Raw genomic sequence first — 57,671 nt, 5'->3', positions numbered from 1 at the left:
TGTCCCATACGGGCATAGGCTTTTTGGTCAGCAGTGGCTGTTGCAGCACTAGTAATAGCGCTATTACCATTTTTGACGCCACTGACATCTGTAGTGAGTCCTTTTAAGCGATTGGCGTAGTTTGAGCCCACGCTATAGATCATTTTAGGTGCTTTAGGGTTTGAGACATCAAGGGCATAATACATTGACCCACCCATGCGCAGACCACCCAAGGCAAAGCTCTGGGCAGCTTCGTAGCTGTTTGTGGTCTGCGCAGTTGCACCCGATCCTTCAGTAGTCGATTTTACTGTGTAAGAGGCATAGGTCAGCCAAGGTGCATCCACTCCATAAGGATAACTGCCATCTTTAGCAGTACCATTACCCGTTATGGCAGCAGGCTGCAGATCTAGTATCTGTTTTGGAATAAAGGTAAATGTTTCTTCACCCGTACTATCGTCTAACATATGTAGCGCACCGTCCATCGAACCATAGAGGACATAATCTTTACGACTACTTAAATTAAACTTACCTGATGCATCAACATTTACTTTCTGAGTAATCAGTTGCGGTACAGAGTGTAAAACCCCGCCGATATTTTTTAGGGATTTGTTTTGAGTAGTTGCAAGATCTTTACCATCTTCTACAGTGGTATTTGCCGGTACGCCATAACCCATAAAGTTTAGGAGGGTAATTTTTTGATCATTGGTATAGTTTGGTAGCGGGTTTGGTGTGGTATTGGGTTTACCAAAGTTGTTAGGCTTTTTGTCTGCACTAACTGTTAGATTGACAAGCGCACCTCCACTATCAACAAATAGATTACGGTTACCTATAGCAGGCGGAATCGCATTTTCAAACACTTTCTGATAAGCACCGCCCACCTGTGGCTTGGCTTGATCTGGTCTTAGAGCACCTGAGAGAGTATTCCACAAGTCATGGGTATTTTTGGCGAACTCTCCCTCTTCACTAGTAAAAACAGGATTGTTATCTGCCCCAACCAGCGTTGCATCTTTTACTTTGTATTTTTTAAGGTTGCCATTCCATAATAATGGTGATTTTGGTACTGGTTCAAGTATTGGCAGATAGGCAAATCCACGCGACTTAAGCCCGCCGAGACTATCTAGTGGTACTGACATAGTCCCTGTTGATATGGGTTCAATGACATTATTGCCTAAACCCCTTACAAAGGTTTTAAGGCTATTTGAGACCCCTACTGAGTCGCTGGTGAAGAAAGAGCCACCATCACCATAGCCGTATGCTTTTTCACCAAGCTTACATAGGTTGCTCGCATCTTTACTGACACCAGTGGCATCACAGTTATAGACGCTTATGGGTTTACCCTCATAGATCTTAGTGATTTTATCCGCATTTTCAATGGTTTTGTATACACTACCAAAACCAACAACTGCCGTTCGGATTGGTATTTTCTTAGGATTACCTACGTTAATCAGTGATTGAGAGTATTCACCAATACACTCCCACGCAGGTCTGTTTCCTGCGCTTGAGGCAAACACTGATCCAGCAGACAATAGATTGGAGTTACAAGATGAGCCCATAGACACCGACCCACCTGAGAGGCTATTGTTCATCAGACCTAAGGTGCTTTGCTCTGTAAATGAGTTGTTTGGCTCACCATCAGTCAACATAAAAATACCGTGCGCATCACACTGTGCTGTGGTGCTGCTTATTGGTGACTCATATCTGGTCTTGTCTGGAAGTTTTTTGCTGCTGTCCACAGAAAGCGAAAAGCCACTCCACTTATCATTTTGTATTTGGCTGTTACGTTTTTGAAAATAATAGGTTCTACCATTTATATCGTACTGTTGGTCGAAACCACCCAGTCGGCTAGTCTCTAAATTATTACTATTATTTTGGAGTCGATCGTAATCACTGTCACTTCTACAATCATAGTATTCATAACCATTATAATTTGTCTTAGTTGACTGATACTCTTCACATTTGTATAGGTAGTACTTTGTATTGCGGCCTCTTCTTACGCTAAAAGAGTAGCCTACTAGATAGTTGGCCTCTTCAAATCTTTGTGTATACGTTTTTGTCCCAAGCATATACGCACCAGCCTCTGCGTAGGCATTGGCTAGTGGCGTATTGGTTTCTGGTCTTAAAGCAATGATTTTGTCTAAAAACACCTGTCGATTATCTAGCGTGAGAGCTACCGCAGGTGAATCTATCTTACCGCCGCCCTCATCTGATGAGCGGAAGAAAAAGCTACCCAAACCAATTTTATATTTACTAATATCAGCATCAGACCCGAACCCTTGGTCACTTTTGGGGTTAGCAAACATAGGCATTAATGCCATCTTCAAGCGTGATATCCGGTCATAATATTTTGTCGTGCCCGATTGACAGTAGTTAACTGAATAACTTTTGCTGGTAGTGGTTGGCAGTCCGTTATTGTCATGGACAATCTGCGTTTTGGTTTCTGTTTGGACTGCATTGGTAAGATAGATACCATTAACATTACAGTAATATCGGCCATTATTAGCAAAATTGACACTAAATCTGTCGCTATAGTCAGCACCTATGCTTCTCTCATTCATACTACCTGAATTGTCAAGCATCATAGTGACAACAACACTGCCTTGCGTTGGCGCTTGATATATTTCTAAATCGCTTGCATGACTGGCAGCGCTCGTCATACATGTTATGACTGTAGCTGATAGCAATGTCAATGCCCATTCTTTCACAATAGGGTGAGAGGTGTCGTGTCTGGATTTACGTGCGTTTTTCATAATAACCACCCATATTATTTGATTATAGAATAGATCTGGCCGTTTTCAGGTAAGTCTATTTTCTAAAAAATCTTGCTCATATACATGCTATGCAACTTGATCAACTGCCAGAGACACACTCCGCACCCTTAGGCTGGTCTACATACTGCTGTTGATGCGTCTGAAAAGGTACGCCTAATGCGGCAAGGCAGGTATCGACGGTCGCTGCTCCTGTACGTGGTTGTTTAAAACAACCTGCAATTGTTGCTGTCCCTGTACTACTTGCATCACCCAGTGGCACATCAGAAAAAGCAGGTATGACCGATGTTGCGTAACCTTGAAACTTAGTACAACCAATAGTAGCGTTGCCGCCTGTTTCTGGTTTTGCAAAATCACCTGAGTAGGTACTTACTACCTCTCTTACAAATGCACCCTCTGAACTTGAGTCATCAGGTCTGACAAATGACAACTGTGTGATAACTCTACCTTCGCTTACATAATCATTACTATCGCTAGGGTTACAATATCCATTATTTCTGTTTGTCATCAAACCACCATTTTCGTTGCGCTCACTGATTTCAAGAATACTGAATAATCGGGTGCTACGTGGTCGCACGCATAAACTCACTTCGTGTCCAGATCGTTCTATTTTTGACATGTACATCTTGAGAGTATCGACACTCTCTTGGCTACCGTTTAGAATACGATCTTCTTTTTCTACTTTCATGAATGCCGCATCATTTGCTTGAAACAAAAGCTGATTGACTTGACCTGCTGTCGCTACTTTAAGGTCAGTGGTACTTTGTCGAACTGCTACCGCCCCTACAATCAATATTAATATCAATACTAATAGTACTACGACGAGTACCGCACCAGACTCACTATTCATAGTAGTTATACTTATTGTCTGTCGCTCTGTTTTGATCTGTTTTTTCATTACAACCCACCTCTCGCATTGCGAATCAGTACAGTGCTTTCGTATACATTACGCAGGTTTTTTGGTCCAGCTACTGTTGCAGAGTTCAAGCTTTGACTACTTTTATCGAGTATGGTAAATCTCAAGGTACTATTTGCTTGAGCCGTTGCAGTTGGATTGTCTGAGCGTGCCAATATGCCAAACTGCATACCAAAAATACGCCGATTATTGAGTGTATTAGCGTTTGCTGGTATTGGCATGTAAGCAATACGAGCGCCAGCAGGATCAGTTGCAAAATCTGTACTGGACGATATGCCCAACATTACTCTGAAGTAGTCTACATTAGGAATAATGACCGTACCCGAACCTGTTAGATTATTAGCCGTAGGACTTGTTTCGCTAGGAACTGTGTATTCTTTTATGTCAATGCCCGTGCTACTTCCAGCAACAGCTTCATCATAACTGTAAATAGCTGAAGCACATGCCAACCCTGCATCTCGAACAAAATAACGCTCAATAACATAAAAACTTTCTGGTATTGCAGCACCTTCACAATCAAACATATTAGTAGAACCTGCCTGATACTGAATGGTTAGCTGATCACTGTTTGCTATACCATTCAGATTACTTTTGCTTTTCGCTGACTGATTCTGTGACAGCCACTCTGATGAAATTGCAGCTCCGTTTAACACTAAACCTGATAAATTATCTGTTAACCAGTTTTTTGGCGCTCCGCTTACTGCACTGACACCATTTGGTGCGGTCAGGACAATGCCACCTTGAGGCGTTCTATGATTCATAAAATACTCATCAAACGTTGCTGTTGGCTTAGCACCATAGTTGGCGCGCCTGATATGCTTTTGCATTTGTGACAAGCCAAAAGTTGCATTATCCTGAATCTGTGAGCTAGCTTCTTGTCTACGGCTGTTGACGGAACTGGTATAGAAAATCTGAAGCGCAGCAGCTGATATCAGCAGGCCTAGTACCAGTGCTATCATCAATTCAACCAAGGTAAAGCCACCTTGACGGGAAGACGATATAGTAAAGGCGCGCGAATCATCACTTAAACACACCGTATTGGGCTTGATAGATCTATGAATGCTTGTTTTCACATTATATCTCCATCATCATACAAGTTGCTTTGACGTGGTAATTACCACCAGCTGCCTCTACACTATCGTCTTCACCGATCACTCTTTCGGTAAGACAGTCAGTTTCATCATCTGTACCGATGGTAGGTGTAGTTTCTCCCCATGCAGAAATGAGACAGTAAGAGAACATAATGTTGGTTGCAGCATCTGTACCTGTACCGCCTGTATTTGGGCAAGGGTGCATCTGAATCTGAAAATCATAGTTAGCCAGTTCTGCTTTGAAGAGATGGCTTTCAGCTACTGCAGTCTCTGCTGGCGTACATAGAGCTACTACTGTCTGACCATTTAAGCCACATTGACTGGTTGGTGCGCTGTTAGGAGTAGTAGCATTTATCTGGTTTTCGTACGTCGTTATACCAGAAGGATTGGCGCGTATCTTTTCAGCTATTGTTCGCATCATTACCAGAGACTGAGTGCGTTCATATGCTTCATTTGTCGATTTAATAGCCTGTCCTTGCAAAGCAGTATAGCCAAGTACTGCTACTGTCAATAACAATAGCGCGACCATAACCTCAATTAATCCCACACCCTTCTGTCTAGACTTAGTTATCATCAGCAGCCCCCAAAATGTGTGGTATCAATATTAGCGATTTTATTAACACGTACTTGCCCAAGCGTTTCATTGCTAGAGCCGCTATCGCATATGGAATACAAAATTTCGTCGTCACCTGCAATCAGTTTATTGGGCTGAAAAACAACTGTCGTTACTGTTGTAGGTGTAATACTTATCGTACTGCTTGTACTAACAGTATAACTAGATATGTTGTTTCCATTGGCTTGCAAGGTAATACTTCTCGGCGTAGCAGAGGCATCGTATACAACACTGACGTTTTGTCGACGGATGATACTTTCAGCTTTGGCTTCTTTTAGAGCACTTTCTATTACAGAAGCAGTCGATTTAACACGCTGATTGGCAAGCTGCGTACTGATATTGGGCGCGGCAATGCTGACAATAATAGCCAGTACAGCAATCGTTACCATCAGCTCTATCAGGGTAAATCCTGAGCTAGTCATGCGTAACTTGCGTGGTAAACTATTTACAGATGCGTTCACATCAGGTTCCTATTGATAACTGCCATTTCTGTCTAGTATTGACTTAAAAATCATAAGAAATATCTTGTATTTTCAGATCATTGAGCCGCATTTTTACCTATATGTCTTGAATATTATGCAATTTTTGTTCCATTACATTTACCAACCTTTTTATACAAAAATAACAGCTACATCAAAATAATACCCACTCTCTAGAGCCATGTATTTCTATTGATTGTTTATCATTTGGCAAACAATTTTGTAGGCGCTAATAAATTAATATATGTCATTTTAACAATATAGCGTTAAGGTAACACGTTAGCAATATAATAATAATTGCAAACCGACAAAATCAGATATTATGACTGGCTACCATGAGCCAATGCATAGGCAGACAACAGATATTGATGCGAGACATGTTGATCCGCCGTGAGCGAGCCAGTAGATTCATATAGAGCGCGCGATAATGCTTGTAAACTCGCGCCTGTCGTTGCAACGTCATCAAATAGTAGCAAGCGCTTGACGGGTGGTTTTTCGACCAAAGTAAAGGCGTTGTCTAAATTACGTAACCGTTCGGCACGGGTCAGTCCTTGCTGACTGAGGGTATTATCAATACGTTTTATGCCATGCCAAAGTGGAATCTGCCAATGCTTAGATAGCTGTGCGGCTAAAATACTGACAGGATCGAATCCGCGTTTGACCAATCGTTGGTCGGTGGTCGGCATGGCGATAATGACACTGTTATCAGGGTGGCAGCCATGAGGGCGTGGTAATTGGCGTAAGATATGTAGCAACAATGGCAGCTTGGTCATATCTTCATGGTGTTTAAACGCGCGAATGGCTTGACGCATTGGATAGTCGTAATAGGTAGCAGCCTGAATAGACAACGCCATGCCAGCAGCAATATCGACCTCAAAGGCTTTTGGCAGCCATGCAATACTATGGTGACAGTACTCACAGAGCAGCCCGCTATTTAGGCATTGAGCGATTTTTTGGCGAATATTGGGGAATCGTAAATGGTGAGCTGGCAAAATCTGAGAGTGAGGCATGCTACGACAGACACGACACAGCTGGCAGCGTATGTCGACATACTCTGCCAGCCACAATCCGGTTTGATAAGGAGCTAAACGGCGCATCATATATTTGACGTGTTAAGAGGATTAAAAGCCCTTAAAGTCATTTAATACAATACCGAAGCCGATAGACGTGTTTTCGTGGTTATAATCAATGATGGATTCACCATAACCTTGGAACAACTGCACATAACCATTGACGTTTTCTGTCAAAGGATACACATAATCAATTTGCGCTGCACCTTTATTGGTACTGGGATTATAACGCAACGTGCCGCTCAGGCTTTTTTGATTTGGCAGGTCATACAAGAATTTGACGTCGCCATAGCCCATATAATCTTCGATATCTGGGTTGTCCTCACTGTCACTACTTTCGTTATTGACTCGAGCCCACAGACGCGGTATCACTGATAGCTTGCCCCACTCCGCACCTGCCATCAGATAGGCACGGTTCCATGAACGTGATAATGGATCGCTTTGTCCGTTAGAATGATGAATTGCCCCTGCGCCCAACATACGCAAGCGACCACCAAAGGGTAGGTCTGCCGACACAGGCTGCGTCAAAAATATCTCGGGCTGATAATCGGTAGCACGGAATGGACGTGATTTATCTTCGTTATACACCTGCCAATGCGACTCTTGCGTATAACCAAACCACAAATCGGCACTGGTATCAAACAAATCTTCTGCCACTTTGGTCTTTAACGACAGCTGGAATTTCAGCTCAGTATTACGTATGTCATTAGAATCAAAAGACTCCGTTTCTTGTGACGGTGAACTGGGATCTAAATTGGGATCAAAAGTATAAAACAATGGCAATATATAGGTCGGGCGATAAGGTCTTACCGTCCAAGTACCGCGCTCACTGTTTTTATCAAGATCATAGGCCAAACTAAGGGGTGTATATTTTTCAATATCCGCCTGAGTGACACCGATATCTTCTAATACCTGCGCTTCTCTTTGACTCAGCCCAATCGTGTCTAAACGTTCAGTATCTGTTGGTTGACTTGCAACCAAGCCCGTTGCGGTATTATTAGCACCGGCAATAGTGTTGCTCTCTTCTACAAAAACCACTTGAGGGTTACCCTCTATGGTCGTTCTAAATGTTTTTGCCAAATCTACCGACTGCTTGGGTGGTGTATAACTTGGTATCTCATCTTGTTCAGCGACTTTATCAAAGCAAGCCAAACGCGCGGCACTGGTCTGTACTTGCGTACACTCAAAAAACAATCTTGCTTGCTCGGCAACAAAACTTTCACTAACCATTTTGCGCTTTTTCGTCGCTGTATTAACGTTTGCTGACGGCTCTTTAACAGCCAGTGTCGCATCATCGTTTTCATACTCAAACGCAGCTTCTGGTACAGGCAATTCATTATAAGTTTGGGCGTTATTGGCAGCTTGAGCTTGTCCCATAAAACAAGTCAAAGCTATCCCAACGGCGATCGTCAAGTAATGCTTATTCATTTGAGGTAATATAGGTTTTTGGTGCGCTTCGATAAGCGGCGTAGACTGACGCTGTAGAGCAAAATGGGAAAGCATAAATGTCCTTTGTCTGACTGACATCATTGTCAGCAGAGTATGTAGGCTAATGAATATGATCAGTAACGCCATTGCTAAAATAGGATAAAAGCTCAAATAAAATCAATGACATTTAGACATAAAAAGCAGTCATTACCGTGAGTAATGCGTCTTCAACATTGTTGCTTTATTGTAATGAAAATATGCGTAGGATACTAGCGTTATCGCTATATAATACCAATGAAAATGAACAGAAGTAATGCTAGAGCAAGTGCTTAGTATAGAGACTATAAATATAATTTAGTGGAGCTAAAAGAGCCAACATACTATTGTCATAGCGTGTTGGCTCTTTTACATCATGGTGGGCAATCAAATTTAAAAAGGATACAGTACTACTGGTATAGATTTTCGCAGAATCTGTCGCGTTTGCAAAACCCAAGCAAGAAAATCATATCAGCAGTACGTTACTATGAACGACGCTTTTTTATTTTAAACAGACTATAACTGCCATAAAAGGACTTACTCATTTTGTTACGTATCAGTTATTAAGTGTCGTCAACGTCTGCTCAAACTCTGAACGACCGATTTCACCTACTTGTTGGTCAACCAATTGACCGTCTTGATAATATAGCAATGCTGGTGGTCCAAATAACTGATAGCGCGCTAAAATTGCTTTAGAATCGGCGGTCGTCTCTGTGATATCAAGTTTCACTAATTGCCAATCCTGCATTTGTGCTGGACGATTATGAAATAAATTTTTATCCATAATACGGCATTCAACACACCAGTCAGCGGTCAAATCGACAATCACTTTAGGGTTGGCAGCAATAATAGTATCTAACTCTGCAAGCGTCGTGATACGTTTGTCTGTGGCATTACTAGCTACTGACTGGCCAGAGCCCGATGACACCATTGGCACCGCGCTCAATGACGCAAGCGGATGTAGACTGTCATCATTACCCAGTGCCGCTCCCACGATCAAACACACCGCCCAAATACCCGCGATGAGACCTAACGCTTGGGTAAGCATACGACCTTTGCCCAGCCAGCTCCACGCCCATGTGGCAACGACCATAAACCATAGTGCCCATACCATCAGCATCACGGGTGAGATAAAGACCCGTTCAATCAATAGTAGCGCAACAGCAAACAGCAATAAGGCAAACCCTTGCTTGACCCAATTCATCCACTCGCCCGCTTTTGGCATGATCTTGCCTTGGGTAGCACCAATCAAAATAAGCGGCGCTGACAAACCAAAACCAAGCATAAATAAGGCGACAAAACCAAGCAGCGGACTACCAATCGTCGAGACTGCCAGCAGTGCGCCAAACAATGGTGCCGAGACGCACGGTGACACCACCAGCGCTGACAAAAACCCAGCGATTAAACTACCGCCCGTGCTACCAAGCTTGCTATCCCCCGCTTGACTCAAGCCCTGCATCTTACTACTGATGGCTCTGGGTAAACGAACACTAAACACACCCAGCATATATAATGCCAGCAGCACAAAAACGACGGCAAAACTGATGAGAATAATGGGGTTTTGCAACCAACCAATGATTCCTAGTGACTCACCAAACACAGCAATGGTAGCCCCTAAAATGCCATAAGCGGTGGCCACACCAATGGCATAACTGGTGGTTAAAATAACACCGCGTTTTACCGTTGGATTTTTCTGACGGGCAACGATGTTAGCGACGATGGGCAGCATTGGTAATACGCATGGTGTTAAGGCCAAGCCCAAACCTGCTAAAAACAACAACACCAATGCCAACCAAGGATGAGAACCCAGGCCAAAAGGATCACTGTCAACGATATTATTAGCAGCGGCACCTTCATTGGTCGCAGTATCACCTACTGCCGTATCATTTGCTCCAGAAATCGTATTGGTAACAATAGAATCTTCATCTATCAAAGCATAATCAATAACATCGTCATCTGATACTGCGGGCTGTGTTTCAGGCGTGAGATCATTCGCCGCTGTTAGATTGGTCGTGGCTGATGTCGTCACAGTACTAGTAGCAGACTGAGAGTTATTTACCAGCGTGTCGTCGCTAGTGGTAGAGTTTTGAGCAGCACCACTGGCAGTATTTACCGCAAGTGGTTGCGAGGTAGCAGCGATATTGACCGTGGTTGTAATCTTTTCAGGTGGATAGCAGAGTCCTGCTTTGGCACACCCTTGCCAACCAATAACCACTGGCGCATTGTCCATGCTTTTGCCACTACGATTGCTCAAGGTCGTAGTGGCGACCATATTCGCCTGGTCAAACACCGGTACTTGCCCAAAGGTTGGGTCATCAATGGATACCGGCGACTGACTAAACGTAAAAGGAGCAGCCGTCACGCCAGCCGGCAAAGTCAGCTTGAGCTGATTTTTATAAACATAATGCTCAGGCGTAATATCAAAATTAATGGCCAAGCGTGTGCCCGACGTGGTGGGCTTACTGCTACTGCTGACTTGAAACGCTTTATCTACTGGCAAAAATTTTGTTTGCGCGGCGCTTTGATCGTTACCAAACAGAGTGCCCAATCCTGCTGCCTGCGTCGTCACTGACGTGGCCATCACTCCTGTAGCGACCAATCCTGATAGCAACGAGCTGCCAGTCAAAGCAAATGCTAATAGATAAGACTTTTTAGAACGACGATTAACTGTTAGCGAGGAGATTTTTTCTATTGGCTGAATGGACATAAAGGGCTACCTATTTATTGCTAACATTCTATGTATTACTGCTATCTAAGTCGATCTATAGTCGATTCTAAATGAAACAAATACATTATATTCCAACGCAGGACTGGTACAAATTTTTCTGGCTTGCTCTGCCTTCGCAGCTCGATGCGGCGAAACTTCTCGTTTAAAGATAAGCATTCCAGTCCCGCTGACTCTTCCTTATATTGACCTGACCATATTCTCTATTTGCGTGTTGCAGCGATGTTAACCGTGGTTTTGATCTTCTCTGGTGGGTAGCACAGTCCTGCTTTTGCACAGCCTTGCCAACCAATCACAATCGGCGCATTCTTTGCGCCTTTGCTATTATTGGTAGTCAGCGTGGTGGTGGCTACCATATTTCTTTGGGTAAAAACGGGCACTTGCCCAAAGGTTGGGTCATTAATGGAAACGGGCGATTGGCTGAACTTAAATGGACTGGCCTTTAAACCCTTGGGAAAACGTAAAGTGAGCTGATCTTTGTAGACATAATGACCTGGCGTGATGTTAAAGGTAATCGATAGCTGCGTACCTTTAGCCGTCGCTCTAGTGATGCTGCTCACTTGAAAGGCTTCATCAACTGGCAAAAACTTTGACTGCCCAGCACCATTACTGCCAAACAGTTCACCCAACCCTGCCGCCTGAGCACTGATAGGAATCATGGATAAACCTGTCAGCAACGAAGCATTTATCATGACAAAAGCAAGCAAGCAGGACTTTTTAGTAGTGCGTTTATTGAGGGCGGCTGGTTTTGATATGAGCATTTTAATGAACATGAGTGACTGCCTTTTTGATTGTTCTTTATTTATTGATAAAAAATATCAACCAATAAAGCATTTATTGGTTGATAGGTAACGATGAACAGAAGGACTTTTATCGACAAAAATCATATAGTCAATCCAAAATAAAAATGGTGCACCCGTTAATTATGTTCTACTGGTATAAATCTTCCTCGCTGGCTGCTTACAAACGTGACAAATGCTCCATAAAATTCACACCAGCAGAACGGCAACCTTTTTAAAGTGGATCACCTATATATCAAACACCCAGTCGTTACTCATGGATTTATGACTCATAAAGCCAACGCTTATAATTGTGCATATATATCAGCATCTTGTCCTTCACCGCCTTGCTGACCATCCGCACCTAATGAAAATAAATCATAAGGTCGGCCTTCGCTACCTGGTGACACATATTGCATCTCGTTTTCCCAACCATCTGTGGGATAGCCACCTTTAATGTAACCACCGTCTGGATAATTTTTGGCATCGGCCGGCGGCGTGGTCAATGCTTCAAGACCTTGCGTAGTGCTTGGATAACGCGAATTATCTACCTTGTACATATCAAGCGCGTTTGACACAGTAGAAAGCGCAGTTTCAGTGGTTTTAACACGAGCCTTATCACTTTGTCCCACGACTTTTGGTACCACTAAACCTGCTAAGATAGCCAAAATCACAATAACCACCATAATCTCAATGAGGGTAAATCCTGACTGGCTCGATCGACTTACTGATCGGCGCTGCGTAGGAGCTGCTTTACAGCGAATCGCTTTACTGGAACTCTCATTATTTGCCTGAAGTTTGGCATGATTAATACTGCTTTTTGTCATCGTATTTACTGAAGTTGTGTCAATCATAGTCATCGCTTTTGTCATCACGGTTATGTAAATAGTAAAAGTGGCGTTTATGTCGCGTTCAGCAGCGACGTATTAATAAGTATTAAAGCGATTATCACTATAAACCATGGTTTTATTTTTATCCAGCGATGCCCGTAGATTGTTAGCGATGTCTACACTAAACAGGCGTTAACATTGATAAGGATAACTATAGTCGGTGAAAAGTAATATCGATACAGCACATACTGCTGGTGCAACTTTGAAGTATTTCGACTATACAAGGGCAACTTTTAGAAATATAGATTTTGACTAGCACTTACTATAGCGTGACGGTTGTGCGTGACATAGTAAAAAAGTGATCCAGTCAAAAATCTACTACAGTAAGCAAATCTTAAGAAAGCTAGCGCAGGGTTTAGCAAGGTAGGTGTTATAGAAGGAGGTAAGATACGGTAGACAATTCTAATTTTGGAATTGTTATCACATATAGCCGATCTAGCTTAAAAATAATACGGCGCGGCTGAGATGAGTTTTCCGAAGCCTCTGTCGGCGCAGGCACAGCAAGAAAGAAAGAAAGGAAAATTTATCTCAGCAAAGTGTCATGTAGGGTGTATTTATTTTGAACTGGCTATATAAGATATTTGACGAACTATCAGCTAGCCGGCCAAATCATTCATATTAACAATGGGCAGCATCACCGCCATTACAATAATCATTACCACTACCCCCATCAACACAAGCATCAAAGGCTCAAGTAATGACAGCAATGTACTGATGAAATTGGTTGCTTCTGCTTCTTGCATGTTGGCGGCTCGGCTAAGCATGTTTTCAAGCTCGCCTGAGTTCTCACCACTTTTAATCATTTGTACCATCATTGGTGGAAAGTAAGTAGATTTTTCGAGTTGGCTGGACAAGCTTGAACCTTCCGTCACTCGATCGGCAGCGGTAATGATGGTTTGCTTGATGTGTAAATTGGTCGCCACTGCAGCGCCAATATGCAACGCCTCAATCAAAGGCACGCCTGAGCGTACTAAGATGGCAAGTGTGCTGGCAAAGCGTGCGGCATTCAATCCTTTAGACAATCGTGCCAATATGGGCAATTTAAGCACCATACTGTCTATTGCCAATTTGCCCGCATTGGTCTGAGCAAAGCGATAAAATAATAACGCTGTCCCTGCTAATACCAACAGCATCAACCACCACCACTGGGTAATGAGGTTTGACAAGGTAAGGACGATTTGGGTTATCAGTGGCAACGCCTGCTCGGATTGCTCAAATACCTTAACGATTTTGGGTACGACAAAGCTCATCAAGCCCATAATCACCGCAACTGCCATTATCATCAGCACAATGGGATAGACCATCGCGCCTTGGATTTTCTTTTGCAAGGCAAAGCGATTTTCGGTGTAATCTGCCAACTGGTTAAGGATTAAATCTAAATGTCCAGACTTCTCCCCTGCTGCAATCGTCGCAATATAAAGGGGCGGAAAACTGGCGGCTTGCTGCAAAGCTCGCGCTAGACTTAACCCTTCTAAGACATGTGAGCGCACGGCAAGCATTAAAGATTTGATGTGGGTTTTCGGTGACTGCTTAGCAACCGCTGCCAATGTTTCTTCTAGCGGAATGCCAGCGGCAAGTAATACAGACAACTGACGTGTGAGTAGCGCCAACTCATAAGCAGATGGTTTTTTGTAGCGGCTTTTATTCTGACTTTGTCGATCATTGACTGCGCTGACTTCAACGGGCGTCCATTGTTTGTCACGCAGTTGCTGGCGTATTTGCCGCGCAGAGTCACCTTCGAGCACGCCTTTTTGGACGCCGCCATGATCGTCGAGCGCTTTGAAATGATAAGCGGGCATGGCAGCATATATCCTAAGGTAATCAAAGATAGAGGATTATAAATCAGTGCTTAAAGCTATGATTAAAACAAAGGCGTAGAGTCACTACTATCTGGCATTAAACCGTTTAATAATAAAACATCTAAATGCTGTTGCTGTAATTTTTTATCGAAGTCATTCACTTCAGCTATCAGCATTCTTTCGATGCGCTTGTCACTGGCAAAAACACTCAATCGCGCACAGATGACCGCCAGTTGATAAATGCGCTTTTTACAATAGCCATCCAAACCTTGTAACAATCTCACCATATACGGGGTCTCAAGACTGGCATACTCATAATCCGCAACCACTTGCTGACCGAGTGCTGTGACGCCATAACTGATAGACAAGTGCGCGCAGAAATAACAACTGAATAAATAGCCGACCACATGCCCAATATAATAGCCTCTATCGTAGGTAAAGCTGCTCACACCAAAGTGACCGAGTACATAGCTGTTGAGACTGCCTTGATCCCGAATCGGTTTGCCATTTTTTAGCGTGCCGACAGTGGCAAAACACAGTGGGTTTCGTCCATCTTGAGTGGTCAGCTGCCACCCTGCTGGCTGCTGCGCTGGCATGTGACGCACGATATCTTCGATAATATCATCGACCACATGCAACTGCTGCCAGAGACGTTCCAGTCCATCTGTATCCGTGAGACCGCGCTTATCGAGCTGCTGCGCGAGTAGATATTGCTGATACTCTGCGAACTGGGATTTGAGCGTTTGTACCAAATAAGTGGGACGTGCGGTGGCAGAGGCCATATACAATAACCGAGTACGCTCGTGCTGGACGTGATACAGCGCCACACGCATCTTAGCAATACTGCTTTCGGTGGGTGTAGTAGCAGACGAGGTATCGCCCCCGTCTTTTATCTCTCCAGCTATTTCTTCAACACTTGATAAAGTAAAGAGTGCCAACAACGCCGCTTTGTCAGGTGTTTCAACGACATGGTTTTTTGGCGCATTTTCTATAAAGTGTTGGCTGTCGTGAGCCGTGACTTTGGCGTTGTTTTTGTCAGAATTACTTGATTTTTTGACAGGCGCAACAGAGCCTTTTTGGCTATCGGCTTGTGCGCTTGGCTTTGCGGTCGGTTCAGTCATAACATACCATCAGCAGCAAAAATAAACATCTTCTAGACCATACTATATGACTGTTACACAGTAAAATATAGTGCGCTAAAAAAACGCTTGTGCCTAGATGACTCGTTACTCCATAGTACCTGAACACAAGCACATTGTCAGCTGGGTATCAGCAAAATACTATCGTCAGGCCAATATAAAAAAGAGACAGTAGAGCTGGTATAAGCTAGGCCATGATTTGTTTTTGATACTGTTGGCGGTAGGCTTTTGGCGATACGCCATATACACGCTTGAACGCCTGACTGAAAGTTGAGTCTGAGGCATAACCGACCAGCTCACTGATACGACTGATACTATTTTGCTGTAAGCGTAAATACCGCGCCGCCAAACGTAAGCGATAATCAATGAGATACGTCAATGGCGGCATGCCAACTGTGTCTTTGAAACGCTGTGCAAAGCTTGATCGCGACATTCCTGCTGTCTCAGCAAGCTTATGAATCGTCCAATTTTGATTTGGTGCTTCGTGCATCGCAGCGAGCGCTTTGGTCAAAAACGGATCTTTCATGGCTTTTAGCCAGCTTTCTGTGGCTTCTGGCAGACTTTCAATGTAGACACGCAAACTCTCAATCATCATAATACTTGCCCAATGATTGATGATGGCGGTTTTCCCCATACGCTCACGCTCAGATTCTAGCATCAGCAGCTTAATCTCTACATCAATGACCTCAAACCGACCATCTGACTGTTCATTGATTTCAGGCAATATGGAAGGTAGCACAGACAGCAGAGGACGAATCATCTCTTTATCATATTTGCATTCAATCAATATCAAAGACGAATTGGCATCACCATTGCCATCGATATCAAGCGTACGCTCTTTACAGTCAGTCAGTAACTCATCTATCGGCATGGCATCATCGCCATTATGATTTAGCGCATAACTGACATGTTTGTGTACATTGGGGATCATAATCATGTCGCCCGCATGTGCCTGACGCAAACCATTACCAACATCAATACAAAAACTACCAGACATTACCAAGTAAAATAAAATAGTATCTTTTCTAGTGAGTGAATAAGACCAATTCCCCGCACCATTCAGACGATAATACTTGGTATCAAACAAATGTACGTTTTGTAACAACACGCTTAATGCGTCCATCCCTCACTTCCTCAGTAATACAAGGGTAGTAGCCGCTCATTTTAAGAAAACAAACACACACCTACTACGGCCTTAAACTCGCATAATGTATTCGATATATTTTTTGACTGATTAAATCAGCATCAGTTTTATAGTTAATGACTAATTTGTTATGAATAAAATTGGATGGGTCAACTGGCTTAAAGCCTTTATTATAATGGTTGACTTAAAAGCTTATATTTACTAGCTTATATGGTTATTGCAGAAGAATAAAGCAAACACAGTAGATAATAGACAAAGCCTATGATAAAAATAAAAAGCAAAAAAGACCAGCAAGCCTACACACAAATAAGTGCCCAATAAGTTCAAGTTTATAAATATAGACGCTTGAAACTAAAAACAATCAAACAGACAGACACGCAAAAATGCCAAAATTGGCAGCTACTATAAACTTATATAAGGTTTTTATAACGAAACGGGATATTAAGAAAGGTAATACAAGTAAAATGGGGCGACTGATGGGACTCGAACCCACGACAACCGAGATCACAACCCGGGGCTCTACCAACTGAGCTACAACCGCCATAACTACTGCCAAGGACTGGCAAAACATGCAGGCTAAATGGTGCGCCTGGCAGGATTCGAACCTGCGGCCACCTCCTTAGAAGGGAGATGCTCTATCCAGCTGAGCTACAGGCGCTCTTAGAGGACTTTTATATATTAAATCTAATCTCAAGCTTATCAGAAACTAAACCATTATACATAAAAAAAAGCCTGTAAGGCTCTTAAAATAGATGGTCGGAGTGATAGGATTCGAACCTACGACCCTCTGGTCCCAAACCAGATGCGCTACCAAACTGCGCCACACTCCGAAATTCTCTATTATCACGATAGCTTGTCTGTTAATTTGTTATTGGCTAGGCCGCTAACTCATTAATGTTCCTCGCTATCGAGGTGCACATATTAAGGGGAAAAACCGATTGTGTCAACACCTATTTTTGATTAATTTAAAATAATTGCCAAATCTTTTTAAAAACAAGCATTATAAAAACTAGCACTTTAAAAATAAGCATTGTAAAAACAATCACCTTTTATAAAAATACTGGGACGAAAAGTGCTACCCATAAAGTACTATCCACTATGATAAGTATAGGCTATCGCCGATAGCGTGATTAGATTACATTTAACTCTCGAAGCGAGCCACTGTTTATTGTGCCGGTCATCACATTAAACGGTACAAGCCATAGCTGAGCATGCTTTGGCCCATTATCAGCGTTGTTGGCACTATCAGTTTGTTGTATCAGTGCTATGGGCGGCCTCTCGTCATCTTGTACCGGATAGACCAACCAAACCTGCCCTGCTTGATAGGCTTGCGCATAACTGGTCAACTGATAAGCGTCACTGGCACTGATAGCAGCAGCATGAGACAAATGCTTCCATTTAATATCAATGACATGACTGTATTTCCCTTGCCCATAAGGGTCATCCAGCATCGATGTAGTATACGGATAGTGATGGCTATCCTCGTCCGTCGCTATTTTATATATAAGTAAATCAGGACGTATGGACAAGCGCGCCTGCCCTTGTGTATCGCTAAGCCAAACACGTTGCGTTTGGTACAGTGGACGATATTTGCCACTTACTTGCGTAAACATCGATGCGATGCGCTCACTTGCCCACTGCTCAAACGCCTGATTCATATCAATGAGTAGACATAAACGCAGTTGGCTTGAATTTTGTTTAAATGGTTTTTGTGGATCGATACTATGACCTGTTGCAGCAGTTGATTGCCGTAGCAGCCAATACGCCATGTCTACTAATTGCTGGGCTACTTGCCGTTTTTGCGCTTGAAGTGGTTGAATCGCTAACTGACGCTTTGCTTGATTATAGATAGCGTCTACTTGCTGCATCTCATGATGCGTGAGCGTCGGCACTTGCTGCCATGCTTGTAACAATTTGGGAGAAATCAATTCAGGCAATAAAGGCGTCAATAAAGTCAGCGCCTTCTTAATCAATCGATTGCCCAGCATGTCTTGACTAAGGACACTACTCTCACAGAAAAACTTATGTGGCTGCATGCTGTTATAACGAAGTTGCTCTTTGATGAGCAGGCGGCCTTGTAACGCTACTTGGTTGTAAGTTTGCGGTTGATAATGTTTGGTCGGCTGATGATGATTCAAACGCTGCAAAAACTGCCTGAGTAGCCAATCTGACAATGGTAATGTGGACGCGGCGGCTATTGGTAGCAACGTCAGTTGATTACTGAATTGACCTAAGTTTTTTGTATTGGGCAGTTTGTTATGTGAATGGTCATGACTATTGATGAGATCTGACAGCATATGTTGCACCCATTGACGGGTTTTTTCTATATCACTGTTTTGAGCAGATTTATAAGAATGCGGTTGACGCTGCGCGCGAGTGCTTTCATTGCTGGCGATTGGCTTTGGCAATATCTCAAGCGTTATGTCACTAGGTAGTAAAATGACGCCAATATAATGCCCAATCTTTAATTGCCACTGTCTTTGCTTTCGTTTGATGGTAAACACGGTAAATTCTTGCGCCATTAGCCAATGAAAATCAGAGACATGCACGAAATCAAGCGCTGTTAGACGTTGGTGTTCAAATACGGTCATTACCTTAGCATCAGGCGCGGTCATATAAATGTTATTTGCACGATTGGTCATATTGCTTGAACTTTTTTCATCGCTATTCATCACCGTTTAATACCCTTATCGATACAACCGCTGATAGACAAACGATTCAGCAAACGTGCCAGTCTTGGTAAGAAGATCGCTATTAATTCTATAGCTGCCTGTACTCATAGATAAGTCAAAAAATGGATTTTGCCCTGACAACATCGGGTTTTGGATGGCAGTATGAGGCTGATTGTTTGAGTCATTATCCAGTAGTGCTTGGCTGTCTTGAATAAATTGAGCGCTGAGTGGCTGCTGCTCATCTTTAAAAATATACTGCAAGATGGCAAGCTGACCACCAGACGCCTGCGCCAGTTGCGGAATAATCTGTTCAATCAGCACAGACTGTAGTTGCTCAAGATTATTGACTGACCATAAAAACGCATGGCCCAACTGCACCTCCGCGCCTAGCATTTGGGTAATACGGTGATTGAGTCCCATCAATAATTTGGCCAAATCTATCGTCTCTGCTGCCTCTGTTATATCGTCAGCTTCTAAATCTGTTCTTAGACTGATAATAGGTAATAGCTCGGGCTGCGGTGAACACTCAACAAAGCGAAAACGACGACGCAATGCCATATCTAAGGGTGCCAAAGAATGGTCTTGGGTGTTCATGGTGGCATAAATATCGACATTGGCAGGAACGCTAAAAGGCCGGCCAGAATACGCCAAATTTACTGTCATCATGTTTGCCATACCAGCCCGTTTATCTGGCTCAATCAAACTCAATAACTCGCCAAATACTCGGGAGACATTGGCACGATTGATCTCGTCAATCAGCATCGCATAACGCTGTTCAGGATCGCGGGCAGCGCGCTGACACAATGTTAAAAATGCGCCGTTTTGAATGGCATAGCTCATCTGCGACGGACTGTTATTTGTCTCGCTATTATTTGCCTGCCTATGATTAGCGTGACCATTGCTGGCATGAGTAGCAGCTGCCATAACCGGACGAATCCCTTCCACAAACTCTTCATAGCCATACGCTTGATGAAAGCTGACCATACTAAAGCGCTGCTGGCTAAACCCTTGCGTCTGACCAGCATTATTATCATGCTGCGCCTGCTGAAACTCTGCCAACTGCTGCATTAATTCACTCAATAGCGGTAGGCTTTCGGGCAGTAAATACCACGCCCCAGTATTGTCCTTATCAAAATAAGCTTGGCTGGCTCGATTTTTAGATATAACCGTTTTCGAGCTGGCAGGACTGTGTGTTTGTAGTACTACCCACGCCGTATTGCTCAAATGATTTTCTCGGGCATTTTGCGCCGCTTTCGTGACAAAAAACTCATGGCTGACGATTTCAGGTACTTTTACCAACTCTTGTTTTTTGGCTTGAAAATCCAAAAATATTAAGCACACAACTTCGCGCCAGCTCAACGTTTGCAACAGCTGTCCCAGCAAATCCTCGTCGTTAGTTTTAGGAAAGTAATCGGTATATGCTTTAGCAATTTGTAGCAATTGATAGGTTTTACCTGTACCCGCGACACCAGTGTAAATTATATTGATCGGCTTGTGATGGGACATATCAGGCATAGCATTATCCAGCAGTAATTATTCAGCAATAACAATCGCATGAGAAATAAATAAGGCGCGCTAAAATCTGTTTATTATAGCGCGCCTAACCATATAGTATCCAACGATGCCTATTCTTAGCTTGCCAACACCTTTTAGCAACATATACTGATTTCAGTATAAAAACGAGTCAGCGGGACTGGAATGCTTATCTTTAAACGAGAAGTTTCGTAGCATCGAGCTGCGCAGGCACAGCAAGCGAGAGAAATTTATACCAGTTCCGCGTTGGAACATAATGTATCTGTTTGATTGAGAATCGACTATAAAGATTCAATGACATCACTCAATCATTTGATTTGATAATTTGGCTTACTCACATCATAACATGACAGTCATTTTATAAGCGCAGCAGTTCATCATAATAACAGTAGGAACACATCCGTTAATGTACCATAGTCAAAATAGCTGCTAGGATAAAGCACATTAGGATGCCAATACATCGTATAAATTCTAGTAGACCAGCACTAGAAAAAAACGCCTGTTATTTTTAACTATAGTTGGGCCCACGTAAAATAGCGTCAGCAAAACTGTTACCAGTTACGCATCTTAATATCGTGTATCCATCTTATTTGGTATCGACCATATCAAGTCACTAATCTTGTAAATCCCATTTTATTCAAGGAATTTTGTATGTCAGGACTCTTAAAAAAACTGCCGATCAAATTGGCTAAAAAATCGCCAACCAAAGTGGCTGACAACACAAGATCGCCAGTCGCAAAACCAAGCACTACGCTAAAGCCCATTAGCAATCAATTCACCAAGCTGTTATCTGTCACTAAATATTTGCCTGCCAGTGCCCGCTCAAGCATTTTATCTAAAGCTTTTGGCAAAGTAGTGCCTTACGTGGGCACGACGGGCGTGTATTATGAAACGGTCGAACCCAACCAAGTGGTGGTTAGTTTAAACAACAGCAAAACGGTGCAAAATCATATCGGTTCTATCCATGCTGTTGCCATTACGTTACTGGCTGAGACAGCGACAGGTTTTATTTTGGGTCTAAACTTGCCCTCTGATCGCGTGCTACTGATTAAATCTTATTCGGTTAATTTTTATCGCCCCATCAACAAAGGCCAAGTGGCCGCTATCGCAAGCTTATCTGATGAGCAGCGTTTAGATATTTTAAATACGCCAAAAGGCGAGATGGTCATTCCTTGCGTCATTGATGACCGTGACTCTGATAGTGAGCGCGCTCCTATCGTGGTAGAGATGACGTGGGCGTGGATACCAAAATCTGAATTAGAAGCGCGTCGTCAAGGCAAAGCCAGCAAAAAATCTGCCGAAGTCGATCTTGATAATGACAGTGGCCCTAAAACTGAATAAATCAAGTAAACCCAAAGCCGCACACGTATTCATTCAGTACTTAAACCTCTGTGATTAACCAATGATAGCGTCATCAGTCAGGGCGCTTTCTTTGGTCACCCGTAGCACCTCCTCTAATGTCGTACGACCTTCTATGACCTTGCGTAAGCCATCGGCACGAATCGATGGTGTTTGCAGGCGCGCGTATTCTTCTAGCTCATACTCGGCAGTATTACTATGAATCATGCGGCGTAACGTGTCATCAATGGGCACCACTTCATAGATCGCTGTACGCCCTTTAAACCCTGATTGATTACACTTCTCACAGCCAACTGGCTTGGGTAGTTGAATAGCGTTACCTGCCCCCTTCTCAGCCCCTAACGCGATACCAATTTCCGTAAACAATTTGGCTTGCTCGTTATCAGCCGCTTGCCAGCTATGACAATGCGAGCATAAAGTTCGTACCAAACGCTGTGCCACCACCCCAATGAGCGACGACGACAATAAAAATGGCTCAACGCCCATGTCTTGTAAGCGTGTGACCGCACCGATGGCGGTATTGGTATGCAGCGTTGACAATACCAAGTGTCCTGTTAAAGATGCTTGGACGGCAATTTCAGCGGTTTCTAGATCACGAATTTCACCCACCATCACCACATCAGGATCTTGACGCAACATCGCCCGCAAGCTTTTGGCAAAGGTCATGTCCACTTTATTATTGACCTGTGTTTGGCCAATACCATCGAGTTGAAACTCAATCGGATCTTCAGCTGTCAAGATATTGCGGGTTTGATCATTGAGATCCGTCAATGCCGAATACAGCGTGGTAGTTTTGCCTGAACCTGTCGGCCCTGTCACTAAAATGATGCCATGTGGCCGATGAATCAGACGCTTAAGCTCACTATAATCGTTATCAGACAGCCCAAGATAGGTCATGTTCAAACGGCCTGCTTGTTTATCTAACAAGCGCATGACGACGCGCTCACCAAAGCTGGAGGGCAGTGTCGATACCCGCACATCGACCTCACGTCCCGCCAACCTTAAACTAATACGCCCATCTTGCGGCACGCGTTTTTCGGCGATATCCAATTTGGCCATGACCTTGATACGCGACACCAATAAGGGTGCTAACTGGCGTTTTGGCGTGATGATTTCTTTCAACTCGCCATCGACACGAAAGCGTACGACCAATCGCTTTTCAAACGTTTCGATATGGATGTCTGACGCACTTAAACGTATGGCTTCAGACAACAAAGCATTAATCAGACGGATGATAGGCGCGTCATCTTGTTGGTCCATCAAGTCCTCAGTTTCAGGCACACTATCGGCCAGACTATCAAGGTCAGGATGGTCTTCTAGGCCCGCAGCGATGTGCTGTGATTCGCCTGTGTTACCAGCATAAGCGGCATTCATACGTCTTTCAAAGTCATCTGGATTGACGCTTTCATAAATCGGTACAGCGCGCACGCCTTGCTGCTGTAAAAAGCGCACCGCCTCATTAATCGCTGATAATGGTGTGGCCTTTGTCAGCACCAAAGTCGGTGGCAGCTCAGGATCAATCGCAAGTATGACCAAAATTTGATGGCGTTTCGCAAAACTGTACGGCAATTGCAGCATAAAGATGGCCTGATAAATGAAGATAACGTCAAAAAGAGAATCATGACCAAGCGATATACAAGCAGAGCAGATGCATTGTGCTTGGCTGGCTAGCTCAAAAAAGAGTACAAGTAAGATTGCACGAGTTTGTTATAATAACATTTTGTTTTAGAAACGTATTATTTTATGTGGCTGGCGTTTTTTTGCATAGCGCCACTCGCCTATTTTTACAGTATATATAGCCATTGCCACATACGATTTCTTATTTTGCTGACAGTACGCTATGATTGTCTATCTCGCTTTTTTAATATTACTCAGACAGCCCATTATCTTTTTTATCCACCTTGACCGCTCGCTATTAGGATTTTCAGTTATGTCAGAGAACGCCAGCACTACTACTCATCCGAAACCACTTTTACAAGATACTTTTACCGTAGGCAGCCGCACCTTTTCATCGCGACTGTTGGTGGGCACGGGCAAATATAAGGATATGGCTGAAACTGGCGAAGCCATTGCTGCTTCAGGAGCAGAGATTGTAACGGTTGCCATTCGTCGTACCAATATTGGCCAAAATCGCAATGAGCCCAATTTGCTTGATGTCATTTCTCCTGATAAATACACCATATTGCCCAATACGGCTGGCTGTTTTGACGCAGAAACAGCGATTCGTACCTGCAAGCTTGCTCGCGAGCTGCTAGGAGGCCACAATTTGGTTAAGCTTGAAGTGTTGGGTGATGAAAAAACCCTTTATCCCAATGTGACCGAAACCTTAAAAGCGGCTCAAGTATTGATTGATGATGGCTTTGAAGTCATGGTATATACCTCAGATGACCCTATTGTCGCCCAAGAGTTAGAGAGCATGGGCTGCGTCGCAATTATGCCGCTCGGCAGCTTGATTGGTTCAGGTCTTGGTCTGCTCAATCGTCACACGCTCAGCTTAATTATCGAAAATGCCAACGTACCCGTATTGGTGGATGCTGGCGTCGGTACGGCCTCGGATGCAGCGATTGCTATGGAGCTTGGTTGTGATGGAGTGCTGATGAATTCAGCGATTGCCAATGCCCAAAATCCAGTCATGATGGCACATGCGATGAAGCATGGCGTTTGGGCAGGCCGTGCGGCATTTTTGGCAGGTCGTATGCCGATGCGCAAGATGGCTACGGCCAGCTCACCACAAACTGGCTACTTTTTTCAGTAGATTTATGTCGTCATTGTACTCAACAATAAAATAATAAGAAAAAATTTGAACTGACTATAAAAGGATTTATTATGCGACTTCTCACAGCGGTCGACCAGTTGTTTTTACTTCTTGAGTCGCGTAAACAACCCATGCATGTGGGAGGCTTGTTCTTATTTGAGTTACCAGAAAAGGCAAACAGCGATTTTGTCTATCAGCTGGTTAAGCAAATGCAAGACTCTGATGTACCGCCAAGCTTTCCCTTTAATCAAGTTCTAGAACATTTGATATTTTGGAAAAAAGACAAAAACTTTGATGTCGAACATCACTTTCATCATGTGGCTTTGCCCAGTCCTGCACGTGTTCGTGAGCTACTCATGTACGTCTCAAGAGAGCATGGACGTTTGTTAGATCGCGCCATGCCTTTGTGGGAATGTCACGTGATTGAAGGCATTCAACCAGAAACTGACAGTAGCCCTGAGCGTTTTGCCTTGTACTTTAAGATTCATCACTCTTTGGTCGACGGCATTGCTGCCATGCGCCTCGTACAAAAGTCCCTATCACAGTCACCAAATGAGCCAGTCACTTTGCCCGTCTGGTCATTAATGACGCGTCATCGTAACCACGTCAATGCTATCCTGCCTGCTGAAAGGTCTGTCAGGCGCATCCTTAAAGAGCAAATATCTACCATTAAACCAGTGTTCACAGAGTTGCTAGATAATTTCAAAAATCATGGCGATGATGGGTACGTCGGTACTTTTGATGCGCCGATGAGTATTTTGAATAAGCGCATCTCCGCCTCACGGCGGATAGCAGCACAGTCTTATGACATACAGCGCTTTAACGATATCGCCGAAAGATTAAAAATCAGCAAAAACGATGTGGTGTTGGCGGTTTGTGGTGGTGCGATTCGTCGTTATTTATTATCAATGGACGCGCTACCTAGCAAGCCATTGATTGCTTTTGTGCCGATGTCGCTGCGTACCGACAATAGTATATCGGGCAATCAGCTGTCTTTTGTATTGGCCAATTTGGGCACGCATTTAGACAACCCACTGCGTAGAATAGAGTTAATTCATCGTAGTATGAATAATGGCAAACGTCGATTTCGCCGGATGAATCAAGCACAAGTCATCAACTACAGCGTGATAGCCTATGCTTGGCAAGGTATCAATTTGGCAACGGGCTTATTCCCTAAAAAGCAGGCTTTTAACCTTATCATCTCCAACGTTCCTGGCTCTGAAAAGCCCTTGTATTGGAATGGTGCGCGTCTGCAATCCTTGTACCCCGCCTCTATTGTGTTCAATGGTCAAGCCATGAATATAACTTTGGCCACTTATTTGGACAAGATTGAGTTTTGTATTACCGCCTGTAGTAAAGGACTGCCACATGTACAAGATATGCTGATGCTAATAGAAGAAGAGCTAACGCTATTAGAAAAAACCAGTAAAGAGCTGGCATTTCAAGGTATAACAGTTAAAGATAAATGCGCTAAAAAAACAAAAAAGCTGGCCCCATAATGGAACCAGCTTTTTAATATTAACGCATTTTAATATTGGCGCTTCTAAAAACTAATGCTTATACAGCATCGCCCCATGACGGTACAACTACTTGCATCAACGGTTTCAGTAATTTGACATTACAGGCAAAGATAGAACCTGACGTCATAGAGTTATGCGCACCCGTATGATCGACCACCACACCACGTGCTTCGGTCACGATAAGCTCACCCGCTGCGATATCCCAAGGCTTAATAGACATCTCAAAATAACCGTCAAAACGACCCGCAGCCACATAGCATAAATCAAGTGCCGCTGATCCCAAACGACGAATTTGACCGCCTGCTTCAGAAATTTTTTGTAAGCTTTCAAAATGCTCTTTGGCATAAGAAATAACTTCGCCATTGCGCTTGCGCTCAAGCGGATGACCTGTGGTAAATAAACCACCGTCAAGCGTCTTGCGTTCGCTCACATTGATACGGCGCTGGTTGAGGCGGGCGCCTTTACCACGGCTAGCTGAGAACATCTCATCACGAACTGGATCATAGATAACGCCATGTTGCGTGACCCCTTTATGCTGTACAGCGATAGAGACACAAAACTGCGGCACACCGTGAACGAAGTTTTTGGTGCCATCTAGCGGATCGATAATCCAGCACCAGTCAGCATCTTCGCCGCGGCCTTCTTGCATACCAAACTCTTCACCCAAGTACGAGTGGTTTGGATAGCTGGCTTTTAGCGTCTCGATAGTGAGCTCTTCACTAAAACGATCAATACGCGTGACCAATCCATCAAGCCCTTTAGACTCGATATCCAACTCGATTTTGTGGCGGTTTTGATGTGCGTATAAAATCTCTTTACCAACTTTTTCAGCAGTACGCGCTGCGATGACGACCATGGGTTCCATAAATAACCTATTTACTTGATGAATGAATATAAAAAATACTAAGACAGAATCTGTGCCCACAGCATGCCAATTCGCCGCTGCATCACATCGTACCTACCACACACTATATCTATGCGATTTAAAAACATGCCGTTTACCAACGACAACCGCATTATACTAAAATTGTTCAATATAATCCGTACCAAAAAAATCGAAAAAAACATTATGCGCACCAAACCAACTCTCGTTTTGATGGTCATCGCACTGCACAAGTTGTAAAAAAGTCAGCACCTACGGCTAGCAGGCGTTTGCTCTAGTTATCGATCTTTGTTGCTTAAAACCAATGCTTGGTTTATGAGCATCATAAATCTTAAAACATTTAAAAATATGACTTACGACAGTAACTGCTGAAGCTGTGTGACCACACCATTGACGTCCAAACCACAATCCGCCATTTGCTCAGCTTGCGAACCATGCGCGATAAAACTATCAGGAATACCAATATTACGAATAGCTGGACGATTATGTTTAAAAGCAGCCGACTCATTGAGCAAATACTCATTCACCGCACTACCCGCGCCGCCCATAATCATATGTTCTTCTAAGGTCGCAATATGCGTCATACCTTGTGCCAATAATGTTTCTAACAACGCAGAATCTAAAGGCTTCACCCAACGCATATTGACAACATGTACCTGGCAACTTAACGCTTCATCACTGATGAGACGTTCTGCGGCTTGTTGAGCGGTAGCCACCATCGTGCCAAATGCCAATAGTACAAGCTTTTTAGAGGCAGCATCGTTACCCAACACAGATTCTACTACTGCCTCACCGATTTTATAAGTGTGAGCAGGCTGCTCAATCACAGCACCAGTACCCGTACCGCGTGGATAACGCACAGCCGTACACCCTTGATACTCATAGCAGGTATTGAGCAAATGGTAACACTCGTTTTCATCTTTTGGTGCGGCAATCAGCATGTTGGGCACACAGCGTAAAAACGCTAAGTCAAAAACACCCGCATGCGTCGCTCCATCCTCACCGACTAAACCTGCGCGATCGATCGCAAACATCACATCGAGATTTTGTAACGCCACATCGTGAATCAGCTGGTCATAACCACGCTGCAAAAACGTCGAGTAAATTGCCACAATCGGCTTAACACCTTGCGTCGCCATGCCAGCGGCTAGCGTAACTGCATGTTGCTCAGCGATCGCCACATCAAAAAATCGCTCTGGAAACTGAAAAGCAAAATCAATCATGCCCGAGCCTTCTTCCATGGCGGGCGTAATTGCAAGCAGTTTATCGTCTTTAGCGGCTTTATCGCACAAGAACTGCCCGAATACTTCTGAGTATTTTAAAGTAGTTTCTATGTTTGGCTGAGATTTCTCCACAGCCTTACTCTGAGTCTCATTCTTAATTTCTACAGGTAACTTACTAATAGCATGATAGCCGACTGGGTCTAATTCTGCGGGCGCAAAACCCTTGCCTTTTGTGGTATAGATATGAACTAAAACAGGACCTTTGACTTGCTTGGCAAGTGACAATACGCGCAATAACTCAGGGATATTGTGTCCATCAAACGGACCAAAATAAGTAAAACCAATCGCTTTAAAGACGTTATCTTCTAGCTGAGGCACATCGCGCATTTCTTTGTGACGTTTACGGCGGTCAAAGGTTTGCATATCTGGGCGCTGACACAGAATAGGCTTGCCTGTCTCAGAGATATCGACCTGATAACCTGATTCCCAAAGCATTGCTAAATGCCGTGAAAACCCGCCAATCGAACACGATATCGACATGTCATTATCATTCAAAATCACCAACAGATCAGCATCTTGCTGTACCGCATCGTTCATGGCTTCAAACGCCATACCGCCAGTCATGGCCCCATCACCAATGATGCAAGCAACCGTTTGCGCACGACCTTGATAGCGCAGCGCTAGACTCATGCCTAGACCCGCTGAGATTGAAGTCGATGAATGTCCTACACCAAACGTATCATAAACAGACTCAGCACGCTCAGGAAAAGCGGTCAAACCGTCTTTAGAGCGAATAGTACCCAACTGCTCACGGCGACCCGTCAATACCTTGTGAGCATACGCTTGATGACCAACATCCCAGACGATCTGGTCGTTTGGTGTGTCTAATAAATAATGTAGGGCGATAGTCAATTCAACCACACCCAAATTGGCACCAAAATGCCCACCGCTCTGGCCTGCTGAATACAATAAAAATAAGCGTAACTCATCCGCCAAAGTAATAAGCTGAGCGCTTGTTAATGCGTTCAGATCAGTTGGCGCAGTGATACTATCAAGCAAAGGCGTCTGAGGACGCACGCGTGGAATCGACGTATAAGTCTGCTGTAAATTCGACAACTGGGCAGCAGAATCGGAGACTGACGCAGATATGGAATGAGACTGTGGGGAGGAATGAGGTGACTGCTGCATAAACCGTAAAATACCTACCAATCTGCTGACAAAATGTTGTTTTAGAACAACGCTAACTAAGTGATGTCAATAATATCGACATCATTATTTATATAATTGACAATATAGTTATTTAGGCAATTTCTATACATGCCTAGAGCCGCCCTACTCATTGCAAGAATCTCACCGTTACAATGACAACGACGATTCATTGCGATATTTTTCAATACCAAGGGTGAGTATTATGCCTTATTACTTTGCATCCATATCGGATGTTAGTGACGACATAGTAATGTAAGGACATAGACTTGTCACTGTATCCGTCAAAATAGTATGGCATAATAGCATTTTTTTTAATTATCGCTTTAATCATCGTGCGTCGTTTGTGAACTTTGTGTGTTTTTATTATAAAGACAATCGGCATACTACCCCTATGTATGAACAGGTTATACTGGTACCATTCTAACTCTAATAACGTGTCTAAGAGCACATAACTATTTTAAAGTGGTTATAACAAATCCTCTACCGATACGATTATCGCCTTATGTAGGACATTAATGTCATATCAATTTATCACTAGCGCCAAATTACCGACTCGTCATGGCGAGTTTGATATTCATATTTTTGAGAATGACGACGGTCAAGAGCATGTGATGCTAACCGTCGGTCTGTCTGTAGTCGATCAGAATATAAATGTTGCTACTGCGCCGCACCTAAATGACGTGGCATCAAACCAAAGCGATGACACGCTAGCAGAGCGACCGATTCCATTGATTCGTATTCATTCAGAGTGCCTAACGGGCGATGCTTTTAGCTCATTAAAGTGCGACTGTGGGCCGCAGCTCAATACGGCGATGCAAGCGATCCAAGAAACAGGCTGCGGTGCTATTTTGTATCTGCGCCAAGAAGGTCGCGGCATTGGACTGACCAATAAGATTCGCGCTTACGCCCTTCAAGATCAAGGTCATGATACCTTAGATGCCAATCTGCTGTTAGGTTTGCCTGCCGATGCACGCATTTATGATATGTGCGGGCCGATGCTTGCCCATGTCGGTATTGATGCGGTGAGACTCATTACCAACAACCCAGACAAAGTGGCTTATTTGACTGAACACGGTATTGATGTCATTGAGCGCGTGCCATTATTGGTTGGGGTCAACGATATGAATGCTGAGTATCTGGCGACCAAACGCGACCGTATGGGACACCTACTGGACAAAGATTTCAACACAGCCATACACCTTAATAAATAGATATTTTATGAGCATTCCAACTTTAGACAATCAAAAAAATCAGTCAGCGGTAGATTCAACGGTGACGCCGACCCATAACGATATCATGCGTGTGCGTGAGTTTTTAATCGATTTACAGGCGCGTATCTGCCAAGCATTAGAAGCGCAAGAGCGTGATGGTGGCGGTGATGCTACCTTTGTGCCTGACGACTGGGAGCGTCCTGAAGGCGGCGGCGGTCGTTCGTGCGTATTGGCGAATGGCAAAGTGGTCGAAAAAGCGGGCGTGATGTTCAGCCATATCCATGTACACAATTTGCCTGCCTCAGCCACTGCACGTCACCCTAATATTGCTGGCCGTAAAGCGCAAGCCATGGGTGTATCCTTGGTGGTTCATCCCACCAACCCAAACGTCCCTACCAGCCATGCCAATGTACGCTTGTTTGTGGCAGAAGCGCAGGGCGAAGACCCCATTTGGTGGTTTGGTGGTGGTTTTGATTTGACGCCGTTTTATCCGGTACTCGCTGATTGTGTCCATTGGCATCAAGTCTGTCATGATCTCTGTACCCCTTTTGGTGACAATGTCTATCATGACTTTAAGCAGTGGTGCGATGAATATTTCCACCTACGCCATCGTGATGAGCAACGCGGTATTGGTGGCATGTTTTATGATGATGTCAACACTGAAAGCCGTGGCTGGGACTTTGACACTTGTTTTGACTTTATGCAAGCAGTCGGTAACGGTTACCTTGACGCTATCATGCCAATTTTTGAGCAGCGTAAAGACACGCCTTATACCAAAGAGCAGCGTGAATTTCAGCTGTATCGTCGTGGGCGCTATGTTGAATACAATCTTGTCTACGATCGTGGCACGCTATTTGGACTCCAAAGCAACGGGCGTATCGAGTCTATCTTAGTCAGTATGCCGCCGCTTGCCAGCTGGCATTATCGTCTAGAGCCTGCTGAGGGAACCCCTGAGTTTGAGTTGACAGACTATTATCTAAAACCACGTGATTGGTTGACTCTATAGCTTGTGTGAATATAATAAAGGCTAGACTCTTTTTTAGAAAATGCACATAAGGTCGGCTGTCATAGCTGACCTTATTTATATAAGTTTGATTAGGGCGTGTTGAACGACAGCCGAGTAAATGACAGTAAAAATAGTTGCTATCATTGCCTTAAATATTACGAGGATATAACAACTATCTTAACTATTGTTGCGTCAATAATGGTTACAATGGCATATATTTTTCGAAAAGTGGTTTAGAAGTGGCGGCGCTTCTAGATTGGGTATAAGCGGTATTTTTATAATAATATTTTAATATAAGGCTAGTATTTATCAGCCAGCCTACTATATAGCCAAACTTAAAGGAGTAATTCATATGGCACAGGTTCCTACCTACAAATCTTTAAAGTCTCTTTTTAGCATCACCTTAATGGCAGCGACACTAGGTTTGATGGCTTGTAGCGGTCCAGCTGCTGATTCTGATATTAAAGCGCGACAAGACAGCATGAAAAGCTGGGGTGATGCCATGGGTGTCATGGGTGATATGGCTAAAGCACCTGATACGTTTGATGCTGCTGTGTTCAAAGAGCAAGCGGCATTTTTAGCAGAAGATGCCGCCTCACCTTGGAGTCATTTTGAAAACCAAGAATCCATGGGTAATGCCACTGAAGCTGTTTGGTCTAATACCGATGGTTTCAGTGATGAAGCAGAAAATTTCCAAAAAGTGACTGCCGAACTAAACGCTGCGGCACAAAATGCCACTAGTATCGATGATGTCATGCCAGCCTTTGGCCAAGTTGGTGAAAGCTGCAAAACATGTCACACCGATTTCAGAGCAAAAAATGACTAACCCTATATACTTTTAGTAAGTATAAAAAAATGAGTAAGTATAAAAAAACCGCCACATTGAATGATATGGCGGTTTTTGCTTCTAACACTTGGAGATTGTATAAAACTCTATACAGCCCTAACCCATCAAATCAGCTTGTACGATTTCAATCCAGTAGCCATCTACGTCTTTGATAAAGGCAATATTTTTCATACTGCCATCTTCTGGACGTTTTTTGAACTCGACATCATTTTTATCAAACCAAGCAACGGCCTCATCTAGGTTCGGCACGCTAAAACAAATATGACCAAAACCTTGTGGGTCTTGGTTGCCATCGTGATAGCTAAAGTCCGCTTTTGTTTCGGTGCCATAATTATGAGTCAGCTCTAAAATACCGCGCTGACGAAAGGCAAAGATTTCTAAATCATCACCAGCAGGCAAGTTCTCCCGCTCGCTCTCAGTCAATTTGGCTAAGAAATACAAGTCAAAACCCATATTAGGGAACTTTTTTACTGCAAGCAAAGTCATGCCAAGAACGCCAGTATAAAACGCTAATGATTTGACAGGATCTTTTACTCGTAGCATGGTGTGATTAAACGTAAAGCCTGTCGTCTGAACAGAGATAGGCTGAACACCTTCGTTACTGATGCTGCTAGCAGGCTGATTGATGAGTGATTTATTAGTATCGGTCGTGGCATTAGCGTTTGAAGTAGACATAATAATAGTTATCCTATTTTTTACAGAATATAAAGGTCAAAAACAAGCGAGTGACGACTGTGGTGACTCGCTTGACCCTTTCATCATAATGAAAATTGGCTCAGTAATTGAGAGGGTTTTGTAAGAACGGACGCTCGATAGAGTGAGTTCAAAACACAGACTAGCTGTCTAAGAACCGTACCTTTCCTGTCTCTAAATCATACTCTGCGCCAACGATAAGCAATTGACCACTATTGGTCAAATCCTCTAATGCCCGTGAGCTATGTTTAAGCTGACTCACCGACATGCGCACGTTGGCACGGATAGAGCGATCAACCAACTCGTCTACGTCTACATCCTGACCGTCGGCTGTCGCCAGCTCATACAAGTTATGAACACTGGGACGAATGCGGTCAACGATTGACTGCAAGTTGGGAGAGTAATTTTGCTCAGGATTGATAAGCGTTTCTACACAAGCCGTGACAGCGCCGCAATGCGAATGTCCAAGTACCACAACCAATTTGGTGCCAAATTTTTCGGCAGCAAACTCAATCGAGCCAATCTGTGATGGTGCAACCACATTACCTGCGACTCGAATGACAAATAAATCACCCAATCCCTGATCAAATACAATCTCAACTGGTACTCGTGCATCTGAACAACCCAAAATAATAGCCAAAGGGTCTTGGTCTCTGACCAACTCTGGTCGCTTCTGCATCAAATCATCAGTACTGGTGAGGCTATCAACGTAGCGGGTATTGCCTTCTTTTAAAAGCTCAAGCGCTTCTTGACCTGTTTTTGGGCGTGTACCATGAGACATAAAAAATCCTTTATCATTGATAATGTTAGAGTTATAAACTGCTTAAATTCTGTTGATGCGAGTGCAGATTGGCTGAAGAGTTTGCTAGCCATTATTAAGCGTTCAGGCTCATCATATTTGTCAGCCACAGAGTAATTGTATAGGAATCAGGGTCAAAAAATGATAAAAAATTTTGTTTTCATATCGTTATAGAAAGGCAACTATTACCAATAGCGCAAAACGATAAGATCGAGAAAAACCGTTAAAAGTGTCGCTACTATCAATAAAAGTTAAAAACAAAGGTCGTTGCTAAGCATTCACCGTACCATAGGATGATAATCGCGCAATTCATAGCGAACTTGCACGGATTTATATCGAGGGTTTGTTATAATACGCAGCGACCAGACTGGTTTATATTCAGCGCTGATACTCATCCCAAGCCACCTTGACAACAGTGTCTTAGATAAACAGCCGTACTAAGATGCTGGACACCTAGGAACACATATTATGACCAACTCATCGCCAACCAAAAATAGTAGCGTTGCATCACCTCACAACGAAAAAATACTGCTGCAACTGACAGGTCTCCAAAAAACCTACGATCAAACTGACGTGCTCAAAGACATCAATCTCGACATCAAGCATGGTGAGTTTATAACATTGCTTGGGCCGTCGGGCTGCGGCAAGACGACCTTACTGCGCCTCATTGCTGGTTTTGAGCAGCCGAACGCTGGGGCGATATATTTGGATGGTATACAAATGGCGGGTTTGCCAGCCGATAAGCGTCCGGTCAATACGGTCTTTCAGCAGTATGCTTTGTTTCCACACATGACTGTCGCGCAAAACGTCGCGTATGGGCTAAAGCTCAAAAAAGTGCCCAAAGACGAGATGAATACTCGCGTGCGCGAGATGCTTGCCATGGTCCAGTTAGAGCATTTGGCCAATCGTAAGCCGCAAGATTTATCTGGTGGTCAGCAGCAGCGCGTTGCTATTGCCCGCGCGGTGATCAATCGTCCTAAATTACTATTGCTCGATGAGCCACTGTCGGCACTCGATCATAAACTGCGTTTGCAAATGCAATCGGAGCTTAAACGCCTACAACGTGAGCTTGGCATCACCTTTGTCTTTGTCACTCATGACCAAGAAGAAGCGCTGTCCATGTCAGATCGCATTGCCGTGATGAAAGACGGCAGGTTTCAGCAAATCGGCACCCCTATCGAGATCTATGAAACCCCTGCCAATTTGTTTACTGCCAAATTTATTGGTGAGACCAATCTATTTAGGGCGGAAGTGAAAGGGGTTTATCCAGAACAGCCAGATCGTGATGGGCGAGTAACCAATGGGCGCATCGAGGTCGAAGTTTGTGAGGCGCAAGCGCAAGATGGGCCAACGACGTTACGCAATTTACGTCGTCCTGATTTTGCCAATGATGTGCAAGTGGGTGATATCGTTAATCTCTTACTACGCCCTGAAGATTTACGGATTTATGATCCCAAAGATATGGAGCATAAGGGGCTACTTGGTCGCGTCATCGAAAGTAACTATAAAGGCAGTACCTTAGATTCCATTATTGAGTTAGTGAATGGTCACGTCATCAAAGCGTCTGAGTTTTTTGATGAGGATGATCCCAGCTTTGATTATAAGTTAAATGAAGCGGTTAAAGTTTCATGGGTTGATGGCTGGGAATGGGTATTACCAGAAGACCCTACAGTAGTACAAGACAGCACTGCGCAAAAGGATGACAGCTGATGGCACGTCATAGCTTGAGCAGCAAAAGCCCTTTTCGTACGGCAACGCTTTGGCTGATTTGGGGTTGGTTACTAATATTTGCCCTGTTGCCTAATATACTGGTCATCGCCGTCAGCTTTTTGACCCGAGATAGTAGCGCCTTTGTCAGCTTGCCCGTCAGCATCGATAGCTATGTGCGGATGATTGATCCGCTATATTTTGAGGTGTTTGTTCATTCATTATGGATGGCAGGTATCACGACGATTATTTGTCTATTGCTCGGTTATCCTTTTGCATGGTTAGTTTCCAAAGCGCAAGTACGCTGGCAGCCACTGCTGATGATGCTATTGATACTGCCATTTTGGACCAACTCTTTGGTGCGGACTTATGCGCTCAAATTGTTGTTTGCCAATAACGGTTTGATTAATAAGTCACTATTAGCAGTCGGTATCATCGATGCACCCATTGATATTTTATATACTCAAGGGGCCGTGATTGCTGGTCTTACCTATCTGTTGTTTCCTTTTATGGTATTGCCGTTGTATGCGGTGTTTACAGATTTGCGTACTGACATGCTGCTGGCCTCACAGGATTTGGGCGCGTCAAAGACGCAGACCTTTTGGCATGTGGTATTGCCATTGACGACTCCTGGGGTTATCTCAGGGATACTGCTGGTGCTATTACCAGCGATGGGCATGTTTTATGTGGCCGATATTTTAGGCGGTTCACGCAACTTATTGGTCGGTAATATTATTAAAAACCAATTTTTGGATGCGCGAGATTGGCCGTTTGGGGCGGCAGCCAGTGTGTTACTAACAGTGGCGATGGCGGTGCTATTACTCGCTTACCGTGCCAGTAGTCGCCGTATTGGCAAGACTGATTTTAACGAGGTGGCCTAATGTCCGATTATCCACTGAACCATTCATTGAATCAATCGTCCACCAAGCACAAACGATCCATTAAGATGGGCAGTGTCATGGCTAAAGGCTATCTTGGGCTGATATATGCGCTGTTATATATACCCATTATCGTCTTGGTGGTCATGTCATTTAACAAATCAAAAATCGGCTACAATTGGGGTGGATTCAGCTTAAAGTGGTATGAATCACTATTTAATAACCAAGCCATGCTCGATGCATTTTGGCATTCTATTGTGCTGGGCTTGGTCGCGGCAACTGTCTCGACCTTGATTGGCACGCTGACCGCCCTTGCCTTACATCGCTATAAATTTCGCGGTAAAGGCTTGCTCAATGGGCTGTTATTTGTGTTGATGATGTCGCCTGAGATTGTTCTTGCTATCTCGTTATTGGCGCTGTTTTTATTGATTGGTCTACAATTGGGCTTTATTTCGCTACTACTGGCGCACATTACTTTTTGTCTGCCATTCGTGGTGATCACGGTCTTTGCTCGTTTGAGTAGCTTAGACGAACGCTTGATGGAAGCCGCTCGCGACTTAGGCGCTAATGAGTCAACGATGGTGCGTACGGTGCTGATTCCCGTTATTCTACCAGCGGTGATGGCAGGTTGGTTGCTCGCCTTTACTTTATCGCTAGATGATGTGGTGGTGTCAACCTTTGTCACAGGTCCTAGTTATGAGATTTTACCACTGCGTATTTATTCCATGGTGCGAGTCGGACTTAAGCCAGAGGTCAATGCCATTGGTACGTTGCTACTGGTTGCTTCTTTGATATTGGTCATCATCTCGCAGCTGTTGTTACGTCGGCGTTAGCTGACTAACGTTTATTAATCTTAATATTTGAATGAAAATCAGCGCTAGATTGATTATAATGAATTTTTCTCACCTTAGCGGTTAGGTTATATTATGCTAGAGCTTCGTCACCTTAATACATTAACCGCACTACGGGCACACGGCTCACTAGCGGCGGCGGCCGATGAGCTACACGTCACTGCCTCTGCGGTCTCTCACCAGCTAAAAGAGTTGGAGAATTATTACGACATTAGCTTGGTAAATCGCCGAACACGGCCGCTCACTTTTACCCCAGCAGGCAAAACGGTATTGGCATTGGCAGACAGCATCATGCCACAAGTGACCCGTACCAAATCCAATCTTAAACGCTTGGCGCATGGTCAAGCAGGCAGATTGCGCCTTGCCTCTGAATGTCACAGTTGCTTTGACTGGCTCATGCCAATACTCAATCATTATCGCCGCGAATGGTCAGATGTAGAGCTGGACTTTGCCACAGGCTTTGAACCTGAGCCGCATCATTTATTGATGGAGGGGGATATCGATTTACTCATTACCACCAGTGATTTGCCAATAGATGGCATCAGCTATCAGCTATTGTTTGAGTATGAAAGTCGCTTGGTACTGTCACCAACGCATGATTTGGCAGCACAAGCCTTTATTGAACCAAAGGATTTGACTAATGAGACGTTGATTGCTTATCCAGTAGAAGCAAAGCGCCTTGATATTATTGCCAACTTTATGACGCCAGCGCAGGTGAGCTTTCAGAGTATTCGTACGACGGAATTGACAGCAATGCTCATTCAATTGGTCGCCAGTGAGCGCGGTGTGGCAGCGCTACCTGACTGGGTGGTGGCTGAATATGAGAAAAAAGGCTGGGTCGTCTCCCGGCCGTTAGGTAGTGGCGTACGCTGTCAGTTGTATGCAGCGACGCGCACCTCTAGCCAAGATACGGCTTACATGCAAGGGTTTGCGAATTTGTTGGAAGGAATAGTAAAGCCAGTTTAGGGCGTGTTGAACATTCAACCATAGCACTGACAGAGAATATTTTTTAGGCGATTCGCAGGTAAAAATAGTGAGTATAGTTATTCTATACGTCTATTTTTAGCAATGAAGCGGCAAAAAAGAGTCCTGTCCTTTCAGGCTGATGCTAAAACTGCCCCATACTGCGTTGCAAGTCTAGTTAAGGTATTAACATTATCGTCGACTTGCGCCTTGTCTGGAACAGTTTTAGCGATCAGCAGTGCCTATTTGTGAATGTTCAACACGCCCTAATACTCCACTGTTTATTACATTTTTTGGTTATTAAATATCGTCCGCTTTCTTACGTTATGATAGGCGTTGGGGTAAATAATGGTTCCTTAGTGAGGACTTAAATCTTAGGCTGTACGCTATTGATATAAACGGTTTGAGTTACTGAGGCAGTATTAGTGTACTTGGCAGTATACTTGATGCTCATTATCACACGCCTTGTCACTCTTATCGATCATGTTCCGTCAATAAGCTCTCCAAACAGCTCTTTTACCTTTATTTTCGCCTCAATTAACGCTTGACGCCCCTCTATTGTAATCTCATACATACGGCGGTCACGATGGCCTGTAGGCTGATAATATGAGCTGAGATAACCTTTTTTTTCTAAGCCATGTAACAGCGGATAAAGGGTTCCTGAACTCATCTCGTAACCATGATGCCGTAACTCGTCCATAATACCCAAGCCATAAACTGGTGCATCATTAGCATGATGTAGGATGTGCAAGCGTATCATGCCACCATATAAGTAGTTGTCCGTCATATTGTCACCTTATAGTGTTAGTAGCCAACCAGCGGCTCCGCAACTGATAACCACTAGCCAAGCAGGTAATTTCCAAAACATCAAGGCAACCAAAGCCACCAATGCCAAACCAAAATCTTTTGCCTCAAGAACAGCGCTTGTCCATACAGGATGGTACAACGCTGCCAGTAGCAAACCGACGACTGCTGCATTGATGCCCGACAGAGCAGCTCGTGTCCTCAAATTTTGGCGTAGACCCTCCCAAAATGGTAGGGCACCCATAACCAACAAAAATGATGGCGCAAAGATGGCTATTAAGCAAATCATACCGCCCAACCAGCCACTAGGCCCTTGATTCATCGAACTGCCAAGAAATGCTGAAAAGGTGAATAAAGGGCCTGGCACTGCTTGTGTGGCTCCGTAACCTGCTAAGAAAGTATCGTTACTGAGCCAACCTGCTGGTATAACCTCAGCTTGTAACAAAGGTAACACTACGTGCCCACCACCAAATACTAATGATCCTGCTCGAAAGAAGGTGTCTACCATAGAGAGGGTGTGACTTGGGTACAATGCGGTCAGCAGTGGCAAGCCAATGAGTAATGAGAGAAATGAGAGCAACCAAAAAACCCCAGTCCGACGCTTAACAGTAATAGGAAGTGGGTCATGAGCAATCACTTTTTCAGGTTTGAACAATATCAATCCAATAATGGCAGCAAAAACAATGACGCTCACCTGACCTAAGGCAGAAGGTACTAGCAATACAAAACAGGCAGCCAGCGCCATGATAGAGACTCGTGCAACATCAGTGCAGAGATTTCGCCCCATACCCCATACTGCTTGTGCCACCACAGCCACCGCCGCGACTTTTAAACCGTGCAGTACGCCAGATGGAATAATATCCCCATAACTAGTAATACCCATAGCAAATAGAATAAGCGCTATGGCAGAGGGTAGGGTAAAACCAGTCCAAGCAGCAAGAGCACCAGCATATCCTGCTCGAGATAGCCCTATGGCAATGCCAACTTGGCTGCTTGCTGGTCCCGGTAAAAATTGGCAAAGTGCCACTAAATCAGCATAACTATTCTCCGTTAGCCACTTTCTTCGCATCACAAACTCATCCCGAAAATAGCCCAAATGAGCGACAGGGCCACCAAATGAGGTCAGACCCAATCTAAGAAAAATAAGAAAAACGACCCATGCTGATTTGCGTTCATTATTATGGCTATCCTGAGGCGCCATGACTAATTCTCCTCGGCAAACTATGGAAAGAGACAGTATTAGCAACCAAGGTCAAACATAGAGTTGGTTTTATATTTCACGCTAATACTTTCTTAATTATCGAATTTCGATAATTTACCTAGGTTTTAATGACATGTCTACCTTTTGCGAGAATTATTTATTGCTATATCTATCTTAGGAAGGTTTAGATGTGCAAAATATATTTTTTTATATTATTAAGCACTAGCTTCATTAACACCATGTGGCTATCTTAGGTATACCCTGGTGGAACCAGTTATTTCAGCCTTCAAACGTATTAACAGACTACTTAAAACAGACTGTATTTGAGTAACTACTTAAATCAGACCACTAATTAAGCAGGTGATATCGATAAGAGCTCAAAGCACGCACTTAAAGAAATAAAAACCAAGTGCTGTTGCCAATAATGTCAGTCCAACATGCAGCCCTATCAGTGCCAAACCTGCCAGCAATCGCCCATCGTGAAGAAAGCCAAATACCTCAGCACTGAAAGTACTGAACGTGGTTAAGCCACCTAAAAAGCCAGTGATCACAAACACTCGAACATTATCAGACAAGCCACTCCCCATACGCTCAAACCATACTAGTGCCAGTCCAATGAGCAGCCCACCTAAGATATTAGCACTCAGTGTGCCGAGCGGTATCCAACTGTGCAATGCGTTAAAACGCGATAACCATGCGCGTAAGCAAGCACCAAATGCTGCTCCTAAACCAATGGCCAGCCACTGCATAGACTATCCTTAATTCAGCTCTAGATGTTGATATATAAAATATTGAATAAACACAAACCCTTATACCGCAGGCAATTCAGTCATCGGCCAACGTGGCACGCAGCTGACCGCCAAGTCATCAGACTGCCCTGCTTGCAAGCGCTCGTAGCCAGCATAGGCAATCATCGCGCCATTATCGGTACACAATGCTGGCGGCGCATAATGCACAGTGGCGTTTATTTTGGCCAACTCAGCTTCTAATGTTTCGCGCAAATGGGTATTAGCACTCACTCCGCCCGCAATCACCAGTCGGCTCATATCTGCTTGCTTCAACGCTTTCACACATTTTTTTACCAAGGTATCGACTACGGCATGCTGAAAGCTGGCGGCAATATCGGCACGGACTTTTGGGTCACTATCTGCACCACTTCCTGAACCTTCAGTATCTTTGATAAGATTATGTACGGCTGTTTTCATACCACTAAAAGAAAAATCCAAACCGCGATGTAACATCGGTCTTGGTAATGTGTAAGCATTTGGATTGCCAGTTTCAGCCAATTTGGCGATATTAGGCCCACCCGGATACGGTAAGCTCAGCATCTTGGCGGCTTTGTCAAAGCATTCACCCGCTGCATCGTCTATCGATTCACCCAATATCTCATATTGACCAACACCACGAGCAGCTATCAGCAAGGTATGCCCGCCAGACACTAATAATGAGACAAAAGGAAACGCTGGTGGGTTGGCGCCCATGAGCGGTGCCAATAGATGCCCTTCCATATGATGAATACCAATCGCTGGAATATCTAAGCCATACGCCAAACTGCGCCCAAATAACGCACCCGTCATCAGCGCACCAATCAGCCCTGGCCCTTTGGTATACGCGATAGCATCAATCTCATCTTTGCTGATACCGCATTGATCCAACAGCTCATTAAATAAAGGCACAAGCTTACGTATGTGATCGCGACTGGCAAGCTCAGGCACCACACCGCCATAGAGGGCATGCAGCTCTATTTGTGAATACAATACCTGCCCGAGCAAGCCTTGATTGGCACTATCTATCTGCTCACTATCAAAAATTGCTAATCCCGTCTCATCACAAGAAGTCTCTAAACCCAATACCTTCATACTTTTGCCTTTATACCTTTGTTTTTGTGCTATTTTTTGCCGCGTTTTTCATTTTATACCATTTTCAAAAATTTGAGTCGCAAAAGAAACGAATGCAAGCATTATATCTAGCGGTCTAAATGCACTTAGGACAGCGAAACATATTTCTTGAAATTGTTACCAAAAAAACGGGCAGAAAAAAACCGCCATTGTCAGTCACAATGACGGTCAGTTTAACAAATTTCAATGATTAAGATCAGCTTACTGACGCTAACATATAATCCACAGCGGCCTTCACTTGTGCCTCAGTTACGCCATTTATTGCTTGCGCTGGCATTTTGTTAAAGCCTTTGACCGAATGCATATACAAAGTCTCTTTATCTTTGGTCAGACGAGCCGTCCAAGCCGCAGTATCTCCATATTTTGGCGCATCAAGCAAACCCGCTGCGTGACACACCTTGCAGTTTGACTCGTACAGTTTGGCACCTGCATCAGCCGCCAATACTTCAGGCTCAGTGGTAACTTCTTGCCCTGCTTCTTCAATGACAGGCGTTGCAGTAGACTTCGCCTCAGTTTCAGAAATAAGGACTTCAGGCTCTGCTACTGGCGCTTCTTCTACCAAAGCTGTTTCAGCTGGCTCGTTAACAGCAGCTGTTTCTTCGGTGGCATTATCACCACTACAAGCACTGAGCGCCAGTAACATGCTCACGCCAATAGCAGATAAAGTGAGTTTATTCATACGCTGTTTTTTGTTCATCATGATCACACCTATACGCGATACTTCATATTGGCTGCCGCTTATGACAGCCTAGAAACTCATCATTCTTGTCACTCACGTACCTGATCTGACTACTGTGAATCGATCATTCACTCAGTCCAAGCAAGTGCTTATTGAGCAGCTGCTTCGTCAGTTACTGGTGAGGCATCAGCAGTAGCAGCACCATCTACACTGGCTTCCGCGCCATCAGCAGTAGCCGTCTCTGCTGTTTCAGCGCCCGCTGTCGCTGTTGCTGCGTCGGTCATGGTTGCGTCAGTCGTTGCTGCGCCTTCTACTGCTGTGCTATCAGCAGCAGCAACTGGCATCGGCGCGGTTTCTGGAAAATCCATCTCTTCAGCTGCAGGTGCATTTGCACGCGCAAGCGTAGCGGCCTCCTCAACACGCTCTACTGCCAACACTTCATGTGACTCTTCTTTATCACCACCACAAGCGCTAACACCAAAGCCAAGAGCCACGATAAACGCTGTGCTTAGTGCCGTACTCAATACTGATTTTTTCATTCCAACATCCTCAATAAAATGCCCATAAAACGGTTAATGTGCTTAGTACTTTATGGAAATTATCATAGCATAAACTCAAGCTAAACCGTTATAGACAGTAGGGTTTTTTATTGACGTAAGACTGTGTTTTTGGGATGTTTGCACCAGTAGCCATGACTACCAATGCTTGTATTTCATAATTGTCTATCGCCACACAACCTAATGGTAAATAAGCATTCATGCGCTAAAATCATTGACTTTATTGGAATTTTTTATTAAAATATCTGCCCTTGTGCTCGTGCGCAAGATAATCCTAGTTTGAGCTGATGCCTGTAATCTTGAGATATTACGGCTAAATACTAATACACAGCCAAACTAATGCCTTTATATCTCATCCTAATCAAGGAGTCTTCATGCCTGCAGTTAAGGTTAAAGAAAACGAACCAGTTGACATTGCTATCCGTCGTTTCAAGCGTGCTTGTGAAAAAGCTGGCGTATTATCAGACGTACGTAAGCGTGAGTTTTATGAAAAACCAACGCAAGTACGTAAGCGTAAAAAAGCAGCTGCCGTAAAGCGTTATAAGAAAAAGTTACAACGCGAAACCATTCGTACCACTCGTATGTACTAATCAATAAGTCGATTAGTTAAGTACCAGCGCTACACTAACGCCACTGTTATCCATCGATATCAGTGGCGTTTTTTATGCTACAATTTTTATTATTATTGCTAATATGGTTTTTACTAAAAACCGCATCGGCAAGTTTTTGCTTAAAAATTTAACGAATAAAACTTACCAGACAAGGATAATAACAATGAGCCAACTCAAACAGACTTTATCAGACACCATCAAAACTTCTATGAAAGCCCGTGAGCTTGAGCGCGTTAAAGTATTGCGCAATGTACAATCAGTCGTCAAACAAATTGAGATTGATCGTCAAGTAGAGCTTGATGATGCCCAAGTGTTGGAAGTGCTACAAAAGCAGCTAAAACAGCGCCATGAATCCCTGACTATCTTTACAGAAAATAACCGTGATGACTTAGCGACCAAAGAGCAGTTTGAGATTGATATTATCAACGAATTTATGCCCAAACAAATGAGCGATGCCGAGATTAGTGCGTTAGTTAATGCTGAAATCGCCGAACAAGGCGCCACGTCAATGCGTGATATGGGTAATGTGATGGGTGTATTGAAAAACAAAACCGCTGGCCGTGCTGATCCTGCGCTGATTTCTAAATTGGTTAAAGATGCATTGCAAGGTTAATACTGACTATTGATTGACAGGTTTTGCCCAGCAATTAAGAAAAATTTATGCCTGTTTCGCTGACTCTTTTTATATTGACCTGACTATAACACTATCATATTCAAAATGATGACATAAAATAACCGCCTAAGGCTCAAAGTCTTTGGCGGTTTTTACAGCTTTTATTTCTGCATCGATATTGGCTAATAGCGGACGAGCGCTACTGGCTTGAGCGGTACTTTGCAATTTTTCTGTCAATTTTTTGGCTTGGGTAAGCGACGTTAGCGCACTCTCATAGCGTCCGCTCCATAGCTGATCATGACTGCGATAGCGTAAGGCATTGATGGTCGCGATACTGGCTAACTGCTCTGACGTCGTGGTTTTGGCAAGTTTTTCATTGGCCAGCTGTAGACTTTGCCACGCATAACGGTCGCTTGGCTGTTGCTCAGTTAATGGCTTGAGCAATGCTTGTGCTTTCGCGGGCTGATTGCTATTGGTGAGTGCTTCAGCCAGATAAAGACGTAAATCACGACGCTCAGGATAAACGCGCTGCTGCTGCTCTAAAATATCAGCCGCTTGTGACCACTCTCCTTGCTCACTCAGAATGTGACTTTGGGTAATTGATAGCAAAGGCTCTAGTCCTTGACGCGCCGCCGCTGGCAATGCCGTGATTTCAGCCATGACCTCGTTGGCTTCCTTAAAGCGTTGCTGTTCGCCGTACCAGTGCATCAAGGCCAATTTAGCCCCGACGCTGTTTTTAGCGGCCGTTGTCAATACGGTCTCAGAGGCGCGCTTGCCAGTGCTTTGCACGCGCCAATAGAGCAAATCAAACATCGCCTGATGTCGCTGCTGCTGGTTTAGTGACAACGAAGGGTAATGCTGAGCGCGACTCTGCGACTCACTCAAACGCTCGTTGCTAAGAGGATGCGAGCGGACAAAGCTTGGCAAAAATCGGTTTTCGACTTGATTTAGCTGGCTTTGTTGATTCATCGTCGCAAAAAACCGTGGCATGGCTCTCGGATCATAGCCAGCTTGAGTCATGATTTGCATGCCAACTCGATCAGCTTCGCGCTCATTACTTCGGCTAAAAGCCATACTACTATTCATCGTTGCCGTCTGACTGCCCATCATCACTGCCGCAGCGGCATCACCATCGACGGCTGACGCTGCAATCGCTGCCAGCATACCGCCTATCTGCATCAATAGAGCTTTTTTGCGTTCATCAGCGCCGTTTTCATAATGATGTTGGCTAAGATGTGCCACTTCATGTGCCACCACACTGGCCAGCTCATCCATGCTATTGGCGGCCAAGATCGTTCCTGTATTGAGACCAATGACACCGCCTGGTGCGGCAAAGGCATTGATACTTGGGTTATCAATAACGACCAAACCCATTAGCGCCTGCTGCCGTGCTTGCGCATTCAGACGCCATGTCATGTCTTTCAGGGTTTCTTGAATCCAAGGATCATGCTCCATCTTGACGCTACCATTGACGTTTCGTAGCGACCATTCGCCAAGCAGTTTATTTTGATATTGCTCAGCGAAGCTCAACCCTTGCCCGCGTAAATTGGGCAAATCCAATGCTTCAGAATCCGGCATTTGCCATGAATTATAAGCAAACGTTGCTGCTTCTTGGCTGCTGACACTATCATTGCTGTTGGCCACTGTAGTCATTGTCAGCAATGCCGCTGATAACCCTAATTTCATGGCGCTCGCGGCAGACAGACATAGACGACTGTTAGGCCGCGTCATTAATGGCGATGCTGCCATGAGCGAACGCTTGGCTATCAAGTATTTATTCAATGAATTCATGCGCGCGCTATCTAGCATCAACTGTCTATGAGAGTGTGACAAGGGCGTATCCTATGCATGTGATTAATAACAACATCTTTTTGACTATACGAGCTTGCGGATACAAGGTCAATTCTAGTATGTATTTGACTACCAATAAGCAAGTCGCGTGTCACTATTGTGCAACATGCCTGTGTAATTCTAATGAACCGAATATTGTATTGACTATATTCAACTGCTAATACACAGCCACTATTTGGTATAATGACAGACTATAACGATAGTCCATGATGGTAGACTTGCATCGCAATCAACTGAGAAGTTGGGGTTTCAAAAAACTTGATAGCAAAATTATAACGTTAACTGTCATTCATAGCCCTAACAGTACAAATTAAAATATTGATATTTGAAAGGTTTATCTTATGTCTGCTGACCGTCAGTCAATCATCGTACGTGCCTCTCAGGCTATTAGTTTATCAGCGACTTTGTCCGACGCTGAGCAGCAAAAGGCGAACCATTTGCTTGGTTTATTGCTGGCTGAGGATACTGCTGTAAATAGCGACATAGATACTCGACACCTGACATTTGATATCAAACGCTTCGTCGATGGTCGCGGACTTGCTTGTCCGATGCCATTATTAAAAACCAAAGTGGCGCTACGTGATGTTGCTATCGGTGAGTCGTTATACGTGGTCGCAACTGACGCTAACTCTCAAACAGATATCACGGCTTTTTGTCGGCAAAACCAGCAGACAAATACGGCAAATCCATTGATATTGGTCGTGAATAGCGTCACTCAGCAACAGCTATCAGCTAGCAGCTCAGCACAGCGTTTCGATACAATATATCACTTCATCATTACCAAAACTGATAGCAACTAAGCGTCGCTATCCTTTACAATTACAATCATAAAGATTTTTATCTGACTATTTGCTTAACCATGTAAACAAGGTCAAGAATATGGCTACTATCTCTAATGATGCTGCGAAAACGAGTAAAAAAGACGATGCAGCACCTATAAAAAACGAAGCCCGTGATGCAGCACTTAAAGCAGCGGCTCAGCGTCCACCTTATGACGCTAGTGCACTTGGTAAAACCAGTACGCGAGATTTGGTACCCGCGATGCCCACGCATTTGTCAGCACCGGGCGTCAATTTGGGTGCCTATATCAATACTGTCCACCAAATCCCTATTTTGACACCAATACAAGAGCAAGAGCTGGCACATCGCTATTATGACGAAGGGGATGTCGAAGCGGCGCGGCTGCTTGTTATGTCGCATCTGCGTTTTGTGATTCATATTGCTCGTAGCTATTCAGGTTATGGTCTACCGCAAGCAGATTTGATTCAAGAGGGTAACTTAGGACTAATGAAGGCGGTAAAACGTTTCGATCCAAATAAAGGTGTACGTTTGGTATCGTTTGCGGTGCATTGGATTAAAGCTGAGATACATGAGTTCGTGATTCGTAACTGGCGCATTGTCAAAGTGGCAACGACCAAAGCCCATCGCAAGCTATTCTTTAATTTGCGTAGTCTTAAAAAGACCAATAATCAACTGACCTTAGAAGAAGCAGATGCCATTGCTGCTGACTTAAATGTCACACGCAAGCAAGTGCTAGAAATGGAATCGCGCCTGACCTCTTATGATGCGTCGTTTGAAGCGCAATCGAGTGATGATGACGATGGGCGTTACGCGCCGCAACTGTTTTTAGAAGACGGCATCGATCCTGCTGAGCAGTTAGAAGAAGCGGATTGGGAAGAAAACAACTCATCAGCCTTGTTAGCGGCGATGGGTACGCTCGACGAGCGCTCACGTGATATCGTCGAGCAGCGCTGGCTTTCGGAACAAAAATCAACCTTGCATGAGTTGGCAGCCGTCTATTCTATCTCTGCCGAGCGTGTACGCCAAATCGAAAAAAATGCGATGGATAAAATCCGTGAGGCAATGACCATCGATAGCGTTATTTTACCAGATGATCTTCAATAACTATCGCTTTTAGATAATATGAGTTTGCCATGTTAAATTGGATAGGTATTGCAGCCATCAATATGGCCATCGCTGTCGCGTTAGGCGCATTCGGTGCGCATGGCCTAAAAAATATGGTCAGTGCCCAGCAGCTTGAATGGTGGCAGACTGCAACACTCTACTTATTTGTGCATGCACTCGGTTTGTTGCTGGTGGGCGTATTGATTCGATTCAAATCTGCCACCCAAACCACGGCGTGGCTACTACAGATTGGTATTGTTATATTTGCGGGTAGCCTATATGCGATGACGCTCGGCGCACCGCGTTGGTTTGGCTCGATTACCCCTATCGGCGGTATTCTGATGATTACAGGTTGGCTATGGCTTGCTGTATCAACCTTTCGTTTGGGTCAAGTAAAAACTTGATTGGCCGAGCAATAAGCGATCATGCATAAAGTAGATGTAGATTGATGAAACAGCAATATCAAACCATTCAGGAGCATGTTTTATGAGTACCATTAGTGTCAATGGTCAGAATCTACAGACCACCCATCAGACCGTACAATTGGTCATCAATGAGCTTGGACTTAGCCAAGGTCGTTACGCTGTAGAGGTCGATGGTGAACTGATACCAAAAAGTGAGCTTGCGCAATTACGTATCGTTGAAGGCATGACTATCGAAGTGGTACAGGCGGTCGGTGGTGGCTGATTTAATAGTAAACCTTAAACCTATCATTTAGGCTTTTTTATCCGTTTACTCCTTTCAATATATGCTTAATTCTCTCAATATATAACTCTGTCATCCACTTTTATTGAAACTCAAGTTTAGCGCAGATAATAAAAAAGACTTCAACGTATCAAACGCTTGAAGTCTTTTTCTTTTTTATGCATCGAAGTTCAAAAGCTAATGATATGGCTACTTATATCCTTGTTATTCTGTTAGCCAATATTTATCAAACCTTATACGCCCTAAACTTCAATGAAACTAAACGGCTGGCACCACATCGTCGACTGTCAGGTCTTCATAGCGATTCTCACGTCCAGCACCCTGCGTCTTTTTACGCTCTTGACGGGTTTTATATTTCCGCACTTGTCTATCAAGTTTGTCTGCCATCTCATTAATGGCCTTATACATATCATCCTCACACGCTTGGACAAACATCTCTTGACCTGAGACTCGTAAGATCGCTTCAGCTTTATGGCTTTTTTTACCACCATCGTTTGCGCCGCTGTTGTCTAATGACAAGATCACTTGAATACTTTGTATCTGATCAAAGTGACGCTCTACTTTTACAAGCTTTTCACGAACCGCTGTGTCCATAGCTTCGGTAACACTGATATGGTGACCACTGATAGAAACATTCATATTATTGTCCTTTTATTATTACTTACACTGTTACTTACAATCAACAGATGAGATGGCATTCCTGCCTTTATCATCCTGCCTTACCAATAACTACCTGAGTATTTTTAACAAGAGCGAAACCTATCCTTTTACGGTTGCCTCTATTATTAACGTAGATAAATAACTGAGGTAACGTTGTTGGTATGACTCTAATTTGTCATGAAAAGCGAATTGTAGCAAGACAGTATATTGTAATTAAATGTAATAAAATCTGTTGTTTCCTGAATGTTTCTATATAATCAAAAAATTTTATTTTTTATATTTGGTAAATTCATCTTAAAGCGCTTAGAAAACTCCTAATAACTCTTTGAATGATAACAACTAATACTTTTGCTTGCGCTGGGTAGACGAACCGATATGCATCGCTTCACGATATTTGGCGACCGTTCTGCGAGCAATATCGATACCTTCTGCTAACAAAAGATCCTTTATACCACTGTCTGACAATGGTTTTTTAGGATCTTCATCGGCGATTAGTTGCTTAATCATGGCACTGATAGCAGTTGATGAGATGTCACCATCACTACTGCTAACATGTGAGGAAAAAAAGTGCTTTAGCGAAAACAACCCTTGCGGCGTCAAAATGGTTTTGCTGGTGGTCAAACGCGACACGGTAGATTCATGTAAGTCTACTTCTTCTGCGATCACTTTTAAAATAAGCGGTTGCATGGCCTTAGCACCATGCTGAAGAAAGTCTTGCTGATAGCGCACAATGCTGGTGGCCACTTTTAGCAGGTTTTGATTGCGTTCTTCGATACTGCGAATAAACAAGCGGGCGTCGGTGAGGTTTTCACGTAGATATTGATTGTCAGGGCTGTCATCACCGCGTTTGACTAAGTTGGCATATTCTTGATTGACTCGCAGCTTTGGTAGGGTGTCAGGATTGAGACGCACATGCCAGCCCTCATCTTTTGTATCTGAATGACGACCACGGTGGCGGATAGGTGTGACGAGCACATCAGGAATATCATAGCTGGGAGTCGGCCGCATGTAGTCGGGCTGATTGCTCTGAAACAGCAACGCTGGTGAAGGGTTTAAGGTACGCAGTAGTGTCAGTGCTGGTGTAATATCCTCAGCTGCCAGTCCCGTCCGCGCAGTTAGTGCTTTGATGTTATTACTGACCAAATGCTCGCCTGCTGATAGTAGCGCTTGCGCTTCTTTTAGATACTCAGTGTCAGCATCGAGCTTGGATAACTGAATCGCGAGGCATTCACTCAGGTTGCGCGCACCCACACCAAGCGGGTCGCAAGACTGAATCATGCGTAGCACCGCCATTATTTCGTCATGCTCAACGCGCTCGTCCCACTGATAAAAGCTCGCCATGGTATCGAAGCTTTGTAACAGCTCATCAATATCCAGCTGAATAAAACCCCTCTCATCCATAGAGTCCATCAGATAAGTGGCGATCAATGTATCCGTCTCTGAAAGGCGCTTAAAATTCAGTTGCCAGCGTACGTGGTCTTGGATGGTTGCAGAAGTACCGCCTTGATAGGCATCAAAATCTTCATTGCTTTTGTTATTAGAGCTTTTAGCAGCAGATGCAGCGTTGCTGCTATCAAAATCGCTAAACTCAGCGTTATCAACGTCAAAACGGCCATCGTCATCGCTATCCATAGCAGCGTTGTCCATCGCCCCATCATCCATATTTACTTGCTGCAATTTATCCAAGCTATCACTAAAATCATCATTGTATTCAGAGGCATCATTATATTCAGAAGCATAGTCAGATAGCGATTCATTATTGCCAGATTCTCCACTAAATGAATCAGCATTAATGCCTTGGTTCCAACTGTCTAGTGTCAATGATGTATTTAAATCAACGACCCTATCATTCGCATCATACTCGTATTCTTCATCCTCCTCGATGCGTTCAAGCAAGGGATTACTATCGAGCTTGGCCTGAACTTCTTGCGCAAGCTCCAAACTAGAGAGCTGCAGCAACTTAATAGCTTGCTGCATCTGCGGTGTCAGTTTTTGTGAAGTACTTAGCGTGGTCGCCAATCCAAACGACATACTCATAGGGGACTTATTACACTCCGGTAGTGGTGATATTCCGTATATGTTGCTAGTGAAAGCAATGATTTAATTTGGTCAGGACACAGACGATAGCATTTTTTGCCACAATTTTGCTATGATAATTTATACCCTGCCAAGATAAGCTTGTTTTAGTCGATACTAAATGACATAGATATAAGACAACAATCGAATCCAAAACGCATATAACAAATCTATTCATAATACTAAGCCGTTTATCAATGCAATTACTAGGGTGTGTTGAAAAATTCTAAAAATCAACTGAGTATACAACTATGAATGAAAAGACAAATCATCATCAATTTGCCACTGCTGCCATTCAGATGAATAGCCAACAAGACGTAGAGCAAAACTTGAAGGATATAAAAGCCGCTATTAGCGAGGCGTATAGACAAGGCGCTAAGCTTGTGGTGTTACCCGAAAACTGTTGCAGTATGGGTGAGCAATTTGCCACCGCCGAGCGTTTTGATGAGTTATCAGCGACGATAGCTGATTATGCAAACACTTACGGCATTTATGTACTAGCAGGCTCACTACCCTGCTCCTATCGTCCTGATGGCGTGATTGTACCCGATGGTAGGTTACGACAAGTCAGTCAGCTGTTTGCACCTGATGGCACACGCGTCGCTCGCTATGACAAGATTCATTTATTTACAGCGACAGTGGCAGATAAACAAGGCAGTTATAATGAAGCGGCAACTTTTGAGCCAGGCACACAAACAGTGATTGCACCGATAGAAACAGAGGATGCGGTGTATCAGTTGGGCATGATGGTCTGTTTTGACTTGCGGTTTCCGGCATTGGCACAGCGTCTGCGTCAAGCTGGTGCCGATATATTGAGCGCACCTTCTGCCTTTACCTATCTGACTGGGCAAGCGCATTGGTCATTATTGTTGCGCGCGCGGGCTTTAGACAGTCAATGTATGGTAATTGGTGCGGCACAAGGTGGCGATCATGTTTATAAAAACGGCAATATCCGTCAAACATGGGGACACACAGCGATTACGGCTTATGATGGTACCGTTATAAATAGCTATGATGACAGTACGCTCAATGACACGGCTGATAGCATAGCAGACAAGAATTATGCCAATCATGCCATAGTCATGGCATCATTAGACATACAATCGCAGGAGCAAGGTCGCCAAAAACTGCCCATCTTTGACTGCCATCGTTTAGCATAGCATCAGCCCCTAAGGTATAACTCAAACTATCAAAGTTTAAGAAGCGTCACTGTCACTCTGAGCGTGAGTTGCGCGCGGATGGGCGCGGTCGTAGACTTGCGTGAGCTTAGCAAAATCCACATGGGTGTAAATTTGGGTGGTACTGATGTCACTGTGTCCAAGCATCTCTTGAACAGCGCGCAAGTCACCACTGCCTGACAGCATGTGTGACGCAAAACAATGGCGCAGTAGATGCGGATACATGTTTTGGGCGATGCCTGCACGAGTTGCAGCGACTTTTAAGCGCTGTTGTACCGCCCGCGTGGATAGACGAGTCCCCAGTTTTTCACTGATAAACAACGCCTTATCCATCTGCTCTACCCAAAGATGACGATGCGGTAGATAGCGCGTAATCGCCTCTGCGGCCTTGACACCCAATGGCACCAAGCGTGTTTTATTGCCCTTACCCGTCACTCGCACCCGTAGATCGGACAAATCCAGATCTGCCATATCTAGCGCCACCAGCTCACCGACGCGCAGACCACTGCTATAGAGTAGCTCAAACATAGCTTTGTCACGTAACCATAAGCGGGCTTGTTCTGGTGTGTCGGGAATCTCTTGATCGAGCAATTGTGTCAATAAATCCACATCGGCAATGGACGGTAATGGTCTAGGACTACGCTTTAGCTGATAACCAGTTGTTGGATTGATGCGTGCCAAGTTCTCTTCGATCAACCAACCATAAAAATGGCGAATAGCCGACAACTCTTGCTGAACACTGGCCAGTGCCAGCTTATTCTCGTCTAGACGCTGGCCAATATGTTGTGCCAGCTGACGTTTATCACAGCGCGTCCATGTCAGACGTTTACCGCGCAAAAACAGCGCCAATTGATTTAACCCAGCAAAATAAGCCGTCAGTGTGTGCTCTGAATGATTACGCACTGATAAGGTATGTAGCCAGCGATGGACAGGCAATAACAGCTCGCGCAGCACCGCATCTGCCTCTATCGTGACTGCCAATCCTGCTGATAACCATCGCTCTGATTTTATAGAAGGGTCGTTTTTATGAGACATCACCATATGAAACACAGCCCTATTATTGGCCTAACCGCAAATATATAGTTGAAATACTTTAAAGTCGCTAAAGTATTGCTGGCGTAAATTTTTTGCAGCATCGAGCTGCGAAGACACAGCAAGCAAGAAAAATTTGCACCAGCAGTACGTATTTTATCGATATTACTTTTCAACGACTATATGCCACTTATCATTTGCGACGCACGGTTAATCTTCTGTATTGGTCTTGATGCCTGCTTGCGCCATCAAACCATCTGGACTAAACACACCTTCGTAGACAAAGGCTGTGGGTCCGGTCATCATCACTGAATACCCTGGTTGCCACTTGATAATCATACTGCCACCATAGAGCTGCGCCCGTACATCTTCGCCTTCATCGAGCCAGCCTTCACGTATCCCAACGGCAACCGCTGCACAAGCACCTGTACCGCAGGCTTGTGTCTCACCAACACCGCGCTCATACACACGCAAACGAATGTGACGCTGGTTCATCACTTGCATAAAACCGACATTGACCCGATCTGGAAAGGCAGGATGCGACTCGATGGCTTTGCCCAAAGTTTCAACTTCTGCGTCAAGTACATTATCGACTTTGATAACGGCATGTGGGTTGCCCATATTGGCGACGTATAATTGTACTGGCGTCCCATTTACATCTAAATGATAGGCGTTTTGAATCTTAGTAGTGGCTCGTGGGGTAAAAGGAATCTCATTGGGCTCAAACTTGGGTTTACCCATGTCAACCTCTACCCAACCATAACGGTCAGTGGTCAACGAAATAATACCGCTGGCTGTTTCAACACGTAGACGCTGCTTAAATGACAGCTTGCGCGCTTGCACAAAACGCGCAAAGCAGCGCGCGCCGTTGCCGCATTGCTCAACCTCTGTGCCATCGGTATTAAAAATGCGATAACTGAAATCCACATCAGGGCGCATCGGTGGCTCGACCACGAGCAATTGATCAAAGCCAATACCTAGATGACGATCACCCAATAATTGCACCAAATCCTTGGTTAATTCTAAGCGTTGGGTCACCAAATCGATGACCATAAAATCATTGCCCAGACCATGCATCTTAGTAAATTCTATTAGCATATCTTTGATATCCTATCCTATTTTTATGTATGCCTTATATTAGCACGCTGTCAGTTACAATCATAATTATCACTGTACGCAAAGATAAGTTATAGTCGATACTAAATAAAACTGATATCGGGCATGATAACGCGAGACTGGCACAAATTTTTCTTGCTTGCTGTGCCGTTGCTGCCAGAGGCTACGAAACTTCTCGTTTAAAGATAAGCATACCAGTCCCGCTGACTCGTTTTTATATTGAAATCACTATATCTTTGCTAAAAATCTGCCATAAAAAACCCATCGTCATCATAACAATGGGTTCTGTCTAAACGGTTAAAATCAGCAAATATTTGGGCTATTTTTTATGCTATTTTTAGAGACAAGGTCGACTGTCTAACATCCCCTAATCTTGCCACAAGATTTCATCGGCATATAAGTCTTCCATCGTTTCGCGCTTACGAATCAGCTGATGACGATCACCCGCCACCATCACTTCGCTGGCACGCGGACGCGAATTATAATTGCTACTCATGGTAAACCCGTAAGCGCCCGCACCCGTGATTGTCAAAATATCCCCTGTGGCTAAGGCCAATAGACGGTCTTTGGCCAAGAAATCCCCTGTCTCACAAATCGCGCCAACGATATCCCATGCTTTTGTACCGTCAGTATCGATACCATTGTTAGGTAATACACTCGGAATTACTGCCATTTCCGCTTGATATAACGCAGGGCGAATCAAATCATTCATCGCGGCATCAACGATGGCAAAGTTCTTATGCTCAGTAGGTTTTAACACATCGACTTGAGTCAATAAGATACCAGCATTGGCCACAATACTGCGACCCGGCTCAAAAAACACGGTCAAGCCAAGCTCGCTAAGCTTCGGTAATAAAGCAGCGGCAAACGTATCGATAGATACTGGAGTCTCATCGATATAACGCACGCCCAAACCGCCACCCAAATCAATGTGACGCAGCTCGATACCTTTGTCACGTAAGCTGTGTATCAATTCAATGACTTTATCCAAAGCCGCAACAAATGGCTCGACCTCCGTCAATTGAGAGCCAATATGACAATCAATGCCAACGATATCAATGTGAGACAACTCTGCTGCTTGCTGATAGACCGCGAGCGCGTCTTCGTGGGTAATACCGAATTTATTGTCTTTTAGCCCAGTCGAGATATACGGATGAGTCTTGGCGTCAACGTTTGGATTGACGCGTAATGAGATTGGCGCAGGTTTATCGAATGTTTTTGCGACCTCGTTGATTAAAGCCAACTCGCTGATCGACTCAACATTAAAGCAGCCAATACCTTGCGTGAGTGCATACTCAATATCGCTATAAGTCTTGCCAACGCCTGAAAATACCACCCGTGACGCGGCGCCTCCAGCAGCCAATACCCGCATCAGCTCACCGCGTGAGACAATATCGAATCCTGCACCTGCTTGCACCAATACGCCAAGCACTGCCAAATTGGAATTGGCCTTTACGGCATAACATATCTGATGATTCAAACTGGCAAAACTATCAGTATATGCCTGATACACGTCTAATATCGCCTGTTTTGAGTAGACATAGCATGGCGTACCGTATTGTTTGGCGATAGCCTCAATGCTGACTTGTTCCATATACAACGCCTCATCATGATAATGCAACGCTGGTAAATGGGCAGTTAAGGCTATGGGATCAATGTATCGTCCTTGCTCGGTTTGGACAGTTACTGGCTCAACAGCTATGGACTCGCCAGTTTGTAACTCAGAATGACTCATATGAACATCTCTAATTTATTCAGGGTAACAAGATTGAAAATGACGTTTTAGGAAGATCGGTAAAACGCTCTAAAAAATAAATATTTAG

The 57,671-nt window shown here is 44.1% G+C and carries 51 protein-coding genes and 3 tRNA genes (1 of these 54 running past the window's edge); 18 read left to right on the top strand and 36 right to left on the bottom strand.

What is annotated here, in order from left to right; all coding sequences use genetic code 11:
• The 9 genes from M917_RS08880 to M917_RS08840 form a co-directional block, all read right to left on the bottom strand.
• Positions 1–2,726 carry the 5' portion of a pilus assembly protein gene (locus M917_RS08880; RefSeq protein WP_021814474.1) on the bottom strand. It extends 1,387 nt beyond the left edge of the window, so 2,726 of the gene's 4,113 nt are visible here — the first part of the coding sequence; its start codon is at positions 2,724–2,726; its stop codon lies off the left edge, out of view.
• Positions 2,727–2,826: 100 nt separating this feature from the next.
• Positions 2,827–3,594 carry a PilX N-terminal domain-containing pilus assembly protein gene (locus M917_RS08875; protein ID WP_152513969.1) on the bottom strand — a complete coding sequence of 256 codons (768 nt, stop codon included), beginning with the start codon at positions 3,592–3,594 and terminating at the stop codon, positions 2,827–2,829.
• Between the two features lie 47 nt (positions 3,595–3,641).
• On the bottom strand, positions 3,642–4,733 hold the full coding sequence (locus tag M917_RS08870) for a PilW family protein (protein ID WP_021814472.1): 1,092 nt from the start codon (positions 4,731–4,733) through the stop codon (positions 3,642–3,644).
• Between the two features lies 1 nt (position 4,734).
• Positions 4,735–5,325, bottom strand: a complete 591-nt coding sequence (gene pilV, locus M917_RS13720) for a type IV pilus modification protein PilV (protein ID WP_021814471.1) — start codon at positions 5,323–5,325, stop codon at positions 4,735–4,737.
• Positions 5,325–5,825: a pilus assembly FimT family protein gene (locus M917_RS08860; RefSeq protein ID WP_021814470.1), complete on the bottom strand. Its 501-nt coding sequence runs from the start codon at positions 5,823–5,825 to the stop codon at positions 5,325–5,327. Before M917_RS08860 ends, pilV begins: the two co-directional genes overlap by 1 nt.
• Positions 5,826–6,163: 338 nt before the next feature.
• Positions 6,164–6,943 (bottom strand): ComF family protein, encoded by a 780-nt coding sequence (locus M917_RS08855; protein WP_021814469.1) that lies wholly within the window; start codon positions 6,941–6,943, stop codon positions 6,164–6,166.
• A gap of 21 nt (positions 6,944–6,964) precedes the next feature.
• Positions 6,965–8,416: a phospholipase A gene (locus tag M917_RS08850; RefSeq protein ID WP_021814468.1), complete on the bottom strand. Its 1,452-nt coding sequence runs from the start codon at positions 8,414–8,416 to the stop codon at positions 6,965–6,967.
• A 517-nt stretch (positions 8,417–8,933) separates the two neighbouring features.
• Positions 8,934–11,084 (bottom strand): protein-disulfide reductase DsbD, encoded by a 2,151-nt coding sequence (dsbD, locus tag M917_RS08845; RefSeq protein WP_021814467.1) that lies wholly within the window; start codon positions 11,082–11,084, stop codon positions 8,934–8,936.
• A gap of 221 nt (positions 11,085–11,305) precedes the next feature.
• Positions 11,306–11,761: a protein-disulfide reductase DsbD domain-containing protein gene (locus M917_RS08840; RefSeq protein WP_021814466.1), complete on the bottom strand. Its 456-nt coding sequence runs from the start codon at positions 11,759–11,761 to the stop codon at positions 11,306–11,308.
• Here M917_RS08840 and M917_RS14435 point away from each other — a divergent pair.
• On the top strand, positions 11,760–11,954 hold the full coding sequence (locus M917_RS14435) for a hypothetical protein (protein ID WP_021814465.1): 195 nt from the start codon (positions 11,760–11,762) through the stop codon (positions 11,952–11,954). The two genes, M917_RS08840 and M917_RS14435, sit on opposite strands and share 2 nt — an antisense overlap.
• A gap of 232 nt (positions 11,955–12,186) precedes the next feature.
• On the opposite strand, the gene gspG is transcribed toward M917_RS14435, so the two are convergent.
• The 9 genes from gspG to M917_RS08795 form a co-directional block, all read right to left on the bottom strand.
• A complete protein-coding gene (gene gspG / locus M917_RS08835) occupies positions 12,187–12,735 on the bottom strand; it encodes a type II secretion system major pseudopilin GspG (RefSeq protein WP_021814464.1) in 549 nt (182 codons plus the stop codon).
• A gap of 632 nt (positions 12,736–13,367) precedes the next feature.
• Complete coding sequence (gene gspF, locus M917_RS08830; RefSeq protein WP_021814463.1) at positions 13,368–14,570, bottom strand: type II secretion system inner membrane protein GspF; 1,203 nt, start codon at positions 14,568–14,570, stop codon at positions 13,368–13,370.
• 62 nt (positions 14,571–14,632) lie between these two features.
• Positions 14,633–15,691 (bottom strand): hypothetical protein, encoded by a 1,059-nt coding sequence (locus M917_RS08825; protein WP_021814462.1) that lies wholly within the window; start codon positions 15,689–15,691, stop codon positions 14,633–14,635.
• Between the two features lie 205 nt (positions 15,692–15,896).
• The gene (locus M917_RS08820; protein ID WP_021814461.1) at positions 15,897–16,832 is read right to left on the bottom strand and encodes an AraC family transcriptional regulator; all 936 of its coding nucleotides are present in this window, start codon (positions 16,830–16,832) and stop codon (positions 15,897–15,899) included.
• A 486-nt stretch (positions 16,833–17,318) separates the two neighbouring features.
• Positions 17,319–17,394: transfer RNA gene (locus M917_RS08815), tRNA-His, on the bottom strand.
• A gap of 40 nt (positions 17,395–17,434) precedes the next feature.
• Positions 17,435–17,511 (bottom strand) — tRNA-Arg (locus M917_RS08810).
• Positions 17,512–17,606: 95 nt separating this feature from the next.
• Positions 17,607–17,683: transfer RNA gene (locus M917_RS08805), tRNA-Pro, on the bottom strand.
• A 300-nt stretch (positions 17,684–17,983) separates the two neighbouring features.
• Positions 17,984–19,495, bottom strand: coding sequence for an McrC family protein (locus M917_RS08800; RefSeq protein WP_040642450.1), 1,512 nt, complete (start codon positions 19,493–19,495; stop codon positions 17,984–17,986).
• 45 nt (positions 19,496–19,540) lie between these two features.
• On the bottom strand, positions 19,541–21,040 hold the full coding sequence (locus M917_RS08795) for an McrB family protein (protein ID WP_021814459.1): 1,500 nt from the start codon (positions 21,038–21,040) through the stop codon (positions 19,541–19,543).
• A gap of 669 nt (positions 21,041–21,709) precedes the next feature.
• Between M917_RS08795 and M917_RS08790 the strand changes: the two genes are divergently transcribed.
• Entirely contained in the window at positions 21,710–22,399 is a 690-nt protein-coding gene (locus M917_RS08790) for a DUF4442 domain-containing protein (RefSeq protein WP_021814458.1), read from the top strand.
• Between the two features lie 54 nt (positions 22,400–22,453).
• Here M917_RS08790 and gspE read toward each other — a convergent pair whose 3' ends face one another.
• Positions 22,454–23,995: a type II secretion system ATPase GspE gene (gene gspE, locus M917_RS08785; RefSeq protein WP_021814457.1), complete on the bottom strand. Its 1,542-nt coding sequence runs from the start codon at positions 23,993–23,995 to the stop codon at positions 22,454–22,456.
• 352 nt (positions 23,996–24,347) lie between these two features.
• On the opposite strand from gspE, the gene M917_RS08780 reads away from it, so the two are divergent.
• Together M917_RS08780 and M917_RS08775 are read left to right on the top strand one after the other, a co-directional pair.
• Entirely contained in the window at positions 24,348–25,172 is an 825-nt protein-coding gene (locus M917_RS08780) for a thiazole synthase (RefSeq protein ID WP_021814456.1), read from the top strand.
• Positions 25,173–25,243: 71 nt separating this feature from the next.
• Complete coding sequence (locus M917_RS08775; protein WP_021814455.1) at positions 25,244–26,671, top strand: WS/DGAT/MGAT family O-acyltransferase; 1,428 nt, start codon at positions 25,244–25,246, stop codon at positions 26,669–26,671.
• 58 nt (positions 26,672–26,729) lie between these two features.
• Here M917_RS08775 and M917_RS08770 read toward each other — a convergent pair whose 3' ends face one another.
• The gene (locus M917_RS08770; RefSeq protein WP_021814454.1) at positions 26,730–27,557 is read right to left on the bottom strand and encodes an inositol monophosphatase family protein; all 828 of its coding nucleotides are present in this window, start codon (positions 27,555–27,557) and stop codon (positions 26,730–26,732) included.
• 371 nt (positions 27,558–27,928) lie between these two features.
• Positions 27,929–29,986, bottom strand: coding sequence for a 1-deoxy-D-xylulose-5-phosphate synthase (gene dxs / locus M917_RS08765; protein ID WP_021814452.1), 2,058 nt, complete (start codon positions 29,984–29,986; stop codon positions 27,929–27,931).
• Positions 29,987–30,522: 536 nt separating this feature from the next.
• Between dxs and ribA the strand changes: the two genes are divergently transcribed.
• From ribA to M917_RS08750, 3 genes are all read left to right on the top strand, one after another.
• Positions 30,523–31,218, top strand: a complete 696-nt coding sequence (gene ribA / locus M917_RS08760; RefSeq protein WP_021814451.1) for a GTP cyclohydrolase II — start codon at positions 30,523–30,525, stop codon at positions 31,216–31,218.
• A 7-nt stretch (positions 31,219–31,225) separates the two neighbouring features.
• Positions 31,226–32,224, top strand: a complete 999-nt coding sequence (hemF, locus tag M917_RS08755; protein ID WP_021814450.1) for an oxygen-dependent coproporphyrinogen oxidase — start codon at positions 31,226–31,228, stop codon at positions 32,222–32,224.
• A 352-nt stretch (positions 32,225–32,576) separates the two neighbouring features.
• The gene (locus M917_RS08750; protein ID WP_021814449.1) at positions 32,577–33,050 is read left to right on the top strand and encodes a c-type cytochrome; all 474 of its coding nucleotides are present in this window, start codon (positions 32,577–32,579) and stop codon (positions 33,048–33,050) included.
• 117 nt (positions 33,051–33,167) lie between these two features.
• Here M917_RS08750 and gloA read toward each other — a convergent pair whose 3' ends face one another.
• Positions 33,168–33,746, bottom strand: a complete 579-nt coding sequence (gloA, locus tag M917_RS08745; RefSeq protein WP_021814448.1) for a lactoylglutathione lyase — start codon at positions 33,744–33,746, stop codon at positions 33,168–33,170.
• Between the two features lie 160 nt (positions 33,747–33,906).
• The gene (locus M917_RS08740; RefSeq protein ID WP_021814447.1) at positions 33,907–34,545 is read right to left on the bottom strand and encodes a carbonic anhydrase; all 639 of its coding nucleotides are present in this window, start codon (positions 34,543–34,545) and stop codon (positions 33,907–33,909) included.
• A gap of 486 nt (positions 34,546–35,031) precedes the next feature.
• On the opposite strand from M917_RS08740, the gene potA reads away from it, so the two are divergent.
• The 4 genes from potA to M917_RS08720 all read left to right on the top strand — a co-directional run bounded on the left by potA (position 35,032) and on the right by M917_RS08720 (position 38,965).
• The gene (potA, locus tag M917_RS08735) at positions 35,032–36,273 is read left to right on the top strand and encodes a spermidine/putrescine ABC transporter ATP-binding protein PotA (protein ID WP_021814445.1); all 1,242 of its coding nucleotides are present in this window, start codon (positions 35,032–35,034) and stop codon (positions 36,271–36,273) included.
• On the top strand, positions 36,273–37,151 hold the full coding sequence (gene potB, locus M917_RS08730; protein WP_021814444.1) for a spermidine/putrescine ABC transporter permease PotB: 879 nt from the start codon (positions 36,273–36,275) through the stop codon (positions 37,149–37,151). The genes potA and potB overlap by 1 nt, the downstream gene beginning before the upstream one ends.
• Positions 37,151–37,981 (top strand): spermidine/putrescine ABC transporter permease PotC, encoded by an 831-nt coding sequence (gene potC / locus M917_RS08725; RefSeq protein WP_084606213.1) that lies wholly within the window; start codon positions 37,151–37,153, stop codon positions 37,979–37,981. The genes potB and potC overlap by 1 nt, the downstream gene beginning before the upstream one ends.
• 93 nt (positions 37,982–38,074) lie before the next feature.
• Positions 38,075–38,965 carry a LysR family transcriptional regulator gene (locus tag M917_RS08720; protein WP_021814442.1) on the top strand — a complete coding sequence of 297 codons (891 nt, stop codon included), beginning with the start codon at positions 38,075–38,077 and terminating at the stop codon, positions 38,963–38,965.
• Positions 38,966–39,443: 478 nt separating this feature from the next.
• Here M917_RS08720 and M917_RS08715 read toward each other — a convergent pair whose 3' ends face one another.
• The 7 genes from M917_RS08715 to M917_RS14520 all read right to left on the bottom strand — a co-directional run bounded on the left by M917_RS08715 (position 39,444) and on the right by M917_RS14520 (position 44,303).
• Positions 39,444–39,749, bottom strand: a complete 306-nt coding sequence (locus M917_RS08715) for a PadR family transcriptional regulator (RefSeq protein ID WP_021814441.1) — start codon at positions 39,747–39,749, stop codon at positions 39,444–39,446.
• 9 nt (positions 39,750–39,758) lie between these two features.
• Positions 39,759–40,967 carry a chromate efflux transporter gene (chrA, locus tag M917_RS08710; protein WP_021814440.1) on the bottom strand — a complete coding sequence of 403 codons (1,209 nt, stop codon included), beginning with the start codon at positions 40,965–40,967 and terminating at the stop codon, positions 39,759–39,761.
• A 377-nt stretch (positions 40,968–41,344) separates the two neighbouring features.
• Positions 41,345–41,716 carry a fluoride efflux transporter CrcB gene (crcB, locus tag M917_RS08705; protein WP_021814439.1) on the bottom strand — a complete coding sequence of 124 codons (372 nt, stop codon included), beginning with the start codon at positions 41,714–41,716 and terminating at the stop codon, positions 41,345–41,347.
• A gap of 60 nt (positions 41,717–41,776) precedes the next feature.
• Positions 41,777–42,826 carry a tRNA (adenosine(37)-N6)-threonylcarbamoyltransferase complex transferase subunit TsaD gene (tsaD, locus tag M917_RS08700; RefSeq protein ID WP_021814438.1) on the bottom strand — a complete coding sequence of 350 codons (1,050 nt, stop codon included), beginning with the start codon at positions 42,824–42,826 and terminating at the stop codon, positions 41,777–41,779.
• Between the two features lie 235 nt (positions 42,827–43,061).
• The gene (locus M917_RS08695) at positions 43,062–43,565 is read right to left on the bottom strand and encodes a c-type cytochrome (protein ID WP_021814437.1); all 504 of its coding nucleotides are present in this window, start codon (positions 43,563–43,565) and stop codon (positions 43,062–43,064) included.
• Between the two features lie 128 nt (positions 43,566–43,693).
• Positions 43,694–44,083: a hypothetical protein gene (locus M917_RS14430; RefSeq protein WP_021814436.1), complete on the bottom strand. Its 390-nt coding sequence runs from the start codon at positions 44,081–44,083 to the stop codon at positions 43,694–43,696.
• 88 nt (positions 44,084–44,171) lie between these two features.
• The gene (locus M917_RS14520) at positions 44,172–44,303 is read right to left on the bottom strand and encodes a hypothetical protein (protein WP_021814435.1); all 132 of its coding nucleotides are present in this window, start codon (positions 44,301–44,303) and stop codon (positions 44,172–44,174) included.
• Between the two features lie 172 nt (positions 44,304–44,475).
• Here M917_RS14520 and rpsU point away from each other — a divergent pair, with 172 nt between their 5' ends.
• Both rpsU and M917_RS08680 read left to right on the top strand, forming a co-directional pair.
• On the top strand, positions 44,476–44,691 hold the full coding sequence (gene rpsU, locus M917_RS08685) for a 30S ribosomal protein S21 (RefSeq protein ID WP_010195908.1): 216 nt from the start codon (positions 44,476–44,478) through the stop codon (positions 44,689–44,691).
• A gap of 184 nt (positions 44,692–44,875) precedes the next feature.
• Positions 44,876–45,325: a GatB/YqeY domain-containing protein gene (locus tag M917_RS08680; RefSeq protein ID WP_021814434.1), complete on the top strand. Its 450-nt coding sequence runs from the start codon at positions 44,876–44,878 to the stop codon at positions 45,323–45,325.
• Positions 45,326–45,451: 126 nt separating this feature from the next.
• Here the strand turns inward: M917_RS08680 and M917_RS08675 are convergent, their stop codons facing one another.
• Entirely contained in the window at positions 45,452–47,158 is a 1,707-nt protein-coding gene (locus tag M917_RS08675) for a M48 family metallopeptidase (RefSeq protein ID WP_040642434.1), read from the bottom strand.
• Positions 47,159–47,517: 359 nt separating this feature from the next.
• Between M917_RS08675 and M917_RS08670 the strand changes: the two genes are divergently transcribed.
• The 4 genes from M917_RS08670 (at position 47,518) to thiS (ending at position 49,768) form a co-directional block, all read left to right on the top strand.
• Positions 47,518–47,976: a sulfurtransferase TusA family protein gene (locus tag M917_RS08670; RefSeq protein ID WP_021814432.1), complete on the top strand. Its 459-nt coding sequence runs from the start codon at positions 47,518–47,520 to the stop codon at positions 47,974–47,976.
• 241 nt (positions 47,977–48,217) lie between these two features.
• Entirely contained in the window at positions 48,218–49,081 is an 864-nt protein-coding gene (gene rpoH, locus M917_RS08665) for an RNA polymerase sigma factor RpoH (RefSeq protein WP_200861753.1), read from the top strand.
• A gap of 29 nt (positions 49,082–49,110) precedes the next feature.
• Positions 49,111–49,485 carry a DUF423 domain-containing protein gene (locus M917_RS08660; RefSeq protein ID WP_021814430.1) on the top strand — a complete coding sequence of 125 codons (375 nt, stop codon included), beginning with the start codon at positions 49,111–49,113 and terminating at the stop codon, positions 49,483–49,485.
• Positions 49,486–49,567: 82 nt separating this feature from the next.
• Positions 49,568–49,768 (top strand): sulfur carrier protein ThiS, encoded by a 201-nt coding sequence (gene thiS, locus M917_RS08655; RefSeq protein WP_021814429.1) that lies wholly within the window; start codon positions 49,568–49,570, stop codon positions 49,766–49,768.
• A gap of 276 nt (positions 49,769–50,044) precedes the next feature.
• Here thiS and hpf read toward each other — a convergent pair whose 3' ends face one another.
• A complete protein-coding gene (gene hpf / locus M917_RS08650; RefSeq protein WP_021814428.1) occupies positions 50,045–50,425 on the bottom strand; it encodes a ribosome hibernation-promoting factor, HPF/YfiA family in 381 nt (126 codons plus the stop codon).
• A 360-nt stretch (positions 50,426–50,785) separates the two neighbouring features.
• Complete coding sequence (gene rpoN, locus M917_RS08645; protein ID WP_021814427.1) at positions 50,786–52,483, bottom strand: RNA polymerase factor sigma-54; 1,698 nt, start codon at positions 52,481–52,483, stop codon at positions 50,786–50,788.
• A 290-nt stretch (positions 52,484–52,773) separates the two neighbouring features.
• Here rpoN and M917_RS08640 point away from each other — a divergent pair, with 290 nt between their 5' ends.
• Positions 52,774–53,682 carry a nitrilase-related carbon-nitrogen hydrolase gene (locus tag M917_RS08640; RefSeq protein ID WP_021814426.1) on the top strand — a complete coding sequence of 303 codons (909 nt, stop codon included), beginning with the start codon at positions 52,774–52,776 and terminating at the stop codon, positions 53,680–53,682.
• Positions 53,683–53,718: 36 nt separating this feature from the next.
• Here M917_RS08640 and M917_RS08635 read toward each other — a convergent pair whose 3' ends face one another.
• From M917_RS08635 to lysA, 3 genes are all read right to left on the bottom strand, one after another.
• A complete protein-coding gene (locus M917_RS08635; protein WP_021814425.1) occupies positions 53,719–54,741 on the bottom strand; it encodes a tyrosine recombinase XerC in 1,023 nt (340 codons plus the stop codon).
• Between the two features lie 201 nt (positions 54,742–54,942).
• Positions 54,943–55,830 (bottom strand): diaminopimelate epimerase, encoded by an 888-nt coding sequence (dapF, locus tag M917_RS08630; RefSeq protein ID WP_021814424.1) that lies wholly within the window; start codon positions 55,828–55,830, stop codon positions 54,943–54,945.
• A 385-nt stretch (positions 55,831–56,215) separates the two neighbouring features.
• The gene (lysA, locus tag M917_RS08625) at positions 56,216–57,583 is read right to left on the bottom strand and encodes a diaminopimelate decarboxylase (RefSeq protein ID WP_021814423.1); all 1,368 of its coding nucleotides are present in this window, start codon (positions 57,581–57,583) and stop codon (positions 56,216–56,218) included.
• Positions 57,584–57,671: the final 88 nt, after the last annotated feature.

Source organism: Psychrobacter aquaticus CMS 56 (genome assembly GCF_000471625.1).
Taxonomy (GTDB): domain Bacteria; phylum Pseudomonadota; class Gammaproteobacteria; order Pseudomonadales; family Moraxellaceae; genus Psychrobacter; species Psychrobacter aquaticus.
This window is presented reverse-complemented; position numbering and strand designations above follow the sequence as displayed.

Bases quoted from the DNA above. Each gene is read 5' to 3' on its own strand.
- lysA (WP_021814423.1), bottom strand. From the start codon at position 57,583: ATGAGTCATTCTGAGTTACAAACTGGCGAGTCCATAGCTGTTGAGCCA.
- M917_RS08800 (WP_040642450.1), bottom strand. From the start codon at position 19,495: ATGACCAATCGTGCAAATAACATTTATATGACCGCGCCTGATGCTAAG.
- M917_RS08670 (WP_021814432.1), top strand. From the start codon at position 47,518: ATGTCTGCTGACCGTCAGTCAATCATCGTACGTGCCTCTCAGGCTATT.
- hemF (WP_021814450.1), top strand. From the start codon at position 31,226: ATGAGCATTCCAACTTTAGACAATCAAAAAAATCAGTCAGCGGTAGAT.
- M917_RS08740 (WP_021814447.1), bottom strand. From the start codon at position 34,545: ATGTCTCATGGTACACGCCCAAAAACAGGTCAAGAAGCGCTTGAGCTT.
- ribA (WP_021814451.1), top strand. From the start codon at position 30,523: ATGTCATATCAATTTATCACTAGCGCCAAATTACCGACTCGTCATGGC.
- crcB (WP_021814439.1), bottom strand. From the start codon at position 41,716: ATGCAGTGGCTGGCCATTGGTTTAGGAGCAGCATTTGGTGCTTGCTTA.
- M917_RS14430 (WP_021814436.1), bottom strand. From the start codon at position 44,083: ATGAAAAAATCAGTATTGAGTACGGCACTAAGCACAGCGTTTATCGTG.
- M917_RS08680 (WP_021814434.1), top strand. From the start codon at position 44,876: ATGAGCCAACTCAAACAGACTTTATCAGACACCATCAAAACTTCTATG.
- M917_RS08875 (WP_152513969.1), bottom strand. From the start codon at position 3,594: ATGAATAGTGAGTCTGGTGCGGTACTCGTCGTAGTACTATTAGTATTG.
- M917_RS08720 (WP_021814442.1), top strand. From the start codon at position 38,075: ATGCTAGAGCTTCGTCACCTTAATACATTAACCGCACTACGGGCACAC.
- gloA (WP_021814448.1), bottom strand. From the start codon at position 33,746: ATGTCTACTTCAAACGCTAATGCCACGACCGATACTAATAAATCACTC.
- M917_RS08640 (WP_021814426.1), top strand. From the start codon at position 52,774: ATGAATGAAAAGACAAATCATCATCAATTTGCCACTGCTGCCATTCAG.
- pilV (WP_021814471.1), bottom strand. From the start codon at position 5,325: ATGATAACTAAGTCTAGACAGAAGGGTGTGGGATTAATTGAGGTTATG.
- rpoH (WP_200861753.1), top strand. From the start codon at position 48,218: ATGCCCACGCATTTGTCAGCACCGGGCGTCAATTTGGGTGCCTATATC.
- potB (WP_021814444.1), top strand. From the start codon at position 36,273: ATGGCACGTCATAGCTTGAGCAGCAAAAGCCCTTTTCGTACGGCAACG.
- rpoN (WP_021814427.1), bottom strand. From the start codon at position 52,483: ATGAGTATGTCGTTTGGATTGGCGACCACGCTAAGTACTTCACAAAAA.
- chrA (WP_021814440.1), bottom strand. From the start codon at position 40,967: ATGGCGCCTCAGGATAGCCATAATAATGAACGCAAATCAGCATGGGTC.
- M917_RS08780 (WP_021814456.1), top strand. From the start codon at position 24,348: ATGTCAGAGAACGCCAGCACTACTACTCATCCGAAACCACTTTTACAA.
- gspF (WP_021814463.1), bottom strand. From the start codon at position 14,570: ATGCCCGCTTATCATTTCAAAGCGCTCGACGATCATGGCGGCGTCCAA.
- M917_RS08855 (WP_021814469.1), bottom strand. From the start codon at position 6,943: ATGATGCGCCGTTTAGCTCCTTATCAAACCGGATTGTGGCTGGCAGAG.
- tsaD (WP_021814438.1), bottom strand. From the start codon at position 42,826: ATGAAGGTATTGGGTTTAGAGACTTCTTGTGATGAGACGGGATTAGCA.
- potA (WP_021814445.1), top strand. From the start codon at position 35,032: ATGACCAACTCATCGCCAACCAAAAATAGTAGCGTTGCATCACCTCAC.
- M917_RS08695 (WP_021814437.1), bottom strand. From the start codon at position 43,565: ATGATGAACAAAAAACAGCGTATGAATAAACTCACTTTATCTGCTATT.
- M917_RS08715 (WP_021814441.1), bottom strand. From the start codon at position 39,749: ATGACGGACAACTACTTATATGGTGGCATGATACGCTTGCACATCCTA.
- dapF (WP_021814424.1), bottom strand. From the start codon at position 55,830: ATGCTAATAGAATTTACTAAGATGCATGGTCTGGGCAATGATTTTATG.
- gspE (WP_021814457.1), bottom strand. From the start codon at position 23,995: ATGCTGCAATTGCCGTACAGTTTTGCGAAACGCCATCAAATTTTGGTC.
- rpsU (WP_010195908.1), top strand. From the start codon at position 44,476: ATGCCTGCAGTTAAGGTTAAAGAAAACGAACCAGTTGACATTGCTATC.
- M917_RS14435 (WP_021814465.1), top strand. From the start codon at position 11,760: ATGGATAAACCTGTCAGCAACGAAGCATTTATCATGACAAAAGCAAGC.
- thiS (WP_021814429.1), top strand. From the start codon at position 49,568: ATGAGTACCATTAGTGTCAATGGTCAGAATCTACAGACCACCCATCAG.
- potC (WP_084606213.1), top strand. From the start codon at position 37,151: ATGTCCGATTATCCACTGAACCATTCATTGAATCAATCGTCCACCAAG.
- M917_RS08750 (WP_021814449.1), top strand. From the start codon at position 32,577: ATGGCACAGGTTCCTACCTACAAATCTTTAAAGTCTCTTTTTAGCATC.
- M917_RS14520 (WP_021814435.1), bottom strand. From the start codon at position 44,303: ATGAATGCTTATTTACCATTAGGTTGTGTGGCGATAGACAATTATGAA.
- M917_RS08795 (WP_021814459.1), bottom strand. From the start codon at position 21,040: ATGCCTGATATGTCCCATCACAAGCCGATCAATATAATTTACACTGGT.
- M917_RS08820 (WP_021814461.1), bottom strand. From the start codon at position 16,832: ATGGACGCATTAAGCGTGTTGTTACAAAACGTACATTTGTTTGATACC.
- dsbD (WP_021814467.1), bottom strand. From the start codon at position 11,084: ATGTCCATTCAGCCAATAGAAAAAATCTCCTCGCTAACAGTTAATCGT.
- hpf (WP_021814428.1), bottom strand. From the start codon at position 50,425: ATGAATGTTTCTATCAGTGGTCACCATATCAGTGTTACCGAAGCTATG.
- M917_RS08850 (WP_021814468.1), bottom strand. From the start codon at position 8,416: ATGCTTTCCCATTTTGCTCTACAGCGTCAGTCTACGCCGCTTATCGAA.
- M917_RS08635 (WP_021814425.1), bottom strand. From the start codon at position 54,741: ATGGTGATGTCTCATAAAAACGACCCTTCTATAAAATCAGAGCGATGG.
- M917_RS08770 (WP_021814454.1), bottom strand. From the start codon at position 27,557: ATGGAACCCATGGTCGTCATCGCAGCGCGTACTGCTGAAAAAGTTGGT.
- dxs (WP_021814452.1), bottom strand. From the start codon at position 29,986: ATGCAGCAGTCACCTCATTCCTCCCCACAGTCTCATTCCATATCTGCG.
- gspG (WP_021814464.1), bottom strand. From the start codon at position 12,735: ATGATTGACACAACTTCAGTAAATACGATGACAAAAAGCAGTATTAAT.
- M917_RS08775 (WP_021814455.1), top strand. From the start codon at position 25,244: ATGCGACTTCTCACAGCGGTCGACCAGTTGTTTTTACTTCTTGAGTCG.
- M917_RS08790 (WP_021814458.1), top strand. From the start codon at position 21,710: ATGTCAGGACTCTTAAAAAAACTGCCGATCAAATTGGCTAAAAAATCG.
- M917_RS08840 (WP_021814466.1), bottom strand. From the start codon at position 11,761: ATGATTCCTATCAGTGCTCAGGCGGCAGGGTTGGGTGAACTGTTTGGC.
- M917_RS08825 (WP_021814462.1), bottom strand. From the start codon at position 15,691: ATGACTGAACCGACCGCAAAGCCAAGCGCACAAGCCGATAGCCAAAAA.
- M917_RS08660 (WP_021814430.1), top strand. From the start codon at position 49,111: ATGTTAAATTGGATAGGTATTGCAGCCATCAATATGGCCATCGCTGTC.